General features: G+C 62.0%; 48 protein-coding genes and 3 tRNA genes (1 of these 51 only partly in view). 26 read left to right on the forward strand and 25 right to left on the reverse strand.

Going from position 1 to position 57,135, the window contains the following annotated elements:
- Positions 1-362 precede the first annotated feature (362 nt).
- The 11 genes from ABI582_RS20100 to ABI582_RS20150 all read left to right on the forward strand — a co-directional run bounded on the left by ABI582_RS20100 (position 363) and on the right by ABI582_RS20150 (position 13,937).
- The gene (locus ABI582_RS20100) at positions 363-2,006 is read left to right on the forward strand and encodes an acetolactate synthase large subunit (RefSeq protein ID WP_442120083.1); all 1,644 of its coding nucleotides are present in this window, start codon (positions 363-365) and stop codon (positions 2,004-2,006) included.
- A gap of 145 nt (positions 2,007-2,151) precedes the next feature.
- Positions 2,152-4,086: a flavin monoamine oxidase family protein gene (locus ABI582_RS20105; protein WP_442120084.1), complete on the forward strand. Its 1,935-nt coding sequence runs from the start codon at positions 2,152-2,154 to the stop codon at positions 4,084-4,086.
- Between the two features lie 144 nt (positions 4,087-4,230).
- On the forward strand, positions 4,231-5,127 hold the full coding sequence (locus ABI582_RS20110; RefSeq protein ID WP_442120085.1) for a nitrilase family protein: 897 nt from the start codon (positions 4,231-4,233) through the stop codon (positions 5,125-5,127).
- A 10-nt stretch (positions 5,128-5,137) separates the two neighbouring features.
- Positions 5,138-6,292 (forward strand): hypothetical protein, encoded by a 1,155-nt coding sequence (locus ABI582_RS20115; RefSeq protein ID WP_442120086.1) that lies wholly within the window; start codon positions 5,138-5,140, stop codon positions 6,290-6,292.
- On the forward strand, positions 6,289-7,278 hold the full coding sequence (locus ABI582_RS20120) for an asparaginase (RefSeq protein WP_442120087.1): 990 nt from the start codon (positions 6,289-6,291) through the stop codon (positions 7,276-7,278). The genes ABI582_RS20115 and ABI582_RS20120 overlap by 4 nt, the downstream gene beginning before the upstream one ends.
- Positions 7,279-7,369: 91 nt before the next feature.
- Positions 7,370-7,921 carry a UPF0149 family protein gene (locus ABI582_RS20125; RefSeq protein WP_442120088.1) on the forward strand — a complete coding sequence of 184 codons (552 nt, stop codon included), beginning with the start codon at positions 7,370-7,372 and terminating at the stop codon, positions 7,919-7,921.
- 5 nt (positions 7,922-7,926) lie between these two features.
- Positions 7,927-8,484, forward strand: coding sequence for a UPF0149 family protein (locus ABI582_RS20130; protein ID WP_338744966.1), 558 nt, complete (start codon positions 7,927-7,929; stop codon positions 8,482-8,484).
- Between the two features lie 236 nt (positions 8,485-8,720).
- Positions 8,721-9,350, forward strand: a complete 630-nt coding sequence (locus ABI582_RS20135; protein ID WP_442120089.1) for a glutathione S-transferase family protein — start codon at positions 8,721-8,723, stop codon at positions 9,348-9,350.
- Between the two features lie 27 nt (positions 9,351-9,377).
- A complete protein-coding gene (locus ABI582_RS20140) occupies positions 9,378-11,414 on the forward strand; it encodes a pyridoxamine 5'-phosphate oxidase family protein (RefSeq protein WP_442120090.1) in 2,037 nt (678 codons plus the stop codon).
- A 173-nt stretch (positions 11,415-11,587) separates the two neighbouring features.
- Positions 11,588-12,484 carry a LysR family transcriptional regulator gene (locus ABI582_RS20145; protein WP_442120091.1) on the forward strand — a complete coding sequence of 299 codons (897 nt, stop codon included), beginning with the start codon at positions 11,588-11,590 and terminating at the stop codon, positions 12,482-12,484.
- 157 nt (positions 12,485-12,641) lie between these two features.
- Complete coding sequence (locus tag ABI582_RS20150) at positions 12,642-13,937, forward strand: MFS transporter (protein ID WP_019472242.1); 1,296 nt, start codon at positions 12,642-12,644, stop codon at positions 13,935-13,937.
- A gap of 48 nt (positions 13,938-13,985) precedes the next feature.
- Here ABI582_RS20150 and ABI582_RS20155 read toward each other — a convergent pair whose 3' ends face one another.
- The 9 genes from ABI582_RS20155 to ABI582_RS20195 all read right to left on the reverse strand — a co-directional run bounded on the left by ABI582_RS20155 (position 13,986) and on the right by ABI582_RS20195 (position 23,353).
- On the reverse strand, positions 13,986-14,855 hold the full coding sequence (locus ABI582_RS20155) for an aldose 1-epimerase (protein WP_442120092.1): 870 nt from the start codon (positions 14,853-14,855) through the stop codon (positions 13,986-13,988).
- A gap of 24 nt (positions 14,856-14,879) precedes the next feature.
- Positions 14,880-15,803 carry an EamA family transporter gene (locus ABI582_RS20160; RefSeq protein ID WP_138737779.1) on the reverse strand — a complete coding sequence of 308 codons (924 nt, stop codon included), beginning with the start codon at positions 15,801-15,803 and terminating at the stop codon, positions 14,880-14,882.
- Between the two features lie 182 nt (positions 15,804-15,985).
- Positions 15,986-17,266: a TRAP transporter large permease gene (locus ABI582_RS20165; RefSeq protein WP_019472239.1), complete on the reverse strand. Its 1,281-nt coding sequence runs from the start codon at positions 17,264-17,266 to the stop codon at positions 15,986-15,988.
- On the reverse strand, positions 17,267-17,794 hold the full coding sequence (locus ABI582_RS20170) for a TRAP transporter small permease (protein WP_063424754.1): 528 nt from the start codon (positions 17,792-17,794) through the stop codon (positions 17,267-17,269).
- A 66-nt stretch (positions 17,795-17,860) separates the two neighbouring features.
- Positions 17,861-18,832 (reverse strand): TRAP transporter substrate-binding protein, encoded by a 972-nt coding sequence (locus ABI582_RS20175; protein ID WP_442120093.1) that lies wholly within the window; start codon positions 18,830-18,832, stop codon positions 17,861-17,863.
- A 64-nt stretch (positions 18,833-18,896) separates the two neighbouring features.
- Complete coding sequence (locus ABI582_RS20180; protein ID WP_442120094.1) at positions 18,897-19,778, reverse strand: glucurono-1,5-lactonase; 882 nt, start codon at positions 19,776-19,778, stop codon at positions 18,897-18,899.
- A 26-nt stretch (positions 19,779-19,804) separates the two neighbouring features.
- Positions 19,805-20,611, reverse strand: a complete 807-nt coding sequence (locus tag ABI582_RS20185; protein ID WP_442120095.1) for an NAD-dependent epimerase/dehydratase family protein — start codon at positions 20,609-20,611, stop codon at positions 19,805-19,807.
- A 250-nt stretch (positions 20,612-20,861) separates the two neighbouring features.
- Positions 20,862-22,100: an OprD family porin gene (locus ABI582_RS20190; RefSeq protein ID WP_232861819.1), complete on the reverse strand. Its 1,239-nt coding sequence runs from the start codon at positions 22,098-22,100 to the stop codon at positions 20,862-20,864.
- Positions 22,101-22,804: 704 nt separating this feature from the next.
- On the reverse strand, positions 22,805-23,353 hold the full coding sequence (locus ABI582_RS20195) for a hypothetical protein (protein ID WP_368978747.1): 549 nt from the start codon (positions 23,351-23,353) through the stop codon (positions 22,805-22,807).
- A gap of 462 nt (positions 23,354-23,815) precedes the next feature.
- Between ABI582_RS20195 and ABI582_RS20200 the strand changes: the two genes are divergently transcribed.
- Positions 23,816-24,055, forward strand: coding sequence for a type II toxin-antitoxin system RelB/DinJ family antitoxin (locus ABI582_RS20200; RefSeq protein WP_442120162.1), 240 nt, complete (start codon positions 23,816-23,818; stop codon positions 24,053-24,055).
- Positions 24,056-24,380: 325 nt separating this feature from the next.
- Here the strand turns inward: ABI582_RS20200 and ABI582_RS20205 are convergent, their stop codons facing one another.
- The 3 genes from ABI582_RS20205 to ABI582_RS20215 all read right to left on the reverse strand — a co-directional run bounded on the left by ABI582_RS20205 (position 24,381) and on the right by ABI582_RS20215 (position 30,062).
- A complete protein-coding gene (locus tag ABI582_RS20205) occupies positions 24,381-24,917 on the reverse strand; it encodes a BRO-N domain-containing protein (protein WP_442120096.1) in 537 nt (178 codons plus the stop codon).
- Positions 24,918-25,118: 201 nt separating this feature from the next.
- Positions 25,119-26,369, reverse strand: coding sequence for a ribonucleotide-diphosphate reductase subunit beta (locus ABI582_RS20210; RefSeq protein WP_016498293.1), 1,251 nt, complete (start codon positions 26,367-26,369; stop codon positions 25,119-25,121).
- Between the two features lie 813 nt (positions 26,370-27,182).
- Positions 27,183-30,062, reverse strand: a complete 2,880-nt coding sequence (locus ABI582_RS20215; RefSeq protein WP_174371742.1) for a ribonucleoside-diphosphate reductase subunit alpha — start codon at positions 30,060-30,062, stop codon at positions 27,183-27,185.
- Positions 30,063-30,875: 813 nt separating this feature from the next.
- Between ABI582_RS20215 and ABI582_RS20220 the strand changes: the two genes are divergently transcribed.
- On the forward strand, positions 30,876-31,574 hold the full coding sequence (locus tag ABI582_RS20220) for a response regulator (protein WP_442120097.1): 699 nt from the start codon (positions 30,876-30,878) through the stop codon (positions 31,572-31,574).
- Positions 31,571-33,178 carry an ATP-binding protein gene (locus ABI582_RS20225; protein WP_442120098.1) on the forward strand — a complete coding sequence of 536 codons (1,608 nt, stop codon included), beginning with the start codon at positions 31,571-31,573 and terminating at the stop codon, positions 33,176-33,178. The genes ABI582_RS20220 and ABI582_RS20225 overlap by 4 nt, the downstream gene beginning before the upstream one ends.
- Positions 33,179-33,181: 3 nt before the next feature.
- On the opposite strand, the gene ABI582_RS20230 is transcribed toward ABI582_RS20225, so the two are convergent.
- Together ABI582_RS20230 and ABI582_RS20235 are read right to left on the reverse strand one after the other, a co-directional pair.
- Positions 33,182-33,883 carry a 4'-phosphopantetheinyl transferase family protein gene (locus ABI582_RS20230; protein WP_442120099.1) on the reverse strand — a complete coding sequence of 234 codons (702 nt, stop codon included), beginning with the start codon at positions 33,881-33,883 and terminating at the stop codon, positions 33,182-33,184.
- Between the two features lie 175 nt (positions 33,884-34,058).
- Complete coding sequence (locus ABI582_RS20235; protein WP_338744953.1) at positions 34,059-34,850, reverse strand: dienelactone hydrolase family protein; 792 nt, start codon at positions 34,848-34,850, stop codon at positions 34,059-34,061.
- Positions 34,851-34,979: 129 nt separating this feature from the next.
- Here ABI582_RS20235 and ABI582_RS20240 point away from each other — a divergent pair, with 129 nt between their 5' ends.
- The 4 genes from ABI582_RS20240 to ABI582_RS20255 all read left to right on the forward strand — a co-directional run bounded on the left by ABI582_RS20240 (position 34,980) and on the right by ABI582_RS20255 (position 39,471).
- Entirely contained in the window at positions 34,980-35,585 is a 606-nt protein-coding gene (locus tag ABI582_RS20240) for an outer membrane beta-barrel protein (RefSeq protein ID WP_338744952.1), read from the forward strand.
- 131 nt (positions 35,586-35,716) lie between these two features.
- Complete coding sequence (locus ABI582_RS20245; protein ID WP_025340281.1) at positions 35,717-36,394, forward strand: response regulator; 678 nt, start codon at positions 35,717-35,719, stop codon at positions 36,392-36,394.
- A complete protein-coding gene (locus ABI582_RS20250; protein ID WP_442120100.1) occupies positions 36,391-37,737 on the forward strand; it encodes an ATP-binding protein in 1,347 nt (448 codons plus the stop codon). Before ABI582_RS20245 ends, ABI582_RS20250 begins: the two co-directional genes overlap by 4 nt.
- 411 nt (positions 37,738-38,148) lie before the next feature.
- Positions 38,149-39,471, forward strand: a complete 1,323-nt coding sequence (locus ABI582_RS20255; RefSeq protein WP_338744950.1) for a dicarboxylate/amino acid:cation symporter — start codon at positions 38,149-38,151, stop codon at positions 39,469-39,471.
- A gap of 74 nt (positions 39,472-39,545) precedes the next feature.
- Here the strand turns inward: ABI582_RS20255 and tsaA are convergent, their stop codons facing one another.
- From tsaA to ABI582_RS20275, 4 genes are all read right to left on the reverse strand, one after another.
- Positions 39,546-40,238 carry a tRNA (N6-threonylcarbamoyladenosine(37)-N6)-methyltransferase TrmO gene (gene tsaA, locus ABI582_RS20260; RefSeq protein ID WP_442120101.1) on the reverse strand — a complete coding sequence of 231 codons (693 nt, stop codon included), beginning with the start codon at positions 40,236-40,238 and terminating at the stop codon, positions 39,546-39,548.
- Positions 40,239-40,244: 6 nt separating this feature from the next.
- Positions 40,245-40,706 (reverse strand): DUF1456 family protein, encoded by a 462-nt coding sequence (locus ABI582_RS20265; protein WP_442120102.1) that lies wholly within the window; start codon positions 40,704-40,706, stop codon positions 40,245-40,247.
- 47 nt (positions 40,707-40,753) lie between these two features.
- On the reverse strand, positions 40,754-41,464 hold the full coding sequence (locus tag ABI582_RS20270) for an rRNA pseudouridine synthase (protein WP_442120103.1): 711 nt from the start codon (positions 41,462-41,464) through the stop codon (positions 40,754-40,756).
- Positions 41,465-41,541: 77 nt separating this feature from the next.
- Positions 41,542-41,994: a GNAT family N-acetyltransferase gene (locus ABI582_RS20275; protein ID WP_338744946.1), complete on the reverse strand. Its 453-nt coding sequence runs from the start codon at positions 41,992-41,994 to the stop codon at positions 41,542-41,544.
- A 193-nt stretch (positions 41,995-42,187) separates the two neighbouring features.
- On the opposite strand from ABI582_RS20275, the gene ABI582_RS20280 reads away from it, so the two are divergent.
- The 4 genes from ABI582_RS20280 to ABI582_RS20295 are packed head-to-tail and all read left to right on the forward strand — an operon-like array spanning position 42,188 to position 46,098.
- Entirely contained in the window at positions 42,188-42,808 is a 621-nt protein-coding gene (locus ABI582_RS20280) for a hypothetical protein (protein ID WP_442120104.1), read from the forward strand.
- A gap of 57 nt (positions 42,809-42,865) precedes the next feature.
- A complete protein-coding gene (locus tag ABI582_RS20285; protein ID WP_442120105.1) occupies positions 42,866-43,660 on the forward strand; it encodes a DUF6502 family protein in 795 nt (264 codons plus the stop codon).
- Entirely contained in the window at positions 43,657-45,294 is a 1,638-nt protein-coding gene (locus ABI582_RS20290) for a DUF5666 domain-containing protein (RefSeq protein ID WP_442120106.1), read from the forward strand. The genes ABI582_RS20285 and ABI582_RS20290 overlap by 4 nt, the downstream gene beginning before the upstream one ends.
- Positions 45,295-45,348: 54 nt before the next feature.
- The gene (locus ABI582_RS20295; protein ID WP_442120107.1) at positions 45,349-46,098 is read left to right on the forward strand and encodes a hypothetical protein; all 750 of its coding nucleotides are present in this window, start codon (positions 45,349-45,351) and stop codon (positions 46,096-46,098) included.
- A gap of 72 nt (positions 46,099-46,170) precedes the next feature.
- On the opposite strand, the gene rimO is transcribed toward ABI582_RS20295, so the two are convergent.
- The gene (gene rimO / locus ABI582_RS20300) at positions 46,171-47,502 is read right to left on the reverse strand and encodes a 30S ribosomal protein S12 methylthiotransferase RimO (RefSeq protein WP_059394723.1); all 1,332 of its coding nucleotides are present in this window, start codon (positions 47,500-47,502) and stop codon (positions 46,171-46,173) included.
- 311 nt (positions 47,503-47,813) lie between these two features.
- Here rimO and ABI582_RS20305 point away from each other — a divergent pair, with 311 nt between their 5' ends.
- The 3 genes from ABI582_RS20305 to ABI582_RS20315 all read left to right on the forward strand — a co-directional run bounded on the left by ABI582_RS20305 (position 47,814) and on the right by ABI582_RS20315 (position 50,440).
- On the forward strand, positions 47,814-48,068 hold the full coding sequence (locus ABI582_RS20305) for a type II toxin-antitoxin system RelE family toxin (RefSeq protein WP_258912041.1): 255 nt from the start codon (positions 47,814-47,816) through the stop codon (positions 48,066-48,068).
- On the forward strand, positions 48,052-48,378 hold the full coding sequence (locus ABI582_RS20310) for a helix-turn-helix domain-containing protein (protein ID WP_258653741.1): 327 nt from the start codon (positions 48,052-48,054) through the stop codon (positions 48,376-48,378). Before ABI582_RS20305 ends, ABI582_RS20310 begins: the two co-directional genes overlap by 17 nt.
- Before the next feature lie 151 nt (positions 48,379-48,529).
- A complete protein-coding gene (locus tag ABI582_RS20315) occupies positions 48,530-50,440 on the forward strand; it encodes a potassium transporter Kup (RefSeq protein WP_442120108.1) in 1,911 nt (636 codons plus the stop codon).
- Between the two features lie 172 nt (positions 50,441-50,612).
- Here the strand turns inward: ABI582_RS20315 and ABI582_RS20320 are convergent, their stop codons facing one another.
- From ABI582_RS20320 to ABI582_RS20340, 5 genes are all read right to left on the reverse strand, one after another.
- Entirely contained in the window at positions 50,613-51,905 is a 1,293-nt protein-coding gene (locus tag ABI582_RS20320) for a virulence factor family protein (RefSeq protein ID WP_338744942.1), read from the reverse strand.
- On the reverse strand, positions 51,905-54,547 hold the full coding sequence (gene mprF, locus ABI582_RS20325; RefSeq protein WP_442120109.1) for a bifunctional lysylphosphatidylglycerol flippase/synthetase MprF: 2,643 nt from the start codon (positions 54,545-54,547) through the stop codon (positions 51,905-51,907). The genes ABI582_RS20320 and mprF overlap by 1 nt, the downstream gene beginning before the upstream one ends.
- Before the next feature lie 261 nt (positions 54,548-54,808).
- Positions 54,809-54,885 (reverse strand) — tRNA-Met (locus tag ABI582_RS20330).
- A gap of 133 nt (positions 54,886-55,018) precedes the next feature.
- Positions 55,019-55,095: transfer RNA gene (locus ABI582_RS20335), tRNA-Met, on the reverse strand.
- A gap of 134 nt (positions 55,096-55,229) precedes the next feature.
- Positions 55,230-55,306, reverse strand: a tRNA-Met gene (locus ABI582_RS20340).
- Between the two features lie 220 nt (positions 55,307-55,526).
- On the opposite strand from ABI582_RS20340, the gene dinB reads away from it, so the two are divergent.
- Positions 55,527-56,585: a DNA polymerase IV gene (gene dinB, locus ABI582_RS20345; protein ID WP_442120163.1), complete on the forward strand. Its 1,059-nt coding sequence runs from the start codon at positions 55,527-55,529 to the stop codon at positions 56,583-56,585.
- 26 nt (positions 56,586-56,611) lie between these two features.
- On the opposite strand, the gene ABI582_RS20350 is transcribed toward dinB, so the two are convergent.
- Positions 56,612-57,135, reverse strand: the 3' portion of a protein-coding gene (locus tag ABI582_RS20350) for a hypothetical protein (RefSeq protein WP_338744940.1). Its footprint extends 430 nt past the window's final position; only the last 524 of its 954 coding nucleotides appear in the window; its start codon lies beyond the right edge, outside the window; the stop codon is at positions 56,612-56,614.

A 57,135-nucleotide genomic window follows, 5' to 3' on the forward strand; every position in this document is an offset into this window, starting at 1 on the left:
CGGGAAAAAACTGCCAGCCCTGCCCGAAGCCCTGTAGGAGCAGCCTTGTGCTGCGAAGAGGCCATTGCAGGCGAAGATAATCTTTAGCCTTACCGGCCTCTTCGCAGCACAAGGCTGCTCCTACAGGGATCTGTGGTACGTCGCCTCCCACAACTTTCGAGCCAGGCAAGCCAGTTGCTTCTACAACGGCGCCAGCGCAGCACTGCGACAATATTGCAGTGACATTAACGTGACTTTCCCACGCCCACCCTACGTCAAGACTTTGATTCAGGGCCTTCCTACCCCTGGACCGAGCGATGCCAGCGTACCGTGCTGCGCATTTCTGGACTTCCACCGTCCCATCACTTGAGGTAGCAAGCAAGATGGCCAAGGCCGCCGATGTCGTTGTGCAATGCCTGGAAAACGAAGGTGTCGAGTATGTATTCGGCATTCCCGGTGAAGAAAACCTCGACCTGCTCGAATCCCTGCGCAAGTCGAAGATCAAGCTGGTACTGACCCGCCACGAGCAGTCTGCAGGTTTCATGGCTGCCACCTACGGCCGTCTGACCGGCAAGACCGGCGTCAGCCTGTCGACCCTCGGCCCTGGCGCCACCAACCTGGTTACCGCCAGCGCCTACGCCTACCTGGGCGGCATGCCGATGATGATGATCACCGGGCAGAAGCCGATCAAGAAGTCCAAGCAGGGCCGCTTCCAGATCATTGACGTGTGCGGCATGATGGACCCCATCACCAAGTACACCCACCAGTTCGCCTCGGCCGACAACATCCCGGCCCGCATGCGCGAAGCCTTCCGCCTGGCTGAAGAAGAAAAGCCGGGTGCGGTACACCTGGAACTGCCGGAAGACATCGCCGCCGAGCAGACCGACGCACTGCCGATCCCGCGCAGCCTGCACCGCCGCCCGCTGGCCGAGCATGTGGCCATCCAGGCTGCCGTCGAAAAATTGCAGAATGCGCGCAACCCGATCCTGGTGATTGGTGCCGGTGCCAACCGCAAGATGACCGCCAAGGTCCTCAAGCAGCTGATCGACAAGACTGGCATCCCGTTCATCACCACCCAGATGGGTAAAGGTGTGGTCGACGAGCGCCACCCGCGCTTCCTGGGTAACGCTGCGCTGTCGTCGGGCGACTTCGTCCACCGCGCCGTCGAAGCCGCCGACCTGATCGTCAACATCGGCCACGACGTGATCGAGAAGCCGCCATTCTTCATGGTCCGTGGTGGCACCGAAGTCATTCACATCAACTTCCGCTCTGCCGAAGTCGATGCTGTTTACTTCCCGCAGGTGGAAGTGATCGGCGACATAGCCAACGCCGTGTGGCAGGTCGGCGAAGCCTTGACCGAGACCTCGCACTGGGACTTCACCCGCCTGATGGCCATCCGTGAAGCCAACGAAGCGCAGATCGCCGAAGGTGGTGACGACAACCGCTTCCCGGTCTACCCGCAGCGCCTGGTTGCCGACATCCGTCGCGTACTGCCGTCCGAAGGCATCGTTGCCCTGGACAACGGCATCTACAAGATCTGGTTCGCCCGTAACTACAAGGCGCACAAGCCGAACACCGTGCTGCTGGACAACGCCCTGGCCACCATGGGCGCCGGCCTGCCGTCCGCCATGGCGGCGCATCTGGTTCACCCGGACCGCCCGGTGATTTCGGTGTGCGGCGACGGCGGCTTCATGATGAACAGCCAGGAGCTGGAAACCGCAGTACGCCTTGGCATGCACATCACCGTGGTGATCCTGCGTGACGATGGCTACGGCATGATCCGCTGGAAGCAGGCCAACATGGGCTTCAACGATTTCGGCCTGGACTACGGCAACCCGGACTTCGTCAAGTACGCCGAAGCCTACGGTGCCAACGGCCACCGCGTGGAAAGCGCCGAAGCCCTGCTGCCACTGCTGGAACACTGCATCAAGACCCCAGGCGTGCACGTGATCGACTGCCCGGTCGATTACAGCGAGAACGACCGCATCCTCAACAGCGAGCTGCGTGAGCGCGCGCTGGCGGTGTAAGCACCGACGACTGTATCGCTGGCAAGCCGGCCCCTTCAGGTTTCTCAAGATCCTGTAGGTGCCGGCGGGTGGTGCATAACAACCCCCTCACGCATCTTGCAAATGCTCATGCTCAGGTTCTTCCACTCATGGAGAACACGAGAGCATGACAATTGGTTCTACACACAACCACCCCGCCGATCTGACCATCGACCCATCACTGCCGATGCAGCCGTGGGCCGCGCGTTTCCCTAATCCCCCAGATCTCTGCTTCGACTACCGCCGCCTGATCGAACAAGAGGGAGGCGTTGCACGGGCCACACAGCCCGAACACCGCATTTGTATTGTCGGTGCCGGCGTTACCGGGTTGACTGCGGCCCGGGAATTATTGCGCTGTGGTTTTAGCCGTATCACCTTGATTGAGCAGTCCCGGCGTGTAGGCGGCCGACACCTGACAGTCGTGAACAGCCCTGCAAGCCACAAGCACCCTGTCACTCCTTTTGAAATGGGGGCCATGCGCATGCCTTTCTTCAATAGGACAGGAGAATCACCTAAAGATGGCCGCTCGCTTATGGCGTATTACGCCAAGCTATTTGAGCTGCGGATTTCTGATTTCCCCAATCCAGGTACACCTTGGGTGAATGCCACCGGTATTTATCTGCGCGAAGGGCAAATACAAGGTGAGGGTGACCCGGTGCTGTTGGTCTGGCGTAATCCGTCAGGGGAAACACCACCACCGTCGGCTTTCTTGCAGCAGGTCTACGAGAAATGGCGCAGTTTTGCTGAGCGGTTTGCTGAACACGTTTCCACTGTTTATGGCACGCCAAGCTGGGAGTCGACATGGCGGGACATCGTCGAACGCTATCACCGCTTGTCCTTCAGGGATTTGGTGCATTTGCCCGCCCTCGTTGCCTGGGATCCTGAAAACCCCGGTGACTTTGGCGGTTTGGGCATGAGCAGTGATGAGTCAGCAATTTTCTATGCAATCGGTATTGGCGACGGCAGCTGGGGAGCATTTTATGATGTTTGCTGCTTGTACCCGCTACGTACGGCAATCTTTGGCTTCAGCAGTCATTTGCAGCTGGTGCATGGCCGTGTGGATGCAACAGGTATGCCTTACGCTGCTCCGCATTTTGAAGCCAACAATGTTCCAGATAGCAGAGGATTGCCGTTTCAAGGACCCGCCTATCTCGGCCTTGCGGCCATGGACGAAAGCCTTTTGTACCTGGACGTCGGCATGGGAGGGATTTCGCTTTATGACCATCTGCTGAAAAGCGATGACGGGCTGCTGACAGATACGTCCGTCTGCGCGGTGCAGAAGTTGGAAAATGGCCGGGTCAGGGTCGGATATCGTTGGCAGTGCAGTGATCCGATACACGAGACCACCGAGTACCAAGACTTTGACAGCGTGATCATAACCACGCCGTCATGGCTGATCGAAACCAACATCCGCCTCAGCGGCTTCACCCGCCAGATGTTGCCTCAGTCGATTATCGATGCCTGGAAGCATGCCCACTGGGAGACGAGTTGCAAAGTCTATGCGCCGCTGAAGAAAAGCTTTCTCGACCGCAAGCCGATGCCGCAAATCCTGATTACCGATAGCTTCGTGCACGATGTCTATGCCTATCGATACAACGACAGCTACCCAGATGACTGCATACTCCTCAGTTATACCTGGGAGGATGATGCAACGAAATTGGCAGCCTTCTCTGATGAGGAATTGGCGACCAAGTGCCTGAAGGAGCTCGATCGGATCCTCCTGCGGTGCACCAATGTGGGTGAGGCTATAACGCCCTACATCGATACTCGAAACATTCGCATACAGCGTTGGAGCACAGACCGAAATGCGCTCGGGTGTGCGAAATTGTATAGGGCAGGTACCTACTTTGATGCGGTAAACCTGATGAAATACAACCGGGATCTGAGCGCGAGCTCAGGGTTGTATCTGGCTGGAGAGTCCTTCTCAGTTGACGCCGGGTGGACAGAGCCGTGTTTGCGCACGGCAATTGATACGGTCATCAACCTCTGCAACAACACTTCAGCGCAATTCAATGGTGGCTTTACCCTTGAGCACTACCCTCATTACCAGGTTGGGAAATAGCGGCGTACGGGGCATTTTGTAGGGGGAGTCCTACTGCGATCATGTGATTTTCCTTCGGTCCCATAGGAACCACCTGACTGTCCCTCCCAGGCCCAACATCGCTTTACTGGCGTCCTTCCAAAACAACCACAAAAGGAAGCCGCCATGTCTGAATTCTGTTCCCCCGTCAGCCCTGTACGTATCGCTGTCGTCCAGTACGATCCCCAGGTCGGTCTTGAGCATTGTGAGCGCAACCTGGATAGAGGGCTCGCACTGGCCAGGCGCGCAGCAGGCGAAGGCGCCAACCTGATAGTGCTGCCTGAGCTGGCCAATACCGGCTACACCTTCAACTCCCGCGCCGAAGCCTATGCCCATGCAGAGACGCTGCAGGACGGCCATAGTCTGAAAGCCTGGGCGGACTTCGCCAGGGAATACCAGGTTTACCTGGCCGCAGGTTTTTCCGAGCGCGACGGGCTGAAACTCTACGACAGTGCCGTACTGTTTGGCCCTGAAGGCCGACTCGGGCACTACCGTAAGGCGCACCTCTGGAACCAGGAAAAACTCTGGTTCACCCCCGGCGATCTGGGGTTTCCGGTATTCGAGACGCCGATCGGCCGTATCGGCCTGCTCATATGCTGGGACATCTGGTTCCCGGAAGTCCCGCGGCTGATGGCGGCGCAAGGCGCCGACATCATCTGCAGCCTCAACAACTGGGTATGGACCCCGCCACCGTTGTTCGATGAAGCAGGGCGCTGCATGGCCTCGTACCTGACCATGACCGCAGCGCATGTCAACAACGTTTATATCGCCGCCGCGAACCGTATCGGGAGCGAGCGGGGCGGGCGCTTCCTGGGGTGCTCGCTGATCGCCGGTACCAATGGCTGGCCGATCGGCGAAGTGGGCAGTGCAGAGGCCGAAGAAATTCTCTATGCGGATGTAGATCTGAGCAGTGCACGCTCGGCGCCGATCTGGAACACCCTCAACGACTTGCCACGAGACCGGCGTACAGACCTCTACGATGCCAATCTTGGCTACCGCTTGCACGCGCCAATGCCACGTTGAGGAGTCGCTAATGAACACGCTTCTCTTCTCGGGACAGCAGCGTTGGCCTGTGTTGATTTTTGCCTGTCTGCTGCTGGTGCTCGCTGCGAGCCTTGCCCATGGCCAATGGCCGGATTATGCAGTAATGGTGGCGACGCTCGATCAGCCCCTGAGCCGCTTGCGCTGGATCGTCGGTGATATCAGCGAAGTGGCATTCTACAAGCACGAGCTGCCCGCCCTTGGCTTGCTGCTGGGCGCTTGCCTGGCGCACTGGGCCCACGTGCGAGGGTACCGCTGGCAGGGCTTTGCCATTTGCTATGGCAGCGGGTTATGGCCATGGGTGTTCACCAGTTCGTTCCTGGGCTTGCTGCTCAGCCACGCGTTGTGGGGCTGGACCTTGGCCAGTGGCAACTGGCAACCCACCTTCGTCGCCTTCGTGTCATTGCCGGCGGCCATGGTGTTGCTGTTTGGTGCGGGCTGGCGGGTGACGATCACAGGGGCGGTACTGGGGGCTCTACTGGTAACACCGGCCAGCCTGCTGATAGTCAACTACCTGTGCTACCCCCTGCAGTTGCCCGTAGTAGTTGGCAATGTGAGCGGCATGGCGGTTGCCAGTGTCGTGGCCTTCATCCTGTGCAAGCGCTTTCCTTCATGGGTACGCCAAAGCCGTGTAGCCACTGTAGTGGCGCCGGTCGTCAACCCGCCAGACTACGGTGTGGTCTGGACCTTGCGGCGCGTGCTGGCCGATTTCAGCGAAGCGCCATTCTTCGGCAATGAACTGGCCAGCCTCGGGCTGCTGCTGGGCGTGTTGCTGGCTTACCTGTTGGCCCCGGCTGCACCGTCGTACGGTTCAATGCTGGTGATGCAGATAGTGGCCGGGCAGGCCTTGGCATCGCTGGTTGGGGTCGTATTCTGGCGAGGCCAGTGGCAAGCCCGTGGGTGGTACCCTACCTACATTCCGATTGTCTCGATCGTTCCGGCCGCAGTGCTGACGCATGGCGGCAGCTGGCAAGTGGTGGTGGCCAGCGCAGTACTGGGTGCGCTGGTGGCTCCGCCGCTGGCAGTGGCAGTCACCCAGCGATTGCCGGCTTATGTGCATGGCTACATCGGCAACGTGATGTCGATGGCCATCAGCACGTTAGCGATCGTGCCTCTGATCGGGTTACTTGTGGGGGGAGAAGCATGACTGAACATTCGAGCCTGCCCAGGCTGTCGATCGCTAGCCTGGGGGGCACGGTCAGTATGCAGGCCCAGGCTGTTGGGTGTGGTGTGACGCCAACCCTGGGCTGCGAGCAGCAACTGCTTCAGGTGCCACAGTTACGCGAGATGGCGCAATTGAATGTTGCTTCATTGTGCCTGGTCCCTAGTGCATCGCTGGACTTCGCGACGCTGCTGGAAGTGCTGGCATGGGCCCGGTGCCAGGTGGAGCGCGGAGCCCAGGCCTTGGTAGTGAGCCAAGGGACCGATAGCCTGGAGGAGTCGGCTTATTTCCTCGATCTGCTATGGCCATTCGATGCGCCATTGGTGATGACCGGTGCCATGCGCTCGGCCAGCCAGCCGGGCAATGATGGGCCGGCCAACCTGTTGGCTGCGGCTCAGGTGGCATTGGCACAAGGCAGCTGCGGGCGAGGAGTGCTTGTGGTGATGAATGACCAGGTTCACTGCGCGGCAAGGGTGCGCAAGACGGCCAGCATGGCGATAGCCGCGTTCGAGTCGCCGGGATGTGGCCCATTGGGCCAAGTGGTGGAGGGGGAAGTGGTCTATCGCCATCCGCCAGCACGACGGGAGGTGCTGCCCATACCGCATCGCACCGACCAGCGCGTTGCCCTGCTGGAAGCCTGCCTGGACGGCGACACGGCGCTGCTGCAGGCTGTGGCTACATTGGGTTATGAAGGGTTGGTCATTGCCGGCTTCGGCGCTGGGCATGTTGCCGCTAGTTGGTCCGATGTGCTGGAACACCTGGCGCCCACCTTGCCTGTAGTTGTTGCCACACGCACAGGTAATGGGCCAACCGCGCGGACAACCTATGGGTTTGCTGGTGCAGAAATCGACCTGCAAAAAAAAGGCGTATACATGGCAGGGCACCTCTGCCCGCGCAAATGCCGAATCTTGCTGTGGCTGTTGATTGGCACCGATAGGCGACATGAGTTGCACGACTGGTTGCACGTCTGAGCCATCTGCCCGCGCGGTAGTTCGCGCGGGCAGCCCTTTCGGCGTTGCTGTGCTAGGGTGCACACACTTTTGCTTCCCAGGATTCTCACCCATGCTCCCCGTACTCAGCGAAAAAGAACTCGACCGCCTCGAAGACCTGTTGATCACCTACGGCAACGACTATTCCGTGCTGAACCTGGCCGAACTCAATGGCTTTTTCACCGCGCTGGCCAGTTCGCCTGTTGCCGTCTTCCCGGAACAATGGCTACCTGCAGTGGCCGGTGGCAAGGTGCCGAAGTTCAAGAAGCCAGCGCACGAAGAAGCGTACACCGCGTTGATGTTGCGCTATGCCGATCAGGTGAAAGAGGCATTGACTGAAGACGTCGACCACTTCGAGCCGCTGTTCGAGGAAAGCGAGGGCGAGGGTGGCACTGTGATCGTCATGGAGGAGTGGTGCTTCGGCTATATGCGCGGCACCCAGATTGCCGTTTGGGGCGAGTTGCCGCCGGAGCAGGACCAACTGTTGAAGGTCATTTCCCTGCATGGGCTTGAAGATAACTTCGAGCTGCTTGATCAGATGTCCGAGCAAGATATTCAGGCGTGCGTGCCTCACGTGATTGAGGCGGCCCGCAAGCTTTTCCGTTTCCACCGGGTGCAGAACTAAGATTTATGAGTAAGACGATCACAGACCAAGAGTTGGACGAACTGGGTGAGCTGCTTTTCAAGTATGGCAATGATGACGCCATACTTGATATCAGCGAACTCGACGGTTTTATGAATGCCTTGTGTAGCTCGCCGCGCCTGGTGCCCCCGAGTGAGTGGCTGCCTGAGGTTTCCGGTGGCAAGCTGCCTGCGTTCAAAACGCAAGCACAGGCTCGACGCTACACGGACTTGATCATCAAGTTCTACAACACTGTAGCTGTCATGCTCAGCGAAGCCACGGATGAGCTGAACCTGCTCTTTGAGGTCAGAGACACGGAGCAGGGCGAAATCGTGGTGCTTGAAGAGTGGTGCTTCGGGTACATGCGCGGCGTTCGTTTGGGAAAATGGACAGCGTTACCTGCCCCACTTCGAAAACATCTCGACGTGATCGCCCTGCATGGTCAGGAGGAGGGTTTTGCCACCCTCGACACATTTAGCCTGAAAGAACATCAGGCCACCGTTCCGCTGGTGGTTGACGCAGTGCATGTCCTCTACCTCTACCAACGCCAGCAGCGATTAGGCTGAGTGTTCGCATAGCGCCAGATGTGCTGTCTGGGCGGTAGCGCGTTTCTCGTGGGGCCGCTTTACGATGGGCCCGGCCCCTCGCAAGGCCGCCCCACATAGTAGCTGCCGGCCTTGAATGTTCCATTATTGCGCCCCGCGAAATTATGGTTTCCCTTGCGCAGTGATTCTGCTGCCAGCCGATCCAGTGCAGCATAGGCTCCACCAGCCCATCCCGGTGCTGACCAGGAGCCAAACCCATGTCGAACCCTATCAAGCTCTACAACTTCCCCAAATCTGGCCACGCCCATCGCATCGAATTGATGCTCTCGCTGCTTGACCTGCCCACCGAGCTGGTGTTCGTCGACTTGGCCAAAGGCGCACACAAGCAGCCGGATTTTCTGGCCCTCAACCCGTTCGGCCAGGTCCCGGTTATCGATGACAACGGCACGGTGATCGCCGATTCCAATGCCATCCTGGTCTACCTGGCCACAAAGTATGACAACGGCACCTGGTTACCCGAAGAACCCGCTGGCGCCGCCCGTGTGCAACGCTGGTTGTCGGTGGCTGCCGGCCCGCTGGCCTTTGGCCCCGCTGCTGCGCGCCTGGTGACCGTGTTCGGCGCTGCGTTCAACACAGACGAAGTCATCGCCCGTGCCCATACCCTGCTCAAGGTGATCGACGCCGAGCTGGCCAAGGCGCCATTCCTGGCGGGCAGCACGCCCACCATCGCCGACATCGCCAACTACTCGTACATCGCCCACGCCCCCGAAGGCAACGTGTCGCTGGAGCCCTATGCCAACGTGCGCAGCTGGCTGGCACGGATCGAGTCGCTGCCGGGCTTCGTGCCCATGCCACGCACTGTGATCGGGCTGCAGACCAGCGCCTGATACCTCGCCTTCGAGAGGAACGCCACCATGCAACAGTCCCCGGACCACCGCCCCTCGCCCTGGCATGCGGGCGAGAAAACCCTGCAGGAAAAGGTCGGTGTAGCAGAGCGCATGGAGGCGTTCGGGCAAAAGGTCATTCGTGACTACATGCCCGACCAGCACCGTAGTTTCTATCACCAGTTGCCGTTCATGGTCGCCGCCAGTGTGGACGCCTTGGGTCGGCCTTGGGCCACGCTGCTGGAAGGGCCAGAAGGCTTTGTCAGCTCGCCCGACCCTCGCGTGCTGACGATCGACACCACGCTGCCAGCAGATGACCCCGCCACCCCGGGGCTGGTAGCCGGGCAGGCGGTCGGCCTGCTGGGTATCGAACTGCACAGCCGTCGGCGCAATCGCATCAACGGGCAGATCCGCCAGGCTGCAGCCGGGCTGCTGCAGGTGAGGGTGGAGCAGTCGTTCGGCAACTGCCCGCAGTACATCCAGTTGCGTGACTACACCCGCGTCGCCCAGCCCGCCCAGGCGCGTGTCGATGCGACAACACTGGATGCCACAACCGTCAGCATGATCCAGGCCGCCGACACGTTCTTCGTCGCCAGCTATGTCGAGCAAGGCGACGACCAGCGCGCTGTGGATGTTTCTCACCGTGGCGGCCGGCCAGGGTTCGTCAAGGTCGAGGGCAATCGGCTGATCATTCCCGACTACGCGGGCAACCTGCACTTCAACACCTTGGGCAACTTGTTGGTTAACCCGCGGGCCGGCTTGCTGTTCATCGATTTCAGCAACGGCAATGTGCTGCAGCTGTGCGGGCGTGCCGAGGTGCTGCTGGACAGCCCGGCCATCCAGGATTTCGAAGGTGCCGAGCGGCTGTGGACGCTGGAGGTGGAGCAGGTGGTGTGGCGCCCGGCGGCGGTTTCCCTGCGCTGGGCGTTCAAGGAATACGCACCGACCAGCCTGATGACTGGCACCTGGGCCGAGGCCGACGCACGCCTGCAGAAACGCCAGCGACAGCGCCAATGGCAAGCCTGGCGTGTGCTGCGGGTGGAGCAGGAGAGCCGCGATATCCGCTCGTTCTACCTTGAACCGCCCAGTGATAGCAGTGTGGCCTTTGCGCCAGGGCAACACATTCCGGTGCAGGTTCAGATCGACGGTGAAGCCGCGATGATCCGGACCTACAGCTTGTCGAGCGCACCGTCCGATGGCTACCTGCGTATCAGCGTAAAAGCGCAGGGCCCCGCCTCTCGGCACCTGCATGAGCGCGTCAAGCCAGGTGATGTGCTGGATGTGCGCTCGCCTATGGGCAGTTTCACGCTGGATGAACAGAGTACGCGCCCGCTTGTGCTGATTGGCGCCGGCGTAGGTATAACGCCGTTGCTGGCCATGCTGCGTGAGCAGCTGAGCAAAGGGCAGGCACGGCGTATCCATTTGTTCCATGGCGCCCGCAGCCTGGCCGACCTGCCATTCGGGCAGGAGCTGGCAAGCTTGGGGCAACAGGCTGGCGGCTTGCTGCACGTTCATCGCGCCCTGAGCCAGCCAGAAGACCATGCAGTGGCCGGGCAGGATTATGAGTTTGCCGGCCGGCTTGGCATCGAGCAGGTCAAGGCGACGCTGGCGCTGGACGACTACGATTTCTACCTGTGCGGCCCGGGCAGCTTTACTCAGGACCTGTATGAAGGGCTGCGCACGGTGCATGTGCCGGATGCGCGCATTCACGCTGAAGCCTTTGGCCCGTCGACGCTGCGGCGGCACTCGGATGCAGGCCAGCCCACCTTGCAACAGCCGCCTGCGGCCAGCGAGCCAGTACCTGTGTACTTCGCGGCGTCGGCCAAGGAGGCGCGCTGGGCACCAGGCAGCGGCACCCTGCTGGAACTGGCCGAAGCGCGTGGGTTGGCGCCGGAGTTCAGTTGCCGGGGTGGGTCGTGCGGTACCTGCAAGACCAGGCTGGTGAGCGGCCAGGTGCATTACCCGAACCCACCGGCAGAGCTCCCGGAGGCGGGGTCGGTGCTGATCTGTTGTGCGGTGCCGGCGCAGGTGGAGCAGGGGATACAAGCGCTGGTGCTGGATATCTGATATGCCTGTCCTGGCCTCTTCGCCGGCAAGCCAGCTCCCACAGGGATTGCACATACCTTGAGTTAAACGCGGTCGAGGTGGGAGCTGGCTTGCCGGCGATGAGGCCAAGGCAGGCAGCACAAAGCGCCCGGATAACCGATAATCCCGGCACCCCCAAATACCCAGGAGCCCGCATGGACCAGATCCACCTGATGAAGGTGTTCGTCGCGGTAGGTGAGCTGGAGAGCTTCGCCGCCGCCGCGCGCCGCCTGGACATTTCCCCGGCCGCCGTCACCCGCGCCGTCAGCGCCCTGGAAGACCAGCTTGGCGTGAAGCTGCTGCTGCGCACCACCCGCAGCGTGCGCCTGACCGAAGCCGGCGGCCGCTACCTGGAGGACACCCGGCACATCCTGGCCAGCATCCACGAGGCCAACGAAGCAGCCGCCGGTATCAACGCCACCCCCAAAGGCGAACTGGCAGTTACCGCCCCGATCCTGTTCGGCAAGAAGTTCGTCATGCCGTGTATCGTCCGCTACCTGCAGCAGTACCCGGAAGTCGATGTTTCCGCCTACTTCCTCGACCGCGTGGTGAACATGGTCGAGGAGGGCATGGACGTGGCCGTGCGCATCGGCCCATTGCCCGACTCTGGGTTGAAGGCGTTGCGGGTCGGCAGGGTGCGGCGCATGTTGTGTGCGTCCCCCGACTACCTGGCGCGCCATGGCGTGCCGAAGCATCCATCGGACCTGGCCGGGCATGCGGTGATCGGCACCACCAACCTGTCGCCCCGGGCTGGCTGGCGCTTTGGGGTGACGGAAGAGCCAACCCTGGTGCGCATGAAGCCGCGCCTCACGGTGACCAGCAATGACGGGGCGATCGCTGCCGCCAGTGGCGGGCTGGGGATTGCCCGCCTGTTGTCGTACCAAGTGGCCGATGAGCTGGCCAGTGGGCAATTGCAGGTGATCCTGGCGGAGTACGAGGAGGCGCCCTGGCCGATTCATGTGTTGCATCGCGAGAGCAAGTACGGCTCTGCCAAGGTCAGGGCCTTCATCGACATGCTGGCGCAGGCGCTGCGGGCGCAGCAACTGGATTGAGATCGTACAACGAAGGGTGAAACATCAAGAAATAATAAGTGTTGTACGACGACCTATGACGTGGCACTCTTTCGCCTGAAACAATTTGTCGCAAATACCGCTGCCGGTGTTCGCGCCAATCGCTCGCCACACTAAAAACAAGAAACTCAGGTGAACCATGAAGATGAAAGGCATCCGTTGGTGGATGGTCAGCCTTGTCACGGCTGGGCTCGTCGTCAACTACCTCGCCCGCAACACCCTCTCGGTGGCCGCCCCCACCTTGATGACCGACCTCTCCATCAGTACCGAGCAATACGCCAAGATCGTTGCCAGTTGGCAGGTGTGCTATGCCCTCATGCAGCCGGTAGCCGGCTGGTTCATCGATTTCATCGGCACCAAGCTGGGGTTTGCCGTGTTCGCCATGGCCTGGTCGCTGGCCTGTGCTGGCGCGGCCCTGGCCACCGGCTGGCAGAGCATGGCCTTTATGCGCGGGCTGCTGGGCATGACCGAAGCCGCCGGCTTGCCGGCCGGGGTCAAGGCAACCACCGAATGGTTCCCGGCCAAGGAGCGCTCGGTGGCGATCGGCTGGTTCAATATCGGCTCGTCGCTCGGCGCCTTGCTGGCGCCGCCGCTGGTGGTGTGGGCGATCCTGCACAGTGGCTGGCAGCTGGCGTTCGTTATCGTTGGTGTCTCCGGCATTGTCTGGACCCTGCTGTGGATGCTGTTGTACAAGCACCCGCGTGACCAGAAGCGCCTGAGTGATGAGGAGCGCGACTACATCCTGGCCGGGCAGGAAGCGCACTTCAAACAGGACAGCCGCGAGAAGGGCGCGTGGAAGCGCATCTTCAAGGCCCGCAACTTCTACGCCATCGCTTCGGCGCGGATCCTCTCCGAGCCGGCCTGGCAAACCTTCAACGCCTGGATTCCGCTGTACCTGATGACCGAGCGGCACATGAACATCAAGGAAGTGGCGATGTTCGCCTGGCTGCCGTTCCTGGCTGCCGATATCGGCTGTGTGCTGGGCGGGTATCTGAGCCCGCTGTTCCACCGCTACTTCAAGGTGTCGCTGTTCACCTCGCGCAAGATGGTGCTGGTGTTCGGTGCCAGTTGCATGATCGGCCCGGCCTGCATCGGCCTTGTGGAGAGCCCGTACATGGCGATCCTGTTGCTGTGCATTGGCGGGTTTGCCCACCAGACACTGTCGGGGGCGCTGTACTCCATCACCTCGGACTCGTTCAGCAAGGACCAGGTGGCCACAGCGACGGGCATGGGTGGCATGTGCGGGTACTTGGGGGCGGCGGTGTTCACCCTGGTGTTCGGCATTCTGGTCACGCAGATTGGCTACAGCCCGCTGTTCGTGGTGCTGGCGGCGTTCGATATCGTGGCGGCAGTGCTGGTGTGGAAGGTGGCGCGGGAGGTGCGTGGCGAGCCTTCGGTCACGCCGATGGCGAACCCGACCGGGGCATTGGCATAAGGCTTGAAATTTAGGGGCTGCTGCGCAGCCCCAATCAAGGCAACATAATCAAAGGGGTCGATACTGCATCCTGAACCCCAGGCTCATTCCTTCCCCCTGCTGCAACAAGCGCAACCCCGGCCGCCCTGGCAGGTGATGCGCATTGACCGGGTGGCTTACCGGTTCAAAGCAGAAAAACCTTTGGCCCTGCGGGCAAAACAGCAAAAAGTGTTCAGCCCCGCTGGCACTGCAGGCCAGTCGATAACCCGCGCTTGGCTGTTCGATCACACACTCCCCGGGCCAGCCGCTGAAGGCGTGATCAACCACCGTCTCAGGCAGACGCCCCATGGCATTGAAACACCACTGCTCAGGTACCTCGGCCTGGTACGACGGCAACCGCCCGTCCTCCGCCAGCCATACCTTGCGCGCCACTGCATACAGCTGGGTATCGGGATACCGCGGGAAGTAAGGATGCAACCCCAACCCATACCAGGTAGCCGGCTCATCCAGGTGCGTCACATGCAGGTCCAGGCTCAGGCAGCCATCCTGCAGGTGCATATCCAGCGTGGCTTGGTAGGCAAACGGCACTGAACTGTCCAGCGTCAACCGGGCCCGTCGTTCACTGTGGTGTTCTACCTGCCAGGCCTGTTGCCAGGCACTGCCATGAATCGGGTAAGGGTCATGGCCGGTATTGGGCGCCAATGCCTGCCAGCCTTCCGGCCGGGCAAAGCCACCCTCGGCAATGCGGTTGGACCATGGCGCCAACGGGTAACAGGCCAGGCGTCGTGGGGTGCCGCTGGCCAGCGCGGCCGGGTCAGAATGGCGTAGCAGCGCTTGCCCGGTCGCTTTCACTTCCCAGTTGACCAGGCTGGCGCCCAGCTCCGGAGCCAGGCTCAGGCGGGTCAGGTGGTCTTGCAGGTGCAGTTCGGTCACAGCCATTCAAGGCTCCTTTCAAATGAACAATCAACTGGCCCGACGGTAGGTGAGCAGCACGATGCCGCACACCACCACGGCACCGCCGAGTAATTGCAGGGTGCCGAGCTGCTGGTCGAGCAAGGCCCAGCCCAGCAGCAGCGTGGCGATGGGTTCGACGTTCATCACCGGTGCGTTCTGCGCCATGTTCAGCCTTGGCACACACACGAATAGCAAGGTGAAGGCCAGGCCATACAGCACCACCAGGCTGGCTAAAGCCACCCAGCCACTGCTGCTGCCCGGCAGTGACAAGCCGGACGGCATCACGCCGCTTGCGCCTGCAACCAGCATGCTGGAGAACACGATCAGCAAGGTCAGCAGGCTGCGCACGGGGCCGCGCACGCTGGCCAGTTTGTGGTCGGTGATCCACAAGGCGCAGGCGAAGGCACAGGCGGCGCCGAAGGCCAGGCCGACCCCTAGCGCCCAGTGCGGGTTGGCCGTGCCGCTGTCGGCAAGGCGTGCCGGCACATCCAGCGCCAGCACCAGGCCGCACAGGATCAGGCCCATGAACAGCACAGTGCGGCCCGTGGGGCGTGCGCCGCCCAGCGCCCAGGTAAGCAGCGCCAGCAGCATCGGGAAAGTGTTGCCCACCAGCAGCGCCAGGGCTACCGGAATGCGCGCCACCGCCGAGTACAGGCACAGGCTTTGGGTGGCGATCAGCAGGCCCAGCAGCAGCTGCCAGTGCCGGGTGCCTGCCGGCAGGCCCAGCGCCTGGCGTTGCCACAACAGCAGGCAGGCCAGTACCAGCAAGGTGATGCCTGAGCGGCAGAGAATCGCCAGCAGCACGCCGGTGCCGTCATCGAAGGCGATGCGCGCGGCGATGTGGTTGCCGGCGAATGAACAGGCCAGCAGGGCGAGCAGGGCGATGGCCAGTTTGCGCGGGAATAGAGGTACAGCCGAGGAGGGAACAGCCATGTGCAGGATCCATTTGCAGAAAAGATTGGCTAGCAGCCGCGCGGTCCCTGTAGGAGCGGCCTTGTGTCGCGAAAGGGGCGCAAAGCGGCCCCAGGATTTCGGCGTCAACGCTGATGTTGCTGGGGCCGCTTCGCGGCCCTTTCGCGACACAAGGCCGCTCCTACAGGCCCCCGCAAATGCCGTTACAGCACCACGCTAGGCAGCCACAGGGAGATGGCCGGAATGTAAGTCACCGCCATCAGCACCAGGAACAGCGCCAGGTAGAACGGCAGCAGCGCCTTCACTGTCGACTCGATGCTCACCTTGCCGATGGCCGACCCCACGAACAGCACGGCGCCCACCGGTGGCGTTATCAGCCCGATCCCCAGGTTCACCAGCATGATCATGCCGAAGTGCACCGGGTCCACACCAATACCGGTAATCACCGGCAGCAGGATCGGCGTGAGGATCAGGATCAACGGCGCCATGTCCATCACCGTGCCCAGCAGCAACAGCATGAAGTTGATGCACATCAGGATCACGTAGCGGTTGTCCGACAGGGTCAGGAACGCCGTGGTGATCTTCGACGGGATCTGCATCAGCGTCATCACGTAGCCGAAGCTGGCGGCAAAGCCGATCAGGATCATCACGATGGAGATGGTCCGTACCGTGCGGTGCATCAGCTTGGGCAGGTCGCGCCACTTGTAGTCGCGGTAGATGAACATGGTCACGAAGAATGACCACACCACCGCCACGGCTGCCGATTCGGTCGCGGTGAACACGCCCGACAGGATGCCGCCGAGGATGATGACCATGGCCATCAGGCCCCACAGCGCCTCACCGGCAATTTTCAATGCCTGGCGCAGCGGGATCACTTCGCCTTTGGGGTAGTTGCGCTTTTTCGCGAAGATAAGGCACAGCCCCATCATGACTGCGCTCAGCAGCAACCCGGGCATCACACCCGCCATGAACAGTGAGGCAATGGATACCGTGCCGCCCGCCGCCAGCGAGTACAGCACCGAGTTGTGGCTGGGCGGGGTCAGCAGCGCCTGCACCGAGCCACTGACGGTCACGGCGGTGGAGAATTCACGCGGGTAGCCTTTGCGCTCCATCTCCGGGATCAGTACCGAGCCCACCGAGGCGGTGTCGGCCACCGACGAGCCGGAAATCGCGCCAAAGAAGGTCGAGGCCATGATGTTGACCAGCGACAGGCCGCCACGCACGAAGCCCACCAGCACCCCGGCAAAGGCCACCAGCCGCCGTGACATACCGCCTTCGGCCATGATCGCGCCGGCCAGCACGAAGAATGGAATGGCCAGCAGCGAGAACTTGTTAACCCCACTGGCCACCTGGATCATCATCGCCTGCAGCGGGATGTCGATCCACCAGGCGCCGATCAGCGCCGACAGGCCCAGGGCGTAGGCCACCGGCATGCCCAGCAGGATGAGTGCAATGAAACTGCCCAACAGAATGAACGCATCCATTTATGCCGCTCCTTCGCTTTCTTCTACGTGGTCGAAACGCACCACCTTGCGGTGGCTCTGGTCGCCCATCAGGAGTTTTTCCAGCACAAAGACCAGGGTCAGCACGCCACCGACCGGGATCGGCGCATAGGTCATGCCCACCCGCACACCCGGCAGGGATGCCAGAAACTGGTTCCAGGTAGTGATGCACAGCTTGGTGCCGTAGTAGGTCATGAACACGCACACCAGGATCATCAGTACTTGCACCAGTAGCGCGACCATGCTGCGCTGCAGCGGTGGCAGGCGATCGGTGATCATCGCCACCGCCATGTGCGCCCCGGCCCGGTAGCTGGCAGCGGCGCCGACGAAGGTGAACACCACCATCAGCAGGATGGCCACCGGCTCCGGCCAGCTGGAGCCGGTACCGAGCACGTAACGGGCAAAGATGCCCCAGGGAATGATCAGCGTCATGGTCAGGATCGACAGGCCGGCGATCCAGATACAGGCGCGGTACAGCGTGTCGTTCACACGCAGGAAGAGGTTTTTCATGGGCATCACCAAAGCGGCAGGGCGGCGGGCGCCGCTCTGCCGAGGTCGATTGGGCTGGGGCCGCTGTTACTGGACGGCGTCGATACGCTTCATCAGGTCGGCGTACGGCGCGCCGTATTTTTCCCGTACGGAGGCGGTGGCGTCATAGAAAGGCTTCTTGTCGACAGTAATGAACTCGACACCAGCGGCCTTGAGCTTCTCTTCGCTGGCGGCAGACTTGGCGTCCCACAGTGCGCGCTCTTCCATCTGTGCTTCACGCGCCACCTTCTTCACCAACGCCTGCTGCTCGGGGCTGAGCTTGTTCCAGGTGGTCTTGGACATCACCACGGGTTCCGGCAGGATCAGGTGGCCGGTCAGGGTGTAGTACTTGGCGCTCTGGAAATGGTTGTGCTCAAGCAAGGTGGGCGGGTTGTTCTCGGCGCCATCGATCACGCCGGTTTGCAGGGCGCTGAAGATTTCCCCGGTGTCCATGGCGATGCCGTTGCCGCCCATGGCGTTCATCATGTCGATGAACAGCGGGTTGCCCTGTACGCGAATCTTCATGCCCTTGAGGTCTTCCAGGCTGCGTACCGGTTTTTTCGTATAGATGCTGCGCGAGCCGCCGTCCATCCAGGCCAGGGCCACCAGGTTGAAGTCGGAGTTGGTGATCTTGTCGAGGATTTCCTGGCCGATCTCGCCGTCGATGATCTTGCGCATGTGTTCATGATCGCGGAACACGAACGGCATGTTGAACACGTTCACATCCGGTACTACCGGGCCGACGATCCCTAAGCTGACGCGGGTCATCTGCACGGCACCGATCTGCGCCTGTTCGATCACCTCCTTCTCCGAGCCCAGCACACCGCCAGCGAACATCTTGAAGGTGATGTCGCCGTTGCTGGCGTGCTCGAGTTTTTTGCCCATGTTCTGCTCGGCGACCACGGTCGGGTAGCCGGCCGGGTGGATTTCGGCGAACTTGATGTCCAGTGCCGAGGCGGGCATGGCCACGCTGAAGGCGAACGGGAGTACGGCAAGGAGCAGCTTGCGTTTGAACGTCATGATGAAACTCCGTGGTTTTTATTATCCGGTTTCGTGTGTGCAAGTGTGGGCGCGGCAGAGGGCATCAGCCCCGGTAGGCAGGTTCCTCCAGGCCCTTGGTGTCAGGGTTGAGGGCAAATACCCCGCCCGCCAGGGGCTGGTCACTGAGGTCTGTGCCTGTGGGGCGGATCGAGGTGACGTAAAGGGTGTCGAGGTTGGCGCCACCAAAGGCGCACATTGCCGGCTTTTTCACCGGCACGCTGAGCGAGCGGTCGAGGCGCCCGTCAGGGGTGAAACGGTGAACTTGCCCGGCGTCGTTGCCGCAGATCCAGTAGCAGCCATCCTGGTCGATAGCGGCGCCGTCGGGGCGCCCAGGGTAGCCGCGCATGTCGACGAACAGCCGCTTGTTATGAGGCGTGCCGCTGTCGATGTCGTAGTCGAAAGCCCAGACCTTCTGCACGTTGGGGTGCGAGTCGGACAGGTACATGCGCGTGCCGTCGGGGCTGAAGGCCAGGCCGTTGGGTACGATCATGCCATCTTGCTGCAGGTGCAGCTGGCCTTCTCCATCATGCCGGTACAGCGCACCCACGTGGGCACCTTGCTGCATGTCCAGCAGCATGGTGCCGGCCCAGAAGCGGCCCTGGCGGTCGCAGCGGCCATCGTTGAAGCGCATGCCGGCCTGGGCGTGCGGCACGCTGCTGAGCAGGCGCTTATCAAGGCTGCCATCGGGCTTGGGCTGCAGCTGGAAGATGCCGCTTTCCATGCCGGCGACCCAGCCCTGGCCGCTGCGGGCGATGCAGGCCAGCATCTCGTTGCCCTGCCAAACCTGGTGCTTGCCATCGGCCGCCTGCCAGCGGTGCAGTTGGCGGGCGGGGATGTCGACCCAGTACAGGGCCTGTTCGCTGGGGTGCCACACGGGGCTTTCGCCGGTGCCGTTGCGGGCGTCGACGATCAGTTCACAGTTCATGGCCGTGCCTCCTGGCGTGCGTGGGTTCAGTTGAACGGGCCGGCCACGGCGAAGGCGCCGCCCTGGTAGACCATGCTCGGGTCATCCGCGGCGGGCGCCGGTTGGGCTTCCACAGCGGCGCGGAAGCGCTCGGAGCTGTCCTTGGGCTCATAGCCAAGGTGCTCGGCATAGCGGTTGTCCCACCACACGGTGCGGTTATCGGAGGCGCCGTAGACGATGGTGTGGCCAACGTCGGGCGTGAACAACCCTCGCTCGATAAGCTGCACCAGATCGTCATAGCTCAGCCACGTGCAGAGCATGCGAGGGTTCTGGGGCTGGGGGAACGAAGAGCCGATGCGAATGCTGACGGTCTCGATGCCGTAGCGATCGAAGTAGAAACTGGCTACATCCTCGCCGTAGCACTTGGACAGGCCGTAGTAGCTGTCGGGGCGGCGCGGCGAGTGGGCGTCGATGCGCTCGTCCTGGCGGTAGAAACCGATGGTGTGGTTGGAGCTGGCGAAGATGATGCGCTTCACGCCATGCTTGCGTGCGGCCTCGTAAACATGGAACACGCCGCAGATGTTTGGCCCGAGGATGTCTTCGAAGGAATGCTCGGTGGACACGCCGCCGAAGTGGATGATGGCATCCACGCCTTCGACCAAGGCATGTACCGCAGCCTTGTCGGCCAGGTCGCAGGTGATGACTTCTTCATGTGGGCCCGCAGCAGGGGCCATTTCGCTGATGTCGGAAAGGCGCAGGACCTCGGCGTAGCCTTGCAGGCGTTCGCGAAGGACCTTGCCCAGGCCGCCTGCGGCTCCGGTGAGCAGCAGGCGATTGAGGGGGGTAGTGGTCATGGCCGGCTCTTGTTGTTAATTGTTGTAGGTTGTCGTATGACTTTGCTGATTATTGGCGGTGGGTTCGGCTGTTGTCAATGACAACTCGCTGACTGTTTGGCGTTATGCGCGGTCCTTGTAGGAGCGGCCTTGTGTCGCGAAAGGGCCGCAAAGCGGCCCCGGCAACCTCGCGTTAAGGCCAAGATCCTGGGGGGCGCTTCGCTCCCCGATCGCGACACAAGGCCGCTCCTACAAGGGCCGGCGTCAAGCTTTACAGCAGCGACAGCGGGTAGTTGAAGATCAACCGGTTCTCATCGAACTCGTTATTGCTGTAATCCCGCCGAATCGACGAATTTCGCCATTTCACGCTCAGGTCCTTGAATGCCCCGCTCTGGATCACGTACGCCAGCTCCGTCTCACGCACCCACTCTTTGCCATCGGTCACCACCCCGCTGTGCACATCGCGCCCGCTGATATAGCGGTTCATCAAGGTCAGCCCCGGTACCCCGACGGTGACAAAGTTGAAGTCATGACGCACTTGCCACGAGCGCTCGTTGGCATTGTCGAAGCTGGAGTTGTAACTATCGTTGGCCAAGGTGCCGCCACTGGTGCCGTTGACCCGCATCCAGGTATCCCCATCCACTTTCTGCAGCCCCACCCAGAACGTGCTGCCGCCGTACTTGGCGGAGAACATTCCCGAGTAGGTCTTGTTGTCCAGTTCGCCGGCGCGTTCGGAGCCGTCCTCATCGCCATGGAAGTAGCCCAGGTTGGCACCCAGGGTCCAGTCACCCACCGGCTGGCTGTGGCTCAGTTGCAGGTATTGCTGCTGGTACACGTCCTTCAGTACCGCATTCCACAGCCCTACCAGCGTGCGGTCCTGGTTGAACTTGTACTCGCCGCCGACGAAGTTGAACCGGTCCGACACGCCAGCGCCGTAGCTCATGTCTTCCATGCTGGCGTCGTTACGCGGGCTGTTGCCGCGGAACTGGCCGCCATACAGGGTCAGCCCAGCGATTTCATTGGAGGTGACCTGCCCGCCACGGAACGTCTGCGGCAACGAGCGACCGTCGTCTGAGCGTAGAATCGGCAGCACCGGCATCCACTCACCGATCTTCAGCTCGGTCTTGGAGATCCGCGCCTTGCCCGCCACTGCCAGGCGCCCATAGTCATCTGCCGGCTTGCCATCGTCATGGCGTGGCAGCAACGCCGTGCCATAGGTACCGCCGCCGCCATCGAGCTTGACCGACCACAGCCCCAGCACATCCACGCCAAACCCGATCGGGCCTTCGGTGAACCCTGAACGTGCATCGAGAATGAAGCTTTGCGTCCATTCCTCGGCCTTGCTCTGCGGGTTGCTGGGGTTGGTGAAGTTGCGGTTGATGTAGAAGTTGCGCAGCCCGAGCGTGGCCTTGCTGTCCTCGACAAAGCCCGCAGCCAGGCTGGTGCCCGGCAGGCCGGCGATGACCCCGGCGCCAAGCAGGGCGAAAGGAAGGGTATGGCAGATTCTCATTATTGTTGTGCTCCCGAGGGGTATGGCAGCCCGTCCACCGGGCACGCACAAGCGGCCTGCGGCAGGGGCGGGTAGTTAACGGGCCGGTCAGGGCCAGGGGTGAATGCGCGGTAACCCGTCGCTACGTACTGGCAGGTGTACGCGAGCTGGCCGGGCGAAGAGGGGTGTGCAACAGACGTGGGTGGAGCGGGATGGGTGTCGACATGGAATCGTCCACTGATTGTTGTTTTTGTTATGTGTTGTCGTACAACTGTGCGCGATTATTAGCAAGGGGGAGGCGGGCTGTCAACGCCTGATGGCTGAGCAATTTAGGGGTAAGATGGCAAGAATCGGGCTATAGAAGCTCTACTGTGAGCGCTCTAGAGACATACTACGACTAAGGTAGTCTTAGGCACTATTCCAACAGCTGTGCCGTACCCCATTTGTCGGCGTGGGCGGGCCTCTTTTTTGGTTTACCGGTCGTTAAAGCATGCCAGCCTTACGTTTGTTACTTCCTGTCTCGCCAGACTTGATCAATTTCCACAGATAGTGGAACATTATCTGGCAACTGCGGAACGACTGACCGGATGAGATTGAGCGTTCCCTAGCCCGAAAGGGTGCTCGCGCAAGGCGAGCCGAGGCGCAGCCGAAGTGGTATCCGGATCTGCTTTACCAATACGAAAAGGCGCCCATGGCGCCTTTTTCGTTCATGCAAGCTCGGCGGGTCAGCGTTTGGTCGAGACCGCTTTGCCCAGATAAACCTTGCCGCAGAGCAAGACAAAGCCCATCACACCTTTCAGGTTAGGCGCTGCTTTGTCACTCTGGTGATAGGCACTCTCCACCACTAGCTGCAGGTCCTGCCATTGCCGTCTTTGCTTCGAAGCGCGGCGTATCTCAAAAAAGACATGGTACGGTCCCTCCGGGTCGTCGATCGTGATCGAGTAACACCAATTGCGCTCTGTGGACGTTTCTAGGACCTTTGCCTGCGGATGGTTCAGTGTCTTGATCAGCTGTGGCAACTGCAGGGAAAGGCGAAATCGAATCGGGCAGAAGGCACGCAGTCGCGGTGCACTCTGGTCAACAATTACTTGGCATTCAGGCGAGCTAGCCTGAGTGTAGCTCCTGCTGAAGCAGTGATTTGAGAAGGTCACATGCACGCGCAGCTTGCGCTTGGCCAATCGACTCTCGACAAGCAGTGTGAATGGACTCAGGTGTGAGAGGTCAATGCGCTCGTTGGCAACCACCAATGGTGGGAAATACTGCTGACCGGTCAAGCCCGCCTCCTTGGTAAATATCTATCCGAGGCACGGTCGCCAGCAGAGTTGATCATGAGCTATGGTTTCGCTCTCATTTTGAATGAAGGTTCGAATCACATTCGAGCGGTGTTCAGTTTCGAGACGTGACAACTATGGGTGCCCCGGCATTGCGCAACGGGGCATGCAGTGTTCGTCGAAGAAGTGACTGCTCAGACGGCCAAGTTCGTGGGCGCAGAACCAGGCTTACCGCGTTGCCTGCTTCGCGGTGTACGACCAGAGACATCATTTACATCGTAAACCGGGGGCATGGTTTACAAATTCAATCCAATCGCCTGTGGACCCTGCCGGAATCCTGCGCTATCTTCAGATCTGGCCTCGCCCTCGACCACGTAGACTGGCATGTCCAGTCCCGGCACCTCGTTGTGCCGTACCCCTCTTGTCGGCGTGGGCGGGGCCTCTTCTTTTCTCGAACGTCGAACCATGGCGTCCATCAACATCTGCATCGACGACGAGCTCAAAGCCCGCGCCTACGAAGAGCTAGAGCGTCTCGGTGTAACCCCCTCCGAACTCATGCACCAGGTTCTGCAATATGTAGCAGAGCAGGGCAAGTTGCCTTTCGGGCCAGCCAGCATGGCCGAGGAAGATGAAGACCTCATCGCGTTTGTAAATGAGCGTCTCGCTTCCCCGCTGCGCGTGAAGGTCCAACTGGATGACCTATAGAATCTGACTCGATGTACGGCACCGGCTTTGCCGGCGTTCGCGGGTGACCTCTAATGCCAATCAGTCAGGAAAACTGGGGCCGCTTTGCGCCCCATCGCCGGCAAGCCGGGCTCCCACAGGTACAGCTCATGGCTTGAGTGCGATGCGGTCGGTGTGGGAGCTGGCTTGCCGGCGATGGGCTGCGCAGCAGCCCCGATTGGCTTAACTGACTGGCATTAACCCGCTCCCCCGCTTTTGACCGGCTAACCGCAATTGCCAGCAAACGAAGTCTTTTGTGGGAGCGGGTTCACCCGCGAAGAGGCCAGCACAGGCAAAAAACGGCCCGCTAAACCCCATGCATCCGCAGCGCCCGCTGCGCACACTCCCGCCAACTCAACTTGCGCTTCTCCACCGGCCCCGGCAGCTCCACTTCCCCGGCCAGCACCACCGGCATATCCCGCATCCTCACCCAAGGCTCACTCTGCCAATACAGCAAAGTAGCACCCCGCCCACCAGGCCAGCACATCTGCCCCAGCCGCGGCGCATCGTCCACTGTATCAGCCTGAGCATCACGCAGCACCGCCACCACCTCATGTGTCAGCCACCAGCGCAAATGGCGGTTCTCCGGCACATGGTGGTGCGCCAACAAGGTATAGGCCCCGGACTCACTGACAATGGTGGTCTCCTGGCTTTTGCCATAGCGCAGCAGCGGCACAGTGCGGTACTGGTCCGGGTCGAGCTTGTGCATGCAGTGTTCGTCGAAGAAGTGACCGCTCAGCCGGCCGAGTTCGTGGGCGCAGAACCAGGCTTGGGATTCGAGCCAGAGGGTGTGGAGAGGGCGGTTATAGCGGGTGAAGAGCGTAGGTTTATGGAGACTGTCCATGTTTGGCCATCCTGATTTGGAGAGCCGTTTCTAACGGGAACGGGATTCCGCTGCGTGAGCGTTCTTAAGCGCCAACAGACGTTATCGCGACGCTAAAAAAGTGACAATGAAAAACCTTGTAGGAAGGGTCCTGTTCGCCTTTCCCCTACCAATAAAAAAAGGCTGCCAATCGGCAGCCTTCTCGATACTCAGCCCGGACAATCAGTCCCAGCTCAGTGCACCACCGGTCTGATACTCAATCACGCGCGTCTCAAAGAAGTTCTTCTCCTTCTTCAAGTCCATGATCTCGCTCATCCATGGGAACGGGTTGGTAGTCCCCGGATACTCTTCTTTCAAACCAATCTGAGTCAAACGACGGTTAGCAATGAACTTGAGGTAGTCCTCCATCATTGCCGCGTTCATGCCCAGCACGCCGCGTGGCATGGTGTCACGGGCGTATTCGATCTCCAGCTGGGTCCCTTGCAGGATCATCTGGGTCGCTTCTTCCTTCATCGCCGCGTCCCACAGGTGCGGGTTTTCGATCTTGATCTGGTTGATCACGTCGATACCGAAGTTCAGGTGCATCGACTCGTCACGCAGGATGTACTGAAACTGCTCGGCAACGCCGGTCATCTTGTTGCGGCGGCCCATGGACAGGATCTGGGTGAAGCCGCAGTAGAAGAAGATGCCTTCCAGTACGCAGTAGTAGGCGATCAGGTTGCGCAGCAGCTCTTTGTCGGTTTCGACGGTGCCGGTGTTGAATTCCGGGTCGGAGATGGCGCGGGTGTACTTCAGGCCCCAGGCGGCTTTTTTAGCGACCGACGGGATCTCGTGGTACATGTTGAAGATCTCGCCTTCATCCATGCCCAGCGACTCGATGCAGTACTGGTAGGCGTGGGTGTGGATCGCTTCTTCGAAGGCCTGGCGCAGGATGTACTGGCGGCACTCCGGGTTGGTGATCAGGCGGTACACGGCCAGGGCCAGGTTGTTGGCAACCAGCGAGTCGGCGGTGGAGAAGAAGCCCAGGTTGCGCATGACGATGCGACGCTCGTCTTCGGTCAGGCCGTCCTGGCTCTTCCACAGGGCGATGTCGGCGGTCATGTTGACCTCTTGCGGCATCCAGTGGTTGGCGCAGCCGTCCAGGTACTTCTGCCAGGCCCAGTCGTACTTGAACGGTACCAGCTGGTTCAGGTCGGCGCGGCAGTTGATCATGCGCTTTTCATCTACGGCAACGCGGGCCGAGGAGCCTTCCAGCTCGGCCAGGCCTTCGGCCACGTCGAGGGCGTCGAGGGCAGCCTTGGCACGTTTGACGGCTTCGGAGTCAGAAGCGGTAGCAGCGCGAGCTTCCAGAGCGGCGGCACCACCTGCGCTGTCGAGCTTGTCGAGGGTTGCGGCGGCAGCCGCCTGCGCAGGGGTGTTGCCTTTGGCGGCTACTTCGCCGTCTTCGTTATCGAATTCGTCCCAGCTCAGCATGGTTTGGCTCCTGCTTGAGGGTCGCCCTGGGGCAACCGGTTGGATTTTAAGAATGTGATGCCTGACGCAAGGCCGTAACGGCGAATGGACAGCTCGAGAGGCTGACTCTCGTTTACATCTGAATGTGTTCTGGCTTGTACCTGGCCAGGCCTCGGGGAGGGGCCAGGACAATTGGATGGCGCTCTTTTCAGAGGGCGCAAAGTATACCGGAATTCACCTTCGATCGGGGCGCATGTGTTGCGGGCGAGGGTAACTTTTTCGACCGGTTTTGCGTGCGTCCGTTCACCAGGCTTGTGCCGGTTGCTACGGGGAAGGAGTGTAGCGACAAAAAGCGGATGGCACTACATGTTGTGCCTTTTTATTTTATAGGCACATTATGTGGTGGTGGTGCGATCTGTGTAGGAGCGGCCTTGTGTCGCGATAGGGGTGCGAAGCGCCCCCAGGATATCAGCTTCGCCGCATGAATCGCCGGGGCCGCTACGCGGCCCTATCGCGACACAAGGCCGCTCCTACCCGGACCGCGCCAAAATGCAGTGACCGGGTTAGCAGCGGTGGCTGCGTAGCGTTTCGACGATATGCGTCTTGGGGTGTTTGCGTGCGACTTCTACCGAGGTAAAACGGCCGGTTTCAGCATTGCGACCAATCTTGCGAGTTGCCACTTTTTTCCGCGCCATGGGCTTGCGTCCTGTTTTGAGAGGTCCTGCTCTTTTACCGAGCCGCAGTAGCGGTGGGCAAAGGGCAAGGTTTCTCTGGGGCACGGATACAAAAATGCCGCGCGGGGCACCCGTAGGCACCCCGCGCGGCATTCAGGCCTTACTGGCAGGCTTCGCAGTCAGGCTCGTCGATCGCGCAGGCCTTTGGCACTGGCGCTGGGCCGGCTGCCTGGACCGGGGCGCTGTCGCCACCGCTGGAAACGGCGTTGAGCTTGCCGGTGTTGATGGTCGACTTCTCGGTGCTGGTCGCGGCCAGGGCACGGAGGTAGTAGGTGGTTTTCAGGCCACGGTACCAGGCCATGCGGTAGGTCACGTCCAGCTTCTTGCCCGAGGCGCCGGCGATGTACAGGTTCAGCGATTGAGCCTGGTCGATCCACTTCTGGCGACGGGAAGCTGCGTCGACAATCCACTTGGTCTCGACTTCGAACGCGGTGGCGTACAGGTCTTTCAGCTCTTGCGGGATACGCTCGATCTGCTGCACCGAACCGTCGTAGTACTTCAGGTCGTTGATCATGACCGAGTCCCACAGGCCGCGGGCCTTCAGGTCACGGACCAGGTACGGGTTGATCACGGTGAACTCGCCCGACAGGTTCGATTTCACGTACAGGTTCTGGTAGGTCGGCTCGATCGACTGCGACACGCCGGTGATGTTGGCGATGGTCGCGGTTGGCGCGATGGCCATGATGTTCGAGTTACGAATACCTTTTTGTACGCGAGCACGCACCGGCGCCCAGTCCAGGGTCTCGTTCAGGTCGACGTCGATGTACTTCTGGCCACGGGCCTCGATCAGGATCTGTTGCGAATCCAGCGGCAGGATGCCTTTGGACCACAGCGAACCCTGGAAGGTCTCGTACGCGCCACGCTCGTCGGCCAGGTCGCAGGACGCCTGGATCGCGTAGTAGCTGACCGCTTCCATCGACTTGTCGGCGAACTCGACGGCAGCGTCGGAACCGTAGGCGATGTGCTGCAGGTACAGTGCGTCCTGGAAGCCCATGATGCCCAGGCCGACCGGGCGGTGCTTGAGGTTCGAGTTACGCGCCTGCGGCACCGAGTAGTAGTTGATGTCGATCACGTTGTCGAGCATGCGCACGGCGGTGTTCACGGTGCGTTGCAGCTTGACGGTATCCAGCTTGCCATCGACGATGTGGTTCGGCAGGTTGATCGAGCCCAGGTTGCAGACCGCGATCTCGTCCTTGTTGGTGTTCAAGGTGATCTCGGTGCACAGGTTCGAGCTGTGGACCACGCCCACGTGCTGCTGCGGCGAACGCAGGTTGCACGGGTCTTTGAAGGTCAGCCACGGGTGGCCGGTCTCGAACAGCATCGACAGCATCTTGCGCCACAGGTCTTTGGCCTGGATGGTCTTGAACACCTTGATCTTGTTGTACTCGGTCAGGGCTTCGTAGTACTCGTAGCGCTCTTCGAAGGCCTTGCCGGTCAGGTCGTGCAGGTCTGGCACTTCCGACGGCGAGAACAGGGTCCACTTGCCGTCATCGAAGACGCGCTTCATGAACAGGTCAGGGATCCAGTTGGCGGTGTTCATGTCGTGGGTACGACGACGGTCATCACCGGTGTTCTTGCGCAGCTCGATGAACTCTTCGATGTCCAGGTGCCAGGTTTCCAGGTAGGCACACACAGCGCCTTTGCGCTTGCCACCCTGGTTGACGGCAACGGCGGTGTCGTTGACCACTTTCAGGAACGGCACGACGCCCTGGGATTTACCGTTGGTGCCCTTGATGTAGGAGCCCAGTGCACGCACAGGGGTCCAGTCATTGCCCAGGCCACCGGCGAATTTCGACAGCATGGCGTTGTCGTGGATCGCGTGGTAGATGCCCGACAGGTCGTCCGGCACGGTGGTCAGGTAGCAGCTGGACAGCTGCGGGCGCAGGGTACCGGCGTTGAACAGGGTCGGGGTCGAGGCCATGTAGTCGAACGACGACAACAGGTTGTAGAACTCGATCGCACGGGCTTCCTTGTCTTTCTCTTCCAGCGCCAGGCCCATGGCCACACGCATGAAGAACACCTGAGGCAGCTCGAAGCGCACGCCATCCTTGTGGATGAAGTAACGGTCGTACAGGGTTTGCAGGCCCAGGTAGGTGAACTGCTGGTCGCGCTCGTGGTTGATCGCCTTGCCCAGTTTTTCCAGGTCGAAGTCGGCCAGGGCCGGGTTCAGCAGCTCGAACTCGATACCTTTGGCGATGTAGGCCGGCAGGGCCTTGGCGTACAGGTCAGCCATCTCGTGGTGGGTGGCGCTGTCGGCAACGTTGAGGAAGCCCAGGCCTTCGGCACGCAGGGTGTCCATCAGCAGGCGGGCGGTCACGAACGAGTAGTTCGGCTCGCGCTCGACCAGGGTACGGGCGGTCATCACCAGGGCGGTGTTGACGTCCTTGATGGCTACGCCGTCGTACAGGTTCTTCAGGGTTTCGCGCTGGATCAGGTCGCCATCGACTTCAGCCAGGCCTTCGCAGGCTTCGCTGATGATGGTGTTCAGGCGGGCCATGTCGAGCGGCGCCAGGCTGCCGTCAGCCAGGGTGATGCGGATGCTTGGGTGCGGCTCGACCACGGCGTCGGTGTTGGCGCGGGTGGCACGCTCCTTGGCGCGCTGGTCGCGGTAGATCACGTAGTCGCGGGCAACTTTCTGCTCTCCGGCGCGCATCAGGGCCAGTTCTACCTGGTCCTGGATTTCTTCGATGTGGATGGTGCCACCCGATGGCATGCGACGTTTGAACGTGGCGGTAACCTGTTCGGTCAGGCGCGCGACGGTGTCGTGGATGCGCGACGAGGCGGCGGCGGTGCCGCCTTCAACTGCAAGGAACGCCTTGGTGATGGCAACGGTGATCTTGTCGTCGGTGTAGGGGACGACAGTACCGTTACGCTTGATCACGCGCAGTTGGCCAGGGGCGGTGGCGGCCAGATCCTGGTTGGAATCGGCGGCCTGCGGCACCTTGGCCTGCGGGTTCTCGCGAGTTGTGTCGGTTTGCATGGGTGGGTGTCTCCACAGTTTCTATATTGTTCAGGCGCCTTTTGGGCGCCCACCGTTCCGTCCACTTGCTCGATGACCCGGCGGGGGATGCGCAATGCATGCGCATCCGCCCGCACGGGTGTACCGACTTCGGGACAGACTCAGGAATAAGGGGCAATAGCTTGCCGCTCCCTGGCCGAAGTCAAAGGTTCTGGGTAAATCCCAAAAACCGGTGCTGATGAGTGCCAGGCGTTGCCTGCAACACTCATACCCGAACAACGCCCTGAAAGGGCTTGCCTCGGTCGCCTCCGCAGGAGCGGTTTGGCTGCTGAAATCACCTGAAGTTCAGCTCGGAAAATCGCTTGATTTTGCGGGTTGACTTTTGTGTGTGATTTTGCACGAACCCCTATATGTAGTGGTTCGCTGCGTTCGGGATACAAGATAATGCGGTATTGGGGGCTTTGCAAGGCGAGCGCCTGTGGATAACGTGTGCGTACTTTGTGAGTGAATGGTGGGTATTCGCTGTAGGCCTTGTGCCAAGTGGTTTGCAGTATTTTTCTGCGCCTTGCTGCCCCCGGGCAGTTTTTTTCGGGCGCGAACCGTATCACAAAAAACGGTTCAGTCGAGGGGCGGCGGGCGGGTTGGCAGCGCCGGAGGTGCTACTGAGTATCCAGGGGGGATGTTGCCTTTTGGTTAAAGGGTTATGTTCCCTGTACCGGCCCCTTCGCAGCACAAGGCTGCTCCTACAGAAGAGCGCCGTATCCTGTAGGAGCAGCCTTGTGCTGCGAAGAGGCCGGGACAGCTAATAAAAAACAACAAGCAAAGGCAGAGGCCATGGACCACCCCGTACCCCGCATCCTCATCGTCGAAGACGACCAGCGCCTGGCCGAGCTCACCGCCGAGTACCTGCAGGCCAACGGCTTCGAGGTCGCGGTGGAGGGCGATGGCGCCCGCGCCGCCCGGCGCATCGTCGAAAGCCAGCCCGATCTGGTTATTCTCGACCTCATGCTGCCCGGCGAGGACGGCCTGAGCATCTGCCGCCGGGTACGCAGCCAGTACCCGGGGCCGATCCTCATGCTCACCGCACGCAGCGACGAACTCGACCAGGTCCAGGGCCTGGACCTTGGCGCCGACGACTATGTCTGCAAACCGGTACGTCCACGCCTGCTGCTGGCGCGTATCCAGGCCCTGCTGCGGCGCAGCGAAGCCGTGGACAGCAAGCGCCAGGAGCTGGCGTTTGGCGCACTGCGTATCGACAACCGTCTGCGCGAGGCGCGCCTGGGCGACCAGCTGATCGAGCTGACCGGTGCCGAGTTCGACCTGCTCTGGCTGCTGGCCAGCAACGCCGGCCGGGTACTGACCCGTGAACAGATCTTCACCGCGCTGCGTGGCGTCGGCTACGACGGCCAGGACCGTTCCATCGACATACGCATCTCGAAGATCCGCCCCAAGATCGGCGATGACCCGCTTCAGCCACGGCTGATCAAGACCCTGCGCAGCAAGGGCTACCTGTTTGTCGGCGAAACGCCATGAACAACTCGATCTTTCTGCGCATCTACGGCGGCATGCTGGCGGTGCTGGTGCTGGTGGCCCTGCTCGGCGTGCTCAGCCTGCACCTGGTCAATGAAGTGCGCGCCGCCCAGCACCGGGAGGGCTTGGCCCAGGGTACCTTCAGCCTGATGGCTGACAACTTGGCACAGCAGAATGCAACTGAACGCAAACGCTCGCTGCTGATCTGGGAGCGATTGCTCGGTGTGCCGCTGGCGCTGCAACCGATGACTGGGCGCAGCCTCGACGGCGGCCAGCGGGCGCGCCTGTATCGCGGCCTGGTGGTGGTCGAGAAGACTGGCCCGCATGCGGCGCAAGTGCTGCGCAAGGTCGGCCAGGAAGACCTGATGCTGGTGGCGCAGATCAAACAGATAAGCGAGCAACTGGCGCGGGCCACCCTGTATCTGCTGGCCGATGAACTGGTGCGCTACCCGATCACCGAGCAGCAGCAGCGGCTGGAACAGATCAAGCAGGAAAAGGGCTTCGGTTTTGGCGTCGCCCTGCAGCGCATCGAGCGGGTCAGCCTGGATGATGACCAGCGGCGCCGGGTCGAGGAGGGCGACACAGTCATGGCGCTGGGCAAGGATGGCGACTCGATCCGTGTGTTTGCCGGGCTGGCAGGCTCGCCCTGGGTGCTGGAAATCGGCCCGTTGTACCAGCTCAACCCGTATCCGCCGCAGTTGCTGATCCTGATTGCTTTCCTCGGCCTGTGCCTGATCGGCCTGGTGGTCTACCTGCTGGTGCGCCAGCTGGAGCGCCGGGTGTCGGGTCTGGAGATTGCCGCCACACGCATCGCCCAGGGCAGCCTGGACACCCGCGTGCCCGCCGGTGACGCCGACTCGGTAGGGCGCCTGGCCGCCGCCTTCAACGGCATGGCCGAGCACCTTCAGCGCTCGCTGACCATGCAACGCGAGCTGGTGCGGGCGGTGTCCCATGAGTTGCGCACGCCGGTTGCACGCCTGCGCTTTGGCCTGGAGATGATCGAAACTGCCACCACCGAACAGGCGCGGGCCAAGCACCTGGCCGGCATGGACGGGGATATCCAGGACCTCGACAAGCTGGTCGACGAAATGCTGACCTACGCCCGCCTGGAGCAAGGCGCGCCGGCCCTGAAGTTCCAGCGGGTCGACCTGGATGCCTTGCTCGCGCGGGTGATCGAAGAGCTGGCACCGTTGCGTGCCGAGGTGCGGGTCGTGCGCGGCGACTGCCAGGGCGCGGATGCCGAAGGCGCCTGGGTCGAGGCCGAGCCGCGTTACTTGCACCGGGCGCTGCAGAACCTTGTCGGCAACGCCATGCGCCATGCCGGGTCTGAGGTGCGCGTGAGTTACCAGTTGGGGCAGCAGCGGTGCCGCATTGATGTCGAAGATGACGGGCCGGGGATCCCCGAGGGCTTCTGGGACCGCATCTTCACCCCGTTCACCCGCCTGGATGACAGCCGCACCCGTGCTTCGGGTGGGCACGGCCTGGGCCTGTCGATCGTGCGGCGAATCATTTACTGGCACACGGGCCGGGCAACGGTGGGGCGTAGCGAAGCGTTGGGTGGCGCCTGCTTCAGCCTGAACTGGCCACGCCAACAAGCACCACAGTAAAGGTCAGACGCTGACCAGGCTGAGCAGGTGGCCGTCCTGCAGGCAGAACTGGCCCTGCAAGGTTGTGCCATGGCGCCACTGCGGCGACAGATCAGTGAGCAGGCGCAGATGGGCCAGGCCTTCGGCGGACCAGTCGAGTACTTCGGCGTGCTCGAAGTAGAAGCGCTGGCGGGTTAGCGGGTAGAGGGTCTTGAACAGGCTTTCCTTCAGCGAGAAGGTCAGGGTGACCGTCAGGCCGAGTTGACGGCGGTCCAGGCGTTCGAGCTCGGGCGAGGTGAGGATTTCGGCCATCAACCGTTCGGCGCGTTCGTCATCCAGCAAGGCTTCCTGATCCAGGCCCAGGCCCTGGCAACTGCCCTCGGCAGCGACTACGGCGGCGGCCCAGCCTTTGCCGTGGGTGATCGAGCCGTGGATGCCCGCCGGCCAGATTGGCGAGCGGTCCTCATGGGTGCCGGGCACGTAGTCGCGACCGTCCAGGCGCTGCAGCGCGGCGCGCGCGCATACGCGACCGGCCAGGTACTCAGCCTGGCGCTTGGCCACCGAGCGCTGCAGGCTGGCGCTGGGCACGACGCCGGCGCGCTGGAAGTCGTCGGGTGCCAGGCGGGCAGGGTCGAAGGCGCAACTGAACAGCACCGCCCCGGGCAGCGGGCGGGGCAGGGGCCAGTGGTGCTGGAGTGGGGCGCAGCAGGCGGGGAGAATGTTCATGGGGGCTATTGTGCCAGCCGCAGCGGCGGTGTGGGAGGTGGGATTGCTGGGGCTGCGTTGCAGCCCATCGCCGGCAAGCCAGCTCCCACAGGTGTTGCGCAGCGCTTGAGGTTTGCGCAGTGCTTGTGGGAGCTGGCTTGCCGGCGATGGGCCGCAAAGCGGCCCCCGACAATCCTTATTTGAACACCTTCTTGAAGAACGCCTGCATATCCGCCCAGGAGCTCTCGTCCGCGGCCTTGTTATAGCCAATGTCCGGCCCCCCATGTTCGCCATGGCTCAGCCGGTCAGCATCGGGGTTGGTAAACCCATGCTTGGCACCGTCAATACTGACGAACTGGTAGTTGACCTTGGCCGCATCCATTTCTGCCTTGAACGCGTCCACCTGCTGCTGGGTGACCATGCTGTCCGCAGCGCCATGTTCAACCAGGATGTCCGCCCGCACTACGCCAGGCTTGGCCGGCGTCTGGGTGGCCAGCGCGCCATGGAAGCTCACCACGCCGTCCAGCTTCTCGCCCCTACGTGCGGCATCAAGCACCACCTTGCCGCCAAAGCAGTAGCCCACAGCACCCAGTTGGTGCTTGTTGACGTTCGGCTGCTTTTTCAACAGCTCCAGGCCCGCGTCGAAGCGTGCTGCTGCTGCGGCCGGGTCCTTCATCGCTTCGGCCATGAATGCCTGGGCGTCCTGTGGATGCTCGGTGTGCTTGCCATCGCCGTACATGTCGATGGCCAGCGCTTTGTAGCCCAGGGCCGCGAGGTCCCGTGCACGACGCTTGGCATAGTCGTTCAGGCCCCACCATTCATGCACCACGACGATACCTGGGCGTTTGTCGTCCAGCGCATCGTCGTAGGCATAGTAGCCGACCAGGCGGTTGCCTTCGGCGTCCTGGTAGGGGATCTCGCGGGTCACCACGGCCGCCTGGGCGAGGGCGGCGCTGCACATCAGGGTCAGGGCCAGCAGGGCACGCATCTTTACTACTCCTTGTCTTGCAGACAGTTCGTTCAGCCGGGGTTCAGCCAGGGTTCAGTCGCGGTTCAGGGTGCCCTCCTTACTCTAGCTTCCAGACCGAAACAGCGCACCCAACTGGAGTAACCAGCCATGAAATCCTTCAACACCCTGCTTGCCGCCATGGCCGTCTGTGCCGCTGGCATCACCACTGCCCAGGCCGCCGACGACAACTTCGCCAGCCTCACCTACGGCCAGACCAGCGACAAGGTTCGCAAATCGGGCCTGCTGCAGCGCAACACCGACCACCTCAACGCCGATGGCATCATCGGCAAGGATGACACCTGGGGTGTACGTGTGGGCAAGATCAACGACCAGGGGCGTTACTACATGACCTATGACAACGTCTCGGGCGACCACAGTGGACTGAAGTTGCGCCAGGAAAACCTGCTCGGCAGCTACGACCTGTTCCTGCCGGTGGGCGATACCACCAAACTGTTCGGCGGGGGCAGCCTGGGCATGACCAAGCTCACCCAGGACTCGCCAGGCGCCAGCCGGGATACCGACTACGGTTATGCCTACGGCCTGCAGGCCGGTGTGATCCAGGACATCACCGACAAGGCTTCGGTGGAACTGGGCTACCGTTACCTGCGCACCAATGCCGCGACCGAAGTGGGCGCGCATGGCGGGCCGAAAGACGGCACCCTGCGCCTGACCAGCAGCGCGCAGACATACCTGGCTGCTTCCTACAAGTTCTGACGGGCGAGCCGCGTTATCCTGTACCGGCCCTTCGCAGCACAAGGCTGCTCCTACAGGAATACCACCCCCTGTAGGAGCAGCCTTGTGCTGCGAAGAGGCCGGTACAGGCAATACACATTAAGGAGCTGCACATGAAACTGCTGGTGGTCGAGGACGAAGCCCTGCTTCGCCATCACCTCTACACCCGCCTGGGCGAAAGCGGCCATGTGGTCGAGGCGGTCGCCGATGCAGAAGAGGCGCTTTACCAGGCCGGGCAGTACCACTTCGACCTGGCCATCATCGACCTGGGCCTGCCCGGTATCAGTGGCCTGGAGCTGATCACGCGCTTGCGCAGCCAGGACAAGACCTTCCCCATTCTCATCCTCACCGCCCGCGGCAACTGGCAGGACAAGGTCGAGGGCCTGGCCGCCGGTGCCGACGACTATCTGGTCAAACCGTTCCAGTTCGAAGAGCTGGAAGCGCGGCTGAATGCCCTGTTGCGCCGCTCCAGCGGCTTCACCCAATCGACCATCGCCGCAGGCCCCTTGGTACTCGACCTCAACCGCAAGCAGGCCACCCTCGACGAACAGCCCCTGGCGCTGACTGCCTACGAATACCGCATTCTGGAATACCTCATGCGCCATCATCAGCAGGTGGTGGCCAAGGATCGCCTGATGGAGCAGCTGTACCCGGGGGACGAGGAGCGCGACCCCAATGTCATCGAAGTACTGGTCGGCCGCCTGCGCCGCAAGCTAGAGGGCGAGCACGGCTTCAAACCCATCGACACCGTGCGCGGCCTGGGCTATCTGTTCACCGAGCGCTGCCGATGATCCGCTCGCTGCGGGTACGCCTGATGCTCGCCGCAGCGGTACTGGCACTGCTGTTCATGCTGGCGCTGCTGCCGGCCTTGCAGAAGGCCTTCAGCCTGGCCTTGCAGGAGTCCATCGAGCAGCGCCTGGCGTCGGATGTGACCACGCTGATTTCCGCCGCGCGTATCGAGCATGGCGGGCTACAGATGCCGACACTGCTACCGGACGAGCGCTATAACCTGCCCTACACGGGCCTGCTCGGTTATATCTTTGACCGCGACGGCAACCTGGTCTGGCAGTCACGGGCCACCGCCGACCGGCACATCAACTATCGCCCGCGCTATGACGGGCGCGGCAACGAATTCGCTCGCATTCACCAGGCCGATGGCGAAGAGTTCTTCGTATACGACGTCGAGATCAAGCTGCTGGGGGGCCAGAGCGCTGCCTACAGCATTGTTGCCCTGCAGCCGGTGAGCGAGTACAAGGCCACCCTAAATGGCCTGCGCGAGAAGCTCTACCTGGGCTTCGGTGCTGCTTTGCTGGCGCTGATGGTGCTGCTATGGGCTGGCCTGACCTGGGGCCTGCGCTCGTTGCGCCGGCTTAGCCACGAGCTGGATGAAGTGGAGTCGGGCGCGCGCGATGGCCTGAGCGGCGAGCACCCGCGCGAGCTGCTGCGCCTCACCCGTTCGCTCAACCGCCTGTTGCGCAGTGAGCGTGAGCAGCGTACGCGCTACCGCGACTCGCTGGACGACCTGGCGCACAGCCTGAAGACGCCGCTGGCGGTGTTGCAAGGCGTGGGCGAAAGCCTGCAGCAGCGCAGCGGTGAGCGCGAGCAGGCGCGGGTGCTGCAAAGCCAGATCGAGCGCATGAGCCAGCAGATCGACTATCAGCTGCAACGCGCCAGCCTGCGCAAGAGCGGCCTGGTGCGCCACAGCGTGAGGCTGCGGCCGTTGCTCGACAGCCTGTGCAGCACCTTGGCCAAGGTATACCGGGACAAGCAGGTGAGCGTGGCGCTGGAAATGCCCGATGCGGCACAGGTGCCGATGGAGCAGGGCGCCTTGCTGGAAATGCTCGGCAACCTGCTGGAAAACGCCTACCGCCTGAGCCTGGGCGAGGTGCGGGTGAGCCTTGAGCAGGGGCCCGGCCAGTTGACCTTGTGTATCGAAGACGATGGGCCTGGGGTGCCGGCCGATCAGCGTGAGCGCATCCTGGAGCGCGGTGAGCGGCTGGACAGCCAGCACCCGGGGCAGGGGATCGGGCTGGCAGTGGTCAAGGATATTGTCGACAGCTATGACGCCGAGCTGAGCCTGGGGGATTCGCCCTTGGGCGGGGCTGCGTTCAGGATCACCTTCCACCTCGATTGATTTACTGGCGTTGCCGGCCTCTTCGCGGGTAAACCCGCTCCCACAGGGTCCGCACCGCTTTCAGACCCTGTGCAGTACCTGTGGGAGCGGGTTTACCCGCGAAGAGGCCAGTTCAGGCAAATCGCGATGGGCGGATTCCCGCCATCCCCCCTGTACAAAACCCGCCACCGGGCGGAAATCCGCCAGCCTTCCTCAGGCAAATCGCCCTGTCGTTGGGCATTTATCCCTGGCAAATACGGCCCTTGCACCCTTCATGGGCATTTTGGCACCACCCTTGCTATTGATCTTCGCAGAGGCCTGCCCAGGCAGCTCGAACACAACGACAAATCCCTCCAAGTGCAGGAGGGTTAGCGATTCAGGTGCCCCACCACCCTGGGAAGGGTGAACCGGCACACTTGAGGAAAATGAGCCATGACGACACGTCAGCCGCTGTACAAATCCCTGTATGTCCAGGTGATCGTTGCCATCACCATCGGCATCCTGCTCGGCCACTACTACCCGGAAACGGGCGTCGCCCTTAAACCCTTGGGTGACGGCTTCGTCAAACTGATCAAGATGGTCATTGCCCCGATCATCTTCTGCACCGTGGTCAGCGGCATCGCCGGCATGCAGAGCATGAAGTCGGTCGGCAAGACTGGCGGCTACGCGCTGCTGTACTTTGAAATCGTCTCCACCATCGCCCTGATCATCGGCCTCGTCGTCGTCAACGTGGTCAAGCCGGGCGCTGGCATGCACATCGACGTCAGCACCCTGAACGCCAGCAGCGTGGCCGCCTACGCCGCCGCCGGCGCACAGCAGTCCACCGTCGGCTTCCTGCTCAACGTCATCCCCAACACCGTGGTGGGTGCCTTCGCCAACGGCGACATCCTGCAGGTGCTGATGTTCTCCGTGCTGTTCGGCTTTGCCCTGCACCGCCTGGGCAGCTACGGCAAGCCGTTGCTGGACATGATCGACCGCTTCGCCCATGTCATGTTCAACATCATCAACATGATCATGAAGCTGGCCCCGATCGGTGCTTTCGGCGCCATGGCCTTCACCATCGGCCAGTACGGCGTTGGTTCGCTGGTGCAACTGGGCTACCTGATGGCGTGCTTCTACATCACCTGCCTGCTGTTCGTGCTGGTGGTGCTGGGCGGTATCTGCCGCGCCCACGGCTTTAGCGTGCTCAAGCTGATCCGCTACATCCGTGAAGAGCTGCTGATCGTGCTGGGTACTTCCTCCTCGGAATCGGCCCTGCCACGCATGCTGGCCAAGATGGAGCGCCTGGGCGCGAAGAAGTCGGTCGTTGGCCTGGTCATCCCGACCGGTTACTCGTTCAACCTGGACGGCACCTCGATCTACCTGACCATGGCTGCGGTGTTCATCGCCCAGGCCACCGACACCACCATGGACATCACCCATCAGATCACCCTGCTGCTGGTGCTGCTGGTGGCTTCCAAAGGTGCTGCCGGCGTGACCGGTTCGGGCTTCATCGTGCTGGCCGCCACCCTGTCGGCTGTTGGCCACCTGCCGGTTGCCGGCCTGGCGCTGATCCTCGGCATCGACCGCTTCATGTCCGAAGCCCGCGCACTGACCAACCTGGTGGGCAACGCCGTTGCCACCGTGGTCGTGGCCAAGTGGGTCAAGGAAATGGACAACGACAAGCTGGCCTCGGAGCTCGCCTCTGGTGGTGCACCGCTGGTCGATACCCGTCCGACCGATGACCTGGGCGTGGCCGAAGGCCCGGCTCGCTGATCGCGCGGCTGTAGAACGAGAAAGGCGACCTTCGGGTCGCCTTTTTCATGTGCGCTGTTCGCGTCGGTGCGCAGTCAGGCCAGCACCACCTCCAACACCCGGATCACCTCCGGCTGAGGGTAATGCCACCTCACCTGCACATCCCAGAACTTCACCCCGTACACCCGCTCGGCCGGTGGTACCTGGTAGGCCGGTCGCGGGTCTTGCGCCAGGCATTGTTCGATCAGTTCTACCAGCGGTTCAGCCAGGCGCAGTGCGTGCTCGCGGGCTTGGGGCAAGGCGTTTTCGCCCCACTGCACTGCAATCGCGCCGGGCGCGGCGCTGGCCATCTGGTTGCTGGCGTCTGCAATGCTGTCGGCATATGGCACATAAGGCTTGATGTCCAGCACCGGCGTGCCATCGAGCAGGTCGATCCCGGACAGCAACAGGCGCCCGGGCTCCACACTCTCCAGGCGTACCACCGACTGGCCGATGCCGTTTGGCCGGTGGGTGGCACGGGTGGCGAACACCCCCATGCTCTTGTTGCCGCCCAGACGCGGTGGCCGCACTTTCAGACGCGGCTTGTCCTCGAGGGCCTGGTGAAACAGGAACAGCAGCCAGACATGGCTGACCTGCTCCAGGCCTTCGACCGCATCACCCTGGTCGAACGGCGGCAGCAGTTCGAGCACGCCCCGCGCCGCAGGCGCCAGTTGGGGCTGGCGCGGGATGGCGAATTTTTCCTTGAAGCAGGAGCGGACAATGCCGACGGGTGCAACCGTATGCTGCATGGTCACTCAGCCGCGCACGCGCTGGGTCAGGCCTTTGAGGAAGTTGCGCAGCAACTGGTCGCCGCAGGGGCGATAGTTTTCATGGCCGGCCTTGCGGAACAGCGCGCTGAGTTCAGGCTTGCTGACCGGGAAGCCGACCGACTTGAGGATCGCGTGCCGGTCGTCTTCGTTGAGTTCGAAGGCCACCCGCAGCTTCTTGAGGATGAGGTTGTTGGTCACTGGCAGCTCGATCGGCTGCGGCGGGCGGCTGTCGTCCTTGCCGCGGCGGTGGATCACCAGGCCATCAAGAAAGTGCGCCATCACCCGATCAGGGCAACGTACGAAGCCTGCCTCTTCTTCCTTCTTCAGGTAGGTGGCCAGGACCTGGGGGTGCACTTCGAGGCCGGAAAGGCCGATGATCTCGGCCATCTTGGCGTCGTTCACGTTGAGCATGTAGCGCAGGCTGCGCAGGACGTCGTTGTGGTTCATTGCTGCTGAATCCTGTTCAGGTGCCACGCTTGTGCGTGGCGTGTTGCTTAGAAACGTTCGGTAGTAGCCATGTAGCGCCATTGGCCTAGGGGCAGCTTGCCCATCGACACGCCACCCAGGCGAATGCGGCGCATGCTGACCAGTTCCAGGCGCAGGTACGCGCACAGCTCGGCGATCTGCCCAGGCTGGGGGTTTTTCACGACCATACGCAGGTGGGTCTCGTTCTGCCAGCTGGCCTTGGCCTTGGGCAGCTCGCGGTCATTGCGCGTGGCACCGCGCGCCAGGCGTTCCAGCGCCTGGGGGGTAGTCTCGCCGCGCACTTCGACAATGAACTCCTGCTCCAGGCGACGCAGGTCGGCCTCGATCTTGCGACTTACCCGCCAGTCCTGGGTGAATACCTGCAGGCCGCTGGCGCCGCGCTCGAGCGGTGCCACGCAGGCCTGGCGGTTAAAGTGCCCATGCAGGGCGCGTACGCCTTCGCGGTGCGCCTCGCTGAGGTTGTCCATGTTCATGCTGGCACGCGCGCTTTCGCTGTCCACGCCGGCCGCTTGGTTCAGCAGCAGGGTTACCGGCTCCAGTGCTTCGACGCGGGCACCCGGGAGCAGCGCGACGTTCTGGTGTTCGACCTTGAACTGCGGCTGCTCGACCACCACGCCGTCGACCGTGACCCAGCCACCTTCGATATAGAGCTCGGCATCGCGGCGAGAGCAGCCAAGTTGCTCGATAAGGCGTTTGGACAGGCGGACGGGTTCGGACATGACGGCAATTCGCAAAGGCAGGGAAAGGCCAACATTGTACCTGCCTGAGCGGCAGAGGGGCTGGGAATCTGTGTCATTTACGCCATTTTGCCAAGGCGCATGTGCAGCAGAGGGTAGGGCTGGCCCAGGCCGTCGGTTTCCGAACGGCCGATTACCTCGAAGCCTTCATGCAGGTAAAAGCCCAAGGCCTGAGGGTTTTGCTCGTTGACGTCCAGGCGCTCGGCGTTCAGCTCGTCGATCGCATAGTGCAGCAGGCGCTTGCCCACCCCTTTGCCACGGTAGTCCGGTGCAACAAACAGCATGTCCACGCGCCCGTTGGCGACCCCGGCAAAGCCACAGATCCGTTGCCGGTCCTTGCAGCAGATCAGCATCACTGCGTCGAGGTAGCGGCGCAGTACCTGTTCGCGCAGTAAAACAATGTAGCCCTCTGGCAGGAAGTCGTGAGTGGCACGTACCGAGTCCTCCCACACCTGCACAAGTTCGCCGTAGTCGCGCAAGTGCGGGGTTTGCAGCGTCAATAGCGATGGCATGCCGGTGGTCCTCCATGGCGATCAGGAAAACATAGCAGGCCAACCACCGGTCGGCTTGTCCGCGCGGCGCTTGAAGCGTGGGGCGCAGGGGTCTATTAGTTAAGCGTGGGTAAAAATCCCACACAAAGAAAGCACTGAAAAACAAGATTTCTGCTGATTTGGCGTTCTCGTGGCGACGACCTGGAGACGGACTATGCAAATCCACCTGCTGTTCAAGAAGGCTTTACTGGCGGTTGCCGTGGCTGGCGTGCTGTCGACGTCCATTGTTTTGATCCCTGACTCGATTTCTCATGGCTCCAGCGCCTACGCCAAAGATGGCGGTGGTGGTGGTGGTGGCCACGGCGGCGGCGGAGGAGGCGGCGGCGGCGGTGGCCACGGTGGCGGCGGCGGAGGTGGTGGTGGCCACGGTGGTGGCGGCGGAAGCGGCGGAGGTGGTGGCGGCCACGGTGGCGGCAGCGGAAGCGGTGGTGGAAGTGGCGGCGGTGGTGGCCACGGCAGTGGCGGTGACGGCGGCGGCCATGCCGGCAACAGTGGCAGCGGCCATGGCAACTCCGGCCTGGGCCACGCCGGTGATTCAAATGCTGGGCGCAGCGGCAACCATGCTGAAGCGGGTGACGATCATGGCAATCACGTGGGTGGTGAGCCCGGTGACGATCATGGCAACCATGTTGGCGGTGAGCCCGGGGATGATCATGGTAATCATGTCGGCGGCGAGCCTGGCGATGATCACGGCAATCACGTTGGTGGTGAACCTGGTGACGATCACGGCAACCATGTGGGTGGCGAACCGGGTGATGACAACAGCAGGAGCTGACAGGCGTTGATCAGCCCAACCTTACCCCCCTCGATGTTAAGCGCACTGCGGCGTGTAATGCGCCCGCTGGTGCGCTTGATGTTGCGCAAGGGGGTGTCCTACACGATGTTCGCCGACCTGCTCAAGGATGTGTTCGTCGACGTGGCCGATCGCGAGTTTCGCCTGGACGGCGCCCCGGCCACCGACAGTCGCATCAGCCTGCTCACGGGTGTGCATCGCAAGGATGTCCGGCGGCTGCGCAGCGAAGGTGGCATGGCACTCGAGGCCTTGCCGGCGAACATCACCCTGGGCGCACAGTTGGTCAATGCATGGACCACCCGCCCGCCGTTCTGCTCGGCACCTGGCCAGGCACTGGCACTACCGCGTTTGGCAAGTGTGGGTGGCGAGTGCTCATTCGACGCCCTGGTGGCCACGGTCAGCACTGATATCCGCGGGCGAGTGGTGCTGGATGAGTGGTTGCGCCTTGGCATCGTCCGGCTTGATGAGCAGGATCGTGTGCACCTGCAAGCCCAGGCGTTCGTGCCGCAGAAAGGTTTCGATGAAAAAGCCGCGTACTTCGGTCACAACCTGCATGATCATGCCTGCGCAGCGGTGCACAACCTCAGTGGCCAGGGCCTGCCGTTCTTCGAACGCAGTGTGCACTACGATGCTTTGAGCCCGGCCAGCGTCGAGCACGTGCGTGAAGTGGTTGCCAAAGATGGCATGCAGACGCTGCTGGCCTTCAGCCGGCTCGCAGCAGAGCTGGAAAGCGTTGATGAGCCCGGCGCGGAGCAACGTCAGCGCATCACTGTCGGGCTTTATTTCTACACTGAAGCTGCAGACCCCGAATTGTCCAAGACGCCAGGCCCATGACCCCCCTCACGCGCTGCCTCCGTGCCGTTGCCTTTGCCCTGGTCCTGGGGTTGAACCTGGCGGCGCCTGCCGAGGTGGTTGCAGCACCGGTTTGTGTCAGCCGTGACGAAGTGGGCATGGCCGGGGCCACAGGCCTGCAGTTTCCGGGAGGGACAGGCGGTACCGGTGCACGCAGTGAAAACGGTGGTGTCGGCGGCACTGGCGCGCCCCTCCCGCAACGCCCTGGCGGCACCGGCGGTACTGGCGCGGTGGCCGAAGGTGTGGACGGCACTTACTTTGATCACGGTAACGGTGGGGTAGGCGGTACCGGCATCGTCGGCACCATCACCGGGTTCGCTTCGATCTGTGTCAATGGCATGGAAGTGCACTATGGCAAAGACGTGCCGGTGAGTGAAAACGGTGCACCCGCCAGCAGTGCTCACCTGGCGATCGGGCAGGTTGTAGCGGTGGAGGCAATTGCCACCCAGCGCGGTCTCCAGGCAGGGCGTATCTCGATCCTCAACGTCTACGAAGGGCCGCTGACGGCGCTCCCCAATGCTTCGGCCCCCCTGCGGGTGATGGGCCAGCCTGTACGGCTTGCCGCAGGCGCGCGGGTGGCTGAAGGGCTGCGTGCGGGCGAGCCGGTCCGGGTCAGTGGCCTGCGCGATGCCACCGGCGAAGTGGTGGCAACCCGTATCGAGCGGGCGCCGGGCCTCAGAGAGGCCAGTGCCATTGGTGCAATCGACCGCCCAGGCAGCCTGCAAGGGTTGACGCTGGGCACCCGCGTAGCCCCCGCGCGGGAAGTGCTGGTGCGTGGCCAGTGGACCGGGCGCCAGCTGGAAGTGGCACAAACCCGCCCAGACCCGAGCCTGCCCTTTGCTGGCCGTGTCCAGCACGCGGTGGTCGAAGGGCTGGTGCAGCGCGTGCAGGCACGGCAACTGGTGGTCGCGGGCATTGATGTGACGCTGGGGCACGGCACTGTGGTTGTCGGCAGGCAGCCTGCAGTGTTGGCGCTCGATCAACGCGTTCGGGTGAGCGGCGTGCTCAGTGGTACTCACGAGTTACGGGCCACCCGTGTGGAATTCCAGGATGACCGTGCTGACAACCCGGACCGAGGCCATTCGGGGCATGGCGGCGAGCACGGCAGCAGTGACTCAGGCGGCTCCGACAACAGCGGCCATGGAACAAGCGAGATGACCAGCGTTCGCAGCGAAAGCAGTGATGATCGCAGTGGGCGCAGTACCGTTGAAGACGCCAGTGGTCACGGCAGGTCTGAAAGCGTGGACAAGTCTGGCAAGTCAGAGCATGTCGAAACCGTGGAGCAGCCCGAGAGCAGCAACAGTGGCAAGGGTGATCGGGTAGAGAAGGTTGAAGTCGAGAAAGTGCAGAAGGTTGAGAAGGTAGAAAAAGTTGAGAAGGTTGAGAAGGTCGAAAAGCCTGAAAAGGTCGAGAAAGTAGAAAAAGTTGAGAAGGTTGAGAAGGTTGAGAAGGTTGAGAAGGTTGAGAAGGTTGAGAAGCCTGAAAAGGTCGAGAAAGTAGAAAAAGTTGAGAAGGTCGAAAAAGTCGAAAAAGTCGAAAAGGTAGAGAAAGTAGAAAAGCCTGAAAAGGTAGAGACCGTGGAAAAAGTAGAGCATCCGGAGCGATCCGGGCGTTAGGCAACTAGGCTGGGGAAGTCCGACCACACTTTCCGAAGGGGTACTGAGGTGCAGATGAGACCCGCGCTCCCTCTTTTTGCCTGCCTGCTGTCATGCACCAGTGCGTCGACCGTGGCCGATACCTTCAGCACCGCCATCGGCATGGACTATTCAAGTGGCGACTATGGCACGGGTACCACTTCGGAAATCTGGTACGTCCCCGTGGTCGGCAAATATGAAACCGGCCCCATGACCTACAAGGTCACCGTGCCCTGGTTGCGCATCACCAACCCGGAAGTAGGCCCCAATGGCGATCCCTTGCCCGGAGGTTGCCGGGATGTGGAAAGCGGGCTGGGTGACACGGTCGCCAGCGCCGGGTATGCCCTGCTGGATGGCAGTGACGGCGGCCTGATGCTCGACCTGATCGGCAAGGCCAAATTCCCCACAGCCGATGAAGACCAGTGCCTTGGCACCGGTGAATACGACTACACCGCCCAGGTCGACCTCACCAAGGGCTTTGGCCGGGTCACCGGCTTCGCGACATTGGGCTGGAAGAAGTTCGGCGACCCGCCCGACAGCGATTTTGACGACCCGGTATTTATCAGCCTTGGCTTCGCCCTGCCTGTGGCTGCAGGTACTTCCGCGGGCGCCTCCTACGACTGGCGGCAGAAAGTGGTCTCCACCGGTTCGCAGATCAAGGAACTCACACTGTTCCTGACCCACAAGCTCAACCAGCAATGGAAAGTCCAGCTCTATGCGGTCAAAGGCTTCTCTGATGCCAGCCCGGATGCAGAGGGTGGGCTGATGCTGTTTCACACGTTCTGACGAAAAAAGCCCCTGCGCCGGTCATTCCTTGCGGGGAATGCCAGAGCAGGGGCTTTTCAGGTTTCAGCCGTTTTAGATAGGCTCTGCCCACATGTCGTATTCGTCGGCATCCACTACACGGCAACGCACTTTGTCGCCTGGCTTGAAGCCATGGTCGCCATCGATGAACACGCTGCCGTCGATTTCCGGGGCATCGAAGAAGCTGCGGCCAACCGAACCTTGTTCCTCGACTTCGTCGATGAGTACTTCGATTTCCTTGCCGATGCGCAGTTGCAGGCGGGCGGTGCTGATGGCCTGCTGGTGGGCCATGAAGCGGTCCCAGCGCGCTTGCTTGATGTCGTCCGGCACTTCTTCCAGGCCCAGGTCGTTGGCCGGGGCGCCTTCTACAGGCGAGTACTGGAAGCAGCCCACGCGGTCGAGCTGGGCTTCGGTCAGCCAGTCCAGCAGGTACTGGAAGTCTTCCTCGGTCTCGCCCGGGAAGCCGACAATGAAGGTGGAGCGGATTACCAGCTCAGGGCACTGTTCGCGCCAGTTCTTGATGCGCGCCAGGGTGCGGTCTTCGAAGGCAGGGCGCTTCATCGACTTGAGCACTTTCGGGCTGGCGTGCTGGAACGGGATGTCCAGGTACGGCAGGATCTTGCCGGCGGCCATCAGCGGGATCACGTCGTCGACGTTCGGGTACGGGTACACGTAGTGCAGGCGCACCCAGGCACCCAGGCTGCTCAGGGCCTCGCACAGTTCGAGCATGCGGGTCTTGACCGGGCGGCCGTTCCAGAAATCGGTCTTGTACTTGACGTCGACGCCGTAGGCGCTGGTGTCCTGGGAAATCACCAGGATCTCCTTGACCCCGGCCTTGACCAGGCGCTCGGCCTCGCTCAGCACTTCACCCACCGGGCGGCTGACCAGCTTGCCGCGCATCGACGGGATGATGCAGAAGCTGCAGCTGTGGTTGCAGCCTTCGGAAATCTTCAGGTACGCATAGTGGCGCGGGGTGAGCTTGATGCCCTGTGGCGGCACCAGGTCGATCAGTGGGTTGTGGTCCTGGCGCGGCGGTACCACTTCGTGCACGGCGTTGACCACCTGCTCGTACTGCTGTGGGCCGGTGACCGACAGCACGCTGGGGTGCACGTCACGGATGCTGCCTTCCTCGACACCCATGCAGCCGGTGACGATGACCTTGCCGTTTTCCTTGATCGCTTCGCCGATCACTTCCAGCGACTCGGCCTTGGCGCTGTCGATGAAGCCGCAGGTGTTGACCACCACCACGTCGGCGTCCTCGTAGGTGGGCACGACTTCATAGCCTTCCATGCGCAGCTGGGTAAGGATGCGCTCGGAATCGACCAGGGCTTTTGGGCAACCCAGGCTTACGAAACCTACCTTGGGGGTGGCGGGCGTGGTGGACATGACTAACCTCGGTATTGAATGCAGGTCGCCCGGCCGGAATCGCGGGCGATCTTGACGGGCGCTTTTTAGCGCCTCTGATCAAAAAGTGCGCAATTCTAGCGAGCGCAAGGTCGCTTGACCAGCAGAAATACGACGAACGCTGCGCTATGCAAGCCAACCGGGCAAGGCTTGCCCGGTAAAACCTGGAAACACAGCGGGGCAATGGTCCCGCTTGAACCGGGGAGCTCCGTTCGTCAACCTCGTCTACGCTAACGAAGTCTTCTCTTTAACTTATTCGATTCTTATAGTTTACTTATAAGACTGGCGTGGATATGAACACCATCAACTGGTCACGCAAAGCCGTGAAGCAACTCAGGAAAATCGACAAGGTTGATCAGCCAAAGGTATACGATGCTGCTCAGGCGTTGGCGCGCATGCCACACGTTCAAAGCGTCAAGGCGCTGGCCAATCACAATTATGGTTACCGGCTTAGAGTTGGTAACTACCGGATCCTGTTCGACTGGGACGGCAGCGTGAAAATTGTCAACATCGAGGAGGTCAAGAAGCGCGATGAGCACACCTACTAACGTACAAATCATCAACGGTGCCGACGGTCGTCCTGCCTTCGTCGTGTTGCCATATGCCGATTACATCGCCAGCCGCCCGCAACCGGACCTGGTGCCCAACGATGTCGTTGGCTATATGGTGAAGGACGGCATGACCGCCATTGCTGCCTGGCGCAGGCATCTGGACCTGACTCAGGCTGAAGTTGCCCAGCGGCTTGGTATCTCGCAGTCAGCGTATGCCCAACAAGAAACCGTAGAGCGCCCGCGCAAGGCCACTCGCGAAAAGATTGCGACAGCCTTGGGCATACCCATGCAGTGCCTGGATCTTTAGTTGTCGCCATCAGTCAGCGCTGACAGCACCGAACCAGCAGAAAATCGACGAACGCTGCGCTATGCTTCGCGCCATTGCGTTCGAGGTATCGGTAAAGCCTCGCGCAGGTGTGATTTTTAGTGGCCTACAAGGCCGTCTGCGGGAGTGGTCGATGGTTCAGGCAAGCAGTCACGCCGAGGGCGGGCACGCGGGGAAGCAGGGGGCGGCGCGGTCGCTGGGCCTGCTCGTGGCGGCGGTCGGGGTGGTTTATGGCGATATCGGCACCAGCCCGTTGTATACCCTCAAGGAAGTCTTCACCGGCGGCTACGGCGTGCCGGTCAACCATGATGGCGTGTTGGGGATCCTGTCGCTGATCCTGTGGTCGCTGTTGTGGGTGGTGTCGTTCAAGTACGTGATGTTCATCCTGCGCGCGGACAACCAGGGCGAGGGTGGCACCATGGCGCTGACCGCGCTGGCGCGGCGGGCCACGGCGGCCTATCCGCGGTTGCGTACGCTGATGGTGATCTGTGGCTTGATCGGCGCTTCGCTGTTCTATGGCGACAGCATGATCACCCCGGCGGTATCGGTGTTGTCGGCCGTGGAGGGCATGGGCCTGGCGTTTGACGGTATCGACCACTGGGTGGTGCCGATTTCGCTGGTGGTGCTGGTGGCGCTGTTCCTGGTGCAGAAGCACGGCACCGAGAAGATCGGCAAGCTGTTCGGCCCGATCATGGTCACCTGGTTCGTGGTGCTGGGCGCATTGGGCGTGCACGGCATCTCACAGAGCCCGGAAGTGCTCAAGGCCTTCAACCCGGGCTGGGCGGTGAACTTCTTCGTGGTTCACCCAGGCATGGGCGTAGCCATCCTCGGCGCCGTGGTGCTGGCGCTGACCGGTGCCGAGGCGCTGTATGCCGACATGGGGCATTTTGGCCGCAAGCCGATCGCCCGGGCCTGGTTCATCCTGGTGCTGCCCGCGTTGGTGCTCAACTATTTCGGCCAGGGTGCACTGCTGCTGCAAAACCCGGAGGCGGCCCGCAACCCCTTTTACCTGCTGGCGCCAGGCTGGGCGCTGCTGCCGTTGGTCGGGTTGGCCACAATGGCCACTGTGATCGCCTCGCAGGCGGTCATTTCAGGGGCCTTTTCCCTGACCCGCCAGGCCATCCAGCTGGGCTACATTCCGCGCATGCAGATCCAGCACACCTCCAGCGACGAGCAGGGGCAGATCTACATTGGTGCGGTGAACTGGACGCTGATGGTGGGCGTGGTGCTGCTGGTGATCGGCTTCGAGTCGTCCGGCGCCCTGGCGGCGGCCTACGGCGTGGCGGTGACCGGCACCATGCTGATGACCACCATTCTGGTGTCGGCGGTAATGTTGCTGTTGTGGAAATGGCCGCCGCTGCTGGCAGTGCCGATCCTGTTGGGCTTCCTGTTTGTCGATGGACTCTTTTTTGCCGCCAACGTGCCGAAAATCGTCCAGGGCGGTGCCTTCCCGGTGTTGGCTGGTGGTGTGTTGTTCCTGCTGATGAGTACCTGGAAGCGCGGCAAGCAGATCCTGATGGAGCGCATCGACGAAGGTGCGCTGCCGTTGCCGCTGTTCATCAGCAGTATCCGCATTCAGCCGCCGCATCGGGTCGAAGGTACCGCGGTGTTCCTTACTGCCCGGTCGGATGCCGTGCCCCACGCGCTATTGCACAACATGCTGCATAACCAGGTGTTGCACAGCCAGGTAGTGTTGCTGACCGTGGTCAGCGAGGACCGGCCGCGGGTCCCGGAGCAGGAGCGTTTCGAGGTGGAGGCTTATGGCGACGGGTTCTTCCGTGTGCTGTTGCACTTTGGCTTCATGGACGAGCCGGACGTGCCGGCGGCATTGACGCTGTGCCACCGGGATGATCTGGACTTCACCCCGATGCGTACCACTTACTTCCTCAGCCGCGAGACGGTAATCGCGTCGCGGCTGGAGGGGATGTCGCGCTGGCGGGGCAACCTGTTCGCGTTCTTGCTGAAGAATGCCAACGGTAACCTGCGCTTCTTCAACCTGCCGCTGAACCGGGTGATCGAACTGGGGACCCAGGTCGAGATCTGAATTGGCAAGACTCGACGCGGTCCCTGTAGGAGCGGCCTTGTGCCGCGAAAGGGCTGCAAAGCAGCCCTGGCAATATTGACGATAACGCTGAAAAATCGGGGCCGCTTTGCGGCCCTTTCGCGGCACAAGGCCGCTCCTACATTGACCGCGTCAACCTTCCAAAGGTGAGAGCTCAGTTCTGTTCGGCGACGCTGGACTTGCCCTGGCGTGTCTCAATCTCACCAATCAAGCGCTTGGCCAGCGCCGGGTAGTTCTCATCAAAGTGGTGCCCGCCAGGCAGCTTCAGGCGTTCCCCCACAGCGGTCTTGTCGGTGCAACCGCTCTCGTCGGTCTCTTCCACGCCATACACGCACACCACCTTGGAGGCTGGCAGCCTGGCCATTTCCGGCCCGGTTGGTGCTTCCTGGCCTTCCTTGCCCAGCCAGCCCTCAACCTCGATCTCGAAGCTGCCGCTGCGGGCAAAGGCCAGTAGCATCACCGCGTCGATGCGTTGCTGGTCCTCCACCGGCAGGCGGTTGTAGATCGCCGGTAGCACATCGGCACCGAACGAATAGCCGGTGAGTACAAAGCGCTTGGTGCCCCACTTCTGCCGGTAGTGCTGCATCAGCTCGGACAGGTCGGCAGCGCTTTGCTCCGGGGTCTTGTGCTGCCAGTAATAGCGCAGCGTGTCGATACCCACCACCGGGTAGCCCAGCTTGGCCATTTCCCCGGCAACATCGCGGTCCAGGTCGCGCCAGCCGCCGTCACCGGATAGGAACAGGGTGACCGTGTCGGTGGTCTGCCCGGCCGGCACTTCCACCACCGGGATGGCCAGGGCGTTACCGTCGTGGCCTACCAAGGCCTGGGTCAGCTGAGCCTTGAGCACTTGTGGCAGATGGATGTCGTAGTCGCTGATGCTGGTTTCTGCATTGGCCTGGTCGCGCACGAAGGCGGCGCTGGCGTCATCCGGGTTGTCGTTCCAGGCGACGTTCCAGTGGCCATGGGCAGCCGCTTTGGGCAGCGGTGCCTGGCAGCCGGGTTGCTCGACGGTGAAGTCCACAGAAATTGCCCGGGCCTTGTCATCGTTCTGGCTGGCCAGCCAGCGCCAGGCCTGGGCGGCGCCAGGGCCGATACCGGCTACCAGCGTCGGCTTCTCCGGCAACTCAGCCAGGGCCTGGGCCATGGCCTGTTGCTGCTTGCTGCAGTCGTTAGGCGGCAAGATCACCTGCACCAGCTGGGCTTCGCCGGCCTGGCTCAGGTCGAGCAGTTGCTTGTCCGTCAGCGCCTGATCCTGTGGCACACCGATGGCCACCCGAGCCTTGGGGTGCACACCTGGGGTCACGCGGGTGATGCTGGTGTCATTGATGCTCAATTGCTCCAGCCGCGCTTCGGGAGCCGGGCGCGTCCACAGCCAGAACGCCAGCGCACCCCCCAGGGCGGCCAGCAGCAGGGGAACCAGCAGGTACAGCCATAAGCGTCGGGTCATCAACGTTTCACCAATCCAGTCAGGCCGCCCGCAATCAGGGCGGCAGTATCGGCCAGTGCCACCAGCGGGTCGAGCCCGGCCGGCACGGCCATGTAGCGGGGTTCCCAATCCGGTTGGAATTTGTCCTTGAAGCGGCGAAGCCCCTGGAAGTTGTAAAGCTGCTCGCCACGGCGGAACACCATTGAGCCCAGGCGCTGGGTCAACGGCGCGCCACGCCGCGGCTGAAGGCCTGAAAGCGGCACCATGCCCAGGCTGAAGCGGGAATACTCATGGCTTTTGTAGTGCAGGATCAGGCCGATCATCATGAATTCCATGGTCAGCTTCGGTGCGTCGGGGTGCGCACGCATCAGGTCGAGGCTGGCCAGCTCGTTGCTGTGGGTCTCCAGCAGGTTGGCGAACGCCACCGGCCGGCCCTGGAAGCGGATCAGGGCGATGCGGAAGTGCTGCAGGTACTCCGGGCTGAAGCGCCCCAACGAGAAGCCTTTTTCGCGCACGTTCTTGCCGCCGAGCCAGGCATCGGAAATTTCCTTCAGCTCTGCCAGCGGGGCATGACCGGGCTCGTGGATCTCCAGGCTCAGGCCGTCGCGGCCACCACGGTTCCAGGTGTAGCGCAGGTCTTTCATCTCTTTGCCCTTGGCTTCGAGGTCGAAGCGGCGCAAGTCGACCCGGGCTTCTTCGCCCAGCTTCAGTGCGGTCAGGCCAATGTCCATATAGAACGGCAGGTTTTCGGCGCGCACCTGATAGAACACTGGCCGGGCGTGGTGCAGGTCGCACAGGTCACGGAACTGCCAGATCATTTCGGCGCGTTCCTGGGCCGGGCCGATCGGGTCGTACAGGGCCACCAGGCTGCGGCCGCGACGGGCATACATAAGGAAGGCATTGTCGCGTGGGTGAAACAGCAATGCCTTGTCGCCGGTCAGGGCCAGGCCGCCGTCGGGCTGGTCGGAGGCCAGCAGGATACGGTTGGCGCGCTGCAGTTCTTCGTCGTTGGGCAGGTGGATCACCGGCGGCGCGGTGCGCAGCAGCCAGGTCAGCGCCAAGGCAGCCAGCAGCAAGGCGCTGCCCATGGCGGCGCGCAGGCCGCGCGGGGCATCGGCGTCGAGGGTGAACTGCCACCACAGCTGATGGCTGTAGGGCACATCCTGGTAGGCAAACAACAGCAGCCACACCGATGCGCCGACCGTACAGGCACTGGCCACCAGAAACACTGGCGAAAATGGCAGCTCCAACAGGCGGCTGGGGCGGTAGAACGAGCGACGGAACAGGGCCAGCAGGGCCGCGGTGAAGGTCAGCAGGCAAGCCTCTTCCCAGTCAAAGCCCTTGAGCAGCGACAGCAGGGCGCCGACCAAGAGCAGCACGGTGGTTAGCAGCCAGGCCGCGGACAGCCGTCGGCGCAGGCCTTGGGCCAGCAACAGGCACAGCACGCCGATCAGGCTCGCGCCAAAGTGCGAGGCATCGATCAGCCGGTGCGGCACAAGGAAGCCCATGTGCTCCAGGCGCGTGTCGATCTCGGGCGTGACGCCGGAAAACAGCAGCACCACCCCAGACAGGAATACCAGTATCGACAGGATGGGGGCGGCCATCCCGGAGGCGGCCTTGATGGCCTGCTGTGCGAACAGCAGGCGCCGGGCTTCATTGGCCAGCAGCAGTACGCAGGCCAGCAGCAGGGGCAGCACCACATAGATCAGCCGGTACAGCAGCAGGGCGGCCGCCAGCGGCGCGGCACCGAGCTGGTCGGCAAAGGCTGCCAGCAGGATGGCTTCGAACACCCCGACGCCGCCCGGTACATGGCTGAGCACGCCTGCGGCCAGGGCCAGCAGGTACACCAGCACAAACGCGCCAAAGGGTGGTGCTTCGGGCAGCAGCAGATACAGTACGGTGGCGGCCGCTGCCACATCCAGCGCGGTAATCAGCAGTTGCAGGGCGGCCAGGCGCGCGCCCGGCAGGCGCAGTGTGCGGCGGCCCAGTTGCACCAGCAGGTTATTGGCCAGCGGCTGTTCGGCCAGGCGTCGGCGGTACAAGCCGAATACCAGCAGGGCGGACGCCACCAGCACGGCGGCGGCGATACCTGCCAGCAGGCCAGGTGCCAACCCCAGTGCGGTCGAGGCTGCCGGCAGGTCGCTCAAGGTTGCCAAGGCGGCGAGGGGGGGCAGCGCGCAGCCCAGCGACAGGCTGGCAAACACGGTCATGCGTGCGACTTCGCCAGCGCCCAGCCCCTGGCGTGCATACAGGCGGTAGCGCACCGAGCCACCCGAAAGCATCGACAGGCCTATGGCGTTGCCAATGGCAAAGGCGCTGAAGCCGCCTAGCACCAGGCTGCGTGCCGGCAGTTTCACGCCAGCATAGCGGCTGGCCGACCACTCGTAACCTAGCAAGATCACGAAGCCGATCACGGTCGCCAGCAAGGCGCCCAGCACTGACTGGGCCGGTACGCTGAGCATGGCATCGTGCAAGGCATAGATGTCCAGCTCGCTCAGCAGGTGGCGGCAGGCAATCAACGCCATGGTGAACAGCACCAGGGTCACTGCCAGGCCGATGGGCTGGCGGTAGCGGCTTACGCGCTCGAGCAAGGGCAGACGCTGCACGGCACCGGGTAGCGCCGAGGCCAGTGGCACCGGAGGTTCGGGGTTGTGAGAAGTCATGGGTTGCCTCGGGCATGCAGCGCGAGGTTGAGGGGAGGTACGGCCAAGTGAAAGTCCCTTAGGAAAACGTATCCAATGTTACTCCGGCCTCAGACGCTTTCAGCAGCCTGGCAGGGTTAAAGATAGTTCATCCTGGGCACGATGCCTCAAGCCTGCGGGTTGGCAAGGGGCGGGGAAAAACGATGCGATGAAAAAGCGGGGAGGGCAGAAGCAACAAACCCCGCGCTGCTGTTACACAGGCGGGGTTTGTTCTGACGAATATGGTTGCGGGAGCCGGATTTGAACCGACGACCTTCGGGTTATGAGCCCGACGAGCTACCAGGCTGCTCCATCCCGCGTCAGTGGGGCGGATTCTACAGCGTGTGGTTTGTATGTCAAGCGCTAAGCTTTGATTTGTCGAGGGTTTTTGCTGATGCTTTTCAGCGGACAAAGAAAAAGGCCACTGCGTTAACAGTGGCCTTTTCTTGAACTTGGTTGCGGGAGCCGGATTTGAACCGACGACCTTCGGGTTATGAGCCCGACGAGCTACCAGACTGCTCCATCCCGCGTCTGTGGGGCGCATTCTACAGTTTGCTGACGGTGTGTCAAGCGCTAGGCTTTGATTTATCAAAGGTTTTTCGGTTTTACTTTTTCGAAGGCAAAGAAAAAGGCCACTGTATGAACAGTGGCCTTTTCTTGAATCTGGTTGCGGGAGCCGGATTTGAACCGACGACCTTCGGGTTATGAGCCCGACGAGCTACCAGGCTGCTCCATCCCGCGCCTGTGAGATCGAATTCTACGGATTTACGCCCAGGTGTCAAGCAGTTTCATTGGAAAACCCTTTTTTGTTCAAACCCTTAGCGTGAGCGGGCAGCAAGCAGGTCAGGCGCGACGGGGCTTTCAGGCGGTTTGTCGTGTGATGCAGCGGGTGAGGTGTTTCGGGTAGGTCGCATGCGATACTATCTGTATGAATTTACAGTGCTGACGGCCATCCATGTCCTTGCGCAAGATCATCCACGTCGACTGCGATTGCTTCTACGCCGCGATCGAGATGCGTGACGACCCGCGTCTGGCCGGGCGGCCCATGGCGGTTGGGGGCTCGCCCGAGCATCGCGGGGTGATCGCCACCTGCAACTATGAAGCGCGTGCCTATGGTGTGCGCTCGGCCATGTCGTCACGGCATGCGCTGAAGCTGTGCCCCGACCTGTTGATCGTCAAGCCGCGCTTCGAGGCCTACCGTGAGGCTTCACGGGAAATCCACGCGATCTTCCGCGACTACACCGAGCTGATCGAGCCTTTGTCGCTGGACGAAGCCTATCTGGATGTGAGCGACAGCCAGTGGTATTCGGGCAGCGCCACGCGCATCGCCGAGGATATTCGCCGGCGCGTCGCCCGCACCTTGCATATCACGGTGTCGGCGGGCGTGGCGCCGAACAAGTTCCTGGCCAAGATTGCCAGTGACTGGCGCAAACCCAATGGGCTGTTCGTGATTACCCCGGGCGAGGTGGAGGCCTTTGTCGCCGCCTTGCCGGTGGCCAGGTTGCATGGGGTGGGCAAGGTGACGGCCGATAAACTGGCACGGTTGGGTATTGAAACCTGCCTTGACCTGCGTGACTGGTCGCGCCTGGCATTGGTGCGTGAATTTGGCAGCTTTGGCGAGCGCTTGTGGGGGCTGGCGCGGGGTATTGATGAGCGCGCAGTGCACAACGACAGCCGCAGACAGTCAGTCAGCGTGGAAAACACCTACGATACTGACCTGCCGGACCTGGCCAGTTGCCTGGCCCGGTTGCCAGAGCTGCTCGAAAGCCTTAACGAGCGCATCGCCCGTATGGACAGCAGCTATCGGCCGGACAAGCCGTTCGTCAAGGTCAAGTTCCATGACTTCAGCCAGACCACCATGGAGCAGGCAGGGGCAGGGCGGGACCTTGAAAGTTATCGGCAACTGCTGGGCCAAGCGTTCGCCCGTGGTGGCAAGCCGGTGCGCTTGCTGGGGGTAGGGGTAAGGTTGCGCGATTTACGCGGCGCGCATGAGCAACTGGAGTTGTTTACGTCTGAATAAAAAAGGGCCGCACAGCGGCCCCTCTGTTACTGCACGCCTGGATCTGCCACCAACCGGCCAGTGGCCTTGGTCAGCGTTTGCAGAAACTCCTGTTGCAGCTCCGGATCGTTGCGGGTCAGCTCGATCAGGCTTTGTTCCATTTCACTGGCTTCTTCTTCAAGGCCCAGCTCCGACAGACGCTTGACCCGATGTACCCACTGGCCGACATCATCATCTTCGAGGTCATCGAAGATCAGCTCATGGGCTTCAAGCAACTTGTTGCGCAGGGTGGCGCTGACCAGCAGGCTGGCATCACCCCGTACCGCGTTGTCTTCGTCGAATACCTGAAGATGCAGGGTGCCGACGTGGTTGAGGTTCTGCTCGGAGAACGGGCTGTCGAGCAGGTTCAAGCGCAGCACCCCGTTCCTGTCAGTGGTCAGCTCGTGGGTCATCTTGCCGGCCTTGACCTCGACCAGGCGTTCGCTCCAGGGCACGCTGGTAGATTCCTCGCGCTGGCCTTTCTGCACTTCGCTGATCCCGGCCAGGTTCTGCTGGGCACGCCCGTTGGACG

Origin of the sequence: Pseudomonas sp. SAS7 (assembly GCF_052112345.1) — a bacterium.
Lineage (GTDB): Bacteria > Pseudomonadota > Gammaproteobacteria > Pseudomonadales > Pseudomonadaceae > Aquipseudomonas > Aquipseudomonas putida_Q.

Coding starts and splice junctions, on each gene's coding strand:
- ABI582_RS20100 (WP_442120083.1), top strand. CDS start 363: ATGGCCAAGGCCGCCGATGTCGTTGTGCAATGCCTGGAAAACGAAGGT.
- ABI582_RS20105 (WP_442120084.1), top strand. CDS start 2,152: ATGACAATTGGTTCTACACACAACCACCCCGCCGATCTGACCATCGAC.
- ABI582_RS20110 (WP_442120085.1), top strand. CDS start 4,231: ATGTCTGAATTCTGTTCCCCCGTCAGCCCTGTACGTATCGCTGTCGTC.
- ABI582_RS20115 (WP_442120086.1), top strand. CDS start 5,138: ATGAACACGCTTCTCTTCTCGGGACAGCAGCGTTGGCCTGTGTTGATT.
- ABI582_RS20120 (WP_442120087.1), top strand. CDS start 6,289: ATGACTGAACATTCGAGCCTGCCCAGGCTGTCGATCGCTAGCCTGGGG.
- ABI582_RS20125 (WP_442120088.1), top strand. CDS start 7,370: ATGCTCCCCGTACTCAGCGAAAAAGAACTCGACCGCCTCGAAGACCTG.
- ABI582_RS20130 (WP_338744966.1), top strand. CDS start 7,927: ATGAGTAAGACGATCACAGACCAAGAGTTGGACGAACTGGGTGAGCTG.
- ABI582_RS20135 (WP_442120089.1), top strand. CDS start 8,721: ATGTCGAACCCTATCAAGCTCTACAACTTCCCCAAATCTGGCCACGCC.
- ABI582_RS20140 (WP_442120090.1), top strand. CDS start 9,378: ATGCAACAGTCCCCGGACCACCGCCCCTCGCCCTGGCATGCGGGCGAG.
- ABI582_RS20145 (WP_442120091.1), top strand. CDS start 11,588: ATGGACCAGATCCACCTGATGAAGGTGTTCGTCGCGGTAGGTGAGCTG.
- ABI582_RS20150 (WP_019472242.1), top strand. CDS start 12,642: ATGAAGATGAAAGGCATCCGTTGGTGGATGGTCAGCCTTGTCACGGCT.
- ABI582_RS20155 (WP_442120092.1), bottom strand. CDS start 14,855: ATGGCTGTGACCGAACTGCACCTGCAAGACCACCTGACCCGCCTGAGC.
- ABI582_RS20160 (WP_138737779.1), bottom strand. CDS start 15,803: ATGGCTGTTCCCTCCTCGGCTGTACCTCTATTCCCGCGCAAACTGGCC.
- ABI582_RS20165 (WP_019472239.1), bottom strand. CDS start 17,266: ATGGATGCGTTCATTCTGTTGGGCAGTTTCATTGCACTCATCCTGCTG.
- ABI582_RS20170 (WP_063424754.1), bottom strand. CDS start 17,794: ATGAAAAACCTCTTCCTGCGTGTGAACGACACGCTGTACCGCGCCTGT.
- ABI582_RS20175 (WP_442120093.1), bottom strand. CDS start 18,832: ATGACGTTCAAACGCAAGCTGCTCCTTGCCGTACTCCCGTTCGCCTTC.
- ABI582_RS20180 (WP_442120094.1), bottom strand. CDS start 19,778: ATGAACTGTGAACTGATCGTCGACGCCCGCAACGGCACCGGCGAAAGC.
- ABI582_RS20185 (WP_442120095.1), bottom strand. CDS start 20,611: ATGACCACTACCCCCCTCAATCGCCTGCTGCTCACCGGAGCCGCAGGC.
- ABI582_RS20190 (WP_232861819.1), bottom strand. CDS start 22,100: ATGAGAATCTGCCATACCCTTCCTTTCGCCCTGCTTGGCGCCGGGGTC.
- ABI582_RS20200 (WP_442120162.1), top strand. CDS start 23,816: ATGGCGTCCATCAACATCTGCATCGACGACGAGCTCAAAGCCCGCGCC.
- ABI582_RS20205 (WP_442120096.1), bottom strand. CDS start 24,917: ATGGACAGTCTCCATAAACCTACGCTCTTCACCCGCTATAACCGCCCT.
- ABI582_RS20210 (WP_016498293.1), bottom strand. CDS start 26,369: ATGCTGAGCTGGGACGAATTCGATAACGAAGACGGCGAAGTAGCCGCC.
- ABI582_RS20215 (WP_174371742.1), bottom strand. CDS start 30,062: ATGCAAACCGACACAACTCGCGAGAACCCGCAGGCCAAGGTGCCGCAG.
- ABI582_RS20220 (WP_442120097.1), top strand. CDS start 30,876: ATGGACCACCCCGTACCCCGCATCCTCATCGTCGAAGACGACCAGCGC.
- ABI582_RS20225 (WP_442120098.1), top strand. CDS start 31,571: ATGAACAACTCGATCTTTCTGCGCATCTACGGCGGCATGCTGGCGGTG.
- ABI582_RS20230 (WP_442120099.1), bottom strand. CDS start 33,883: ATGAACATTCTCCCCGCCTGCTGCGCCCCACTCCAGCACCACTGGCCC.
- ABI582_RS20235 (WP_338744953.1), bottom strand. CDS start 34,850: ATGCGTGCCCTGCTGGCCCTGACCCTGATGTGCAGCGCCGCCCTCGCC.
- ABI582_RS20240 (WP_338744952.1), top strand. CDS start 34,980: ATGAAATCCTTCAACACCCTGCTTGCCGCCATGGCCGTCTGTGCCGCT.
- ABI582_RS20245 (WP_025340281.1), top strand. CDS start 35,717: ATGAAACTGCTGGTGGTCGAGGACGAAGCCCTGCTTCGCCATCACCTC.
- ABI582_RS20250 (WP_442120100.1), top strand. CDS start 36,391: ATGATCCGCTCGCTGCGGGTACGCCTGATGCTCGCCGCAGCGGTACTG.
- ABI582_RS20255 (WP_338744950.1), top strand. CDS start 38,149: ATGACGACACGTCAGCCGCTGTACAAATCCCTGTATGTCCAGGTGATC.
- tsaA (WP_442120101.1), bottom strand. CDS start 40,238: ATGCAGCATACGGTTGCACCCGTCGGCATTGTCCGCTCCTGCTTCAAG.
- ABI582_RS20265 (WP_442120102.1), bottom strand. CDS start 40,706: ATGAACCACAACGACGTCCTGCGCAGCCTGCGCTACATGCTCAACGTG.
- ABI582_RS20270 (WP_442120103.1), bottom strand. CDS start 41,464: ATGTCCGAACCCGTCCGCCTGTCCAAACGCCTTATCGAGCAACTTGGC.
- ABI582_RS20275 (WP_338744946.1), bottom strand. CDS start 41,994: ATGCCATCGCTATTGACGCTGCAAACCCCGCACTTGCGCGACTACGGC.
- ABI582_RS20280 (WP_442120104.1), top strand. CDS start 42,188: ATGCAAATCCACCTGCTGTTCAAGAAGGCTTTACTGGCGGTTGCCGTG.
- ABI582_RS20285 (WP_442120105.1), top strand. CDS start 42,866: ATGCGCCCGCTGGTGCGCTTGATGTTGCGCAAGGGGGTGTCCTACACG.
- ABI582_RS20290 (WP_442120106.1), top strand. CDS start 43,657: ATGACCCCCCTCACGCGCTGCCTCCGTGCCGTTGCCTTTGCCCTGGTC.
- ABI582_RS20295 (WP_442120107.1), top strand. CDS start 45,349: ATGAGACCCGCGCTCCCTCTTTTTGCCTGCCTGCTGTCATGCACCAGT.
- rimO (WP_059394723.1), bottom strand. CDS start 47,502: ATGTCCACCACGCCCGCCACCCCCAAGGTAGGTTTCGTAAGCCTGGGT.
- ABI582_RS20305 (WP_258912041.1), top strand. CDS start 47,814: ATGAACACCATCAACTGGTCACGCAAAGCCGTGAAGCAACTCAGGAAA.
- ABI582_RS20310 (WP_258653741.1), top strand. CDS start 48,052: ATGAGCACACCTACTAACGTACAAATCATCAACGGTGCCGACGGTCGT.
- ABI582_RS20315 (WP_442120108.1), top strand. CDS start 48,530: ATGGTTCAGGCAAGCAGTCACGCCGAGGGCGGGCACGCGGGGAAGCAG.
- ABI582_RS20320 (WP_338744942.1), bottom strand. CDS start 51,905: ATGACCCGACGCTTATGGCTGTACCTGCTGGTTCCCCTGCTGCTGGCC.
- mprF (WP_442120109.1), bottom strand. CDS start 54,547: ATGACTTCTCACAACCCCGAACCTCCGGTGCCACTGGCCTCGGCGCTA.